We start from the raw sequence: 55,973 nt of genomic DNA, 5'->3' as shown, positions 1-55,973 counted from the left end.
TGTTGTCATCACCGACAACGCGAACCCAACCGTGGACATCCGCGACAACGGCTCGAACAACGGCTCGGACAACAACGTCGTCATCACCGACAACGCCAACCCGAGCGACAACTTCAACGACAACGGCTCGAACAACTCGGCGGTCGTGACCGGCAACGCGAACCCGTCCGTTGTCATCACCGACAACGCCAACGCCGTCATCACCAACAACGCGAACCCGAGCGACATCGGCTCCAACAACTCCGTTGTGGTGACCAACAACGCGAACCCGACCGTCGACATCCGCGACAACGCGTCCAACAACTCGGCAGTCGTGACCGGCAACGCGAACCCGAGCGACATCGGCTCCAACAACTCGGCCGTCATCACCAACAACGCGAACCCGAGCGACATCGGTTCCAACAACTCGGCCGTCATCACCAACAACGCGAACCCGAGCGACATCGGTTCCAACAACTCGGCCGTGATCACCAACAACGCGAACCCGACCGTCGACTTCCGTGACAACGCGTCCAACAACTCGGCAGTCGTGACCGGCAACGCGAACCCGAGCGACATCGGCTCCAACAACTCGGCAGTCGTGACCGGCAACGCGAACCCGAGCGACATCGGCTCCAACAACTCGGCCGTAATCACCAACAACGCCAACCCGAGCGATATCGGCTCCAACAACTCGGCCGTCGTGACCGGCAACGCGAACCCGTCTGTCGTAGTCACCGGCAATGCGTCTAACAACGAGGTGCAGGTCACCGGCAACGCCAACGGCGGCCTGGTCGGTTCCTCGAAGAAGGGCCAGAAGGACGAGTCGGCACTGGTGAACGCCAACGTCAACACCGCCGGCGGCTCCTCCGACCCGCGCTGCATCGCCCCGCTGGTTGGTCTCGGCCTGCCGCTGATCGCCCTGGTACCGCTCGCCCTGGCGCAGCAGGTGAAGGTCCCGGGCCTGGATGATCTCTCCCGTCAGGCATCCCGCGCATTTGACAACGCCGTGCGCAACACCGGCTTCGACACCGCCCAGGTCACCGCTGTCGGCGGCGGTGTTGTCGGCGTGGTCGCTGCACTTCTGCTCACCGCAGCGGTGCGCACTTGCATCCCGCAGGTTCGCGGCGTTGATGTCAACATCAACGGCTCTAGCAACAAGAGTGTGACCACAAGGCCGGCTCCGGTCGTCGATACGCCGACCGCGTAATCCGCTAGCCCCAAAGTTCCACCGCCAGATCGCGGCCGGGGAACTATTTTGGGGCTTTTTTGATCCGACCTGCGGAAATGTCCCGCAACGACCGAGAAAAACAAAGAAAGTTCCCGGCCTGGGAACTTTTTCACCTCAACGCCAAAACTCCCGTCTCAGCAGGGGTTTTATTGGTGCGCCCGGAGGGATTCGAACCCCCAACCTTCTGATCCGTAGTCAGATGCTCTATCCGTTGAGCTACGGGCGCGTGGCGGAGATGACAGGATTTGAACCTGCGGCCCCCGCAAAGGGGGCAACTCCTTAGCAGGGAGCCCCATTCGGCCACTCTGGCACATCTCCAGCGCTGGATTCACATTACCCGGAACTGCGCGGTCGGCCAAATATTCGCCGTATACTCGGCGCTATGAAAATCCACACTTGGCTCACTTCCGGCCTCGCGGCCCGCGACAACTCCGACAACGCCTCCGACTACCTCGTCTGGTTCCCCGCCTCCCTAGACACGCTGAGCGTTGCCCCGCTCGTCGGCGAGAGCGAATCGGTCCCCTTCTACCTCACCCCGAAAACGTCCGCGCTCCGCGAGACCTCCGAGGGCATCGTCCTCCTGGGCGTGGCGCTTGGCGACCTGCCGGGCACCTGGCGCTTCGACAACCTCGAGCAGTCCACCGAGCGTATCGACGACATCCCCTCCCTCCTCGGCTCCAACTTCGCCTACCGCAACGACGGCGCCGCGGTCGTTCAGCTGCGCGGCGAGTTCCCCATCGAGCAGGTCCAGGTCGTCGCCGGCCAGAACCGCCCGGACACGAAGCGCGCCATCGAGGTCTTCCGCGGTGTCGACGGCGAGCGCCAGTTCCACACCATGCCGGAACTGTTCCCCGACGAGGCGTAATTGGCGGAGACGAGGGGATTTGAACCCCTGGAGGGATAAACCTCGCCGGTTTTCAAGACCGGTGCATTCGGCCGCTCTGCCACGTCTCCTCGTCGCTAAGCAATTGCGACGCACATACTTTACAACACGGCCCACTCTGCCCAATCTCGGTAGCCTGGTCGCATGAAAGCCATCACACTGACGGACCAGGACAACCCGCGATCGCTCGCGCTGACCGAGGTGGAGACGCCGCAACTGCAAGACGGCGAGGTGCTCGTGAAGGTCACCGCCGCCGGCGTGAACCGGGCCGACCTTGTGCAGGCGGAGGGCAACTACCCGCCACCGAAGGGCGAGTCCGAGATCATCGGCTTGGAGTGCGCCGGCGTCATCGCAGACCCCGGCACCACGGGCCGCAAAAAGGGCGAGGAGGTCGGCTGCCTGCTCGCCGGCGGCGGATACGCGGAGTACGTCGCGGTGCCGGAGGGACAACTCACGCCGGTCCCCAAGGGCCTGACCTTGGTGGAGACCGCCGGCGTGGTCGAGGCCGCGTGCACGGTGTGGTCCAACCTGGGCATGGTCGCAGGCATCCAGGAGGGCGACAACGTGCTCATCCACGGCGGCGCGGGCGGTATCGGCTCGTTTGCCATCCAACTGTGCAAGGCGCTCGGATGCACCGTCGCCGTCACTGCCAGCAGCCAGGAAAAACTGGACTACTGCAAGGAACTCGGCGCGGACGTCCTGATCAACTACAAGGAGCAGGACTTCGCCGAGGAGCTTAAAAGCTGGGCGGACATCATCCTCGACGTCGTCGGCGGGCCCTACCTGGAGCAGAACATCAAAGCACTGAACACCGACGGGCGTCTAGTGGTCATCGCGGTGCAGGGCGGGCCGAAGGGCACGCTGTCGCTGGGGCGGATGATGCCGCGGCGCCTGTCCGTGCACGCCACCACCCTGCGCGCCCGGCCGCGTCCGATGAAGGCGGACATTGTGGAATCCACGGTGAAGCACGTCTGGCCGCTCATCGAATCAGGCCAGATCAAACCGAACGTCACGTCGATGTTCCCGCTTGCCGACGCCGCCAAGGCCCACGACCACCTCGACTCCGGCGACAACACCGGGAAGATCGTCCTCACCGTCTAGGCCAGCGACGCCACCGTGCGCACCAGCTGCTCGATGTCGTTTTGGGTGTTAAACGGCGACATCGCGATGGTGACGGCGCCGCCCATTTCGGCGACGCCCATGTCGTCGAGAAGCGAGCACTCGTGTGTTTTCGTTGCCACGATGCCGTTGGCCAACAGCCGCTGCAGCACGGTCTCCGACGGCACGCCGTTCACCCCGAACGCCAGGCGTGGGATGCGTTCCACACGCGCGTCCTCGGCGGCCTCGCCGGTCACGCCGACGATGTGCACCGCAGGCAGCGTGCCCAAAAACGTGTGCAGGTCATCGCGCAGCCCATTCAAATACGCGGTGGTCTCGCCCATCGAGTGCTTCAAGCGGTTGCGTCTCGACGACCGCCCCGTCGCCCCCTTCACAAGCGACGCGTAATGCTCTACCGCAGCCGGCACAGCACCCGCCAGCCCTGGGGAGACCTGCAGGTCTAACGCTTCCATGTCGAGCCGCTTGAACATGGCCTCGTCGCGGAAGATCAGCGCCGCCACCTCGGGCCCGCCCAACTGGGCGATGTCCACTGCGGCGATATCCGCACCCCACGCCTCCAAATCCAGGGGGCGGTATGGGGCGTACGCAGTGGCGTCGACAAGCACCCAAGCCCTGGACTTCTCGCGTACCGCCTCGACGATGTCGGCAACACCCACGACGTTGCCCAACTCCGGATGTGCGGCCGGCACCGACACCAAACGCGTGGAGCCGTCCGCGATATCGCGGTACTGCCACGCCGGCAAATCCCCCGTGGCCAGGTCGGCCTGCGCCCACTTCGCCTCCACCCCGGAACGCTGCAGCCGGCGCGTCAGATCCGGCCGATCCACCGGGTTGAGCACCATCGTCGAATTGTGGCGCAGCAGCGGACGCATCGCGATCAGCAGCGCGGAGTACAGCGCCGGCACGCTGGGGCCGAGCACGACCTGCTCCGGGGTCACCCCCGCCAAATCCGCGACCGCCGCACGCGCGGCCTTCGGGTACTCGGCACCCTCCGGTGTGCCCACATCCGCACGCGAATGCGACCCCAGCACCGGCTCCGGCGGCGGCACCGTCGCGGCGTTGCGGAAACTGCGCGACACCGCCGCCGCCACCTTCTCCGGCACCTGCGGGTGGTCGTGCGCGTTCAGATAAGTCCAGCCGCCACCCAGCGACGTGTAGAGTCCACGGACCCCCCAAACGTCGAACGCCACGGCCGACCTCCCTTCACGCAAGAACGCCCCTAATTATGCACGCGCGTCCGACACGGCGCACACCACCAGCTCGGGGGCGTGAATCAAGTGCACTAGGGTGAACGGCGTGCACAACGTAGAACAGCTGCGCGATGACGTCGCCCGGATGACCAGCCCGCCAGGTGAGGACACCCCGCCGTCGAAGTCCAAAACCTTCTCCCGCGCGTTCGACGACCTCGTCCGCGGGTGGCGGCAGCACGAACTCTGGCTCCAGCTCGGCTGGCAGGACATCAAGCAGCGGTACAAGCGCTCCACACTGGGCCCGCTCTGGATCACCATCGCCACCGGCGTGATGTCGCTGGCGCTCGGCCTGTTGTACTCCATGCTGTTCCAGATCGACGTCGCGGACTTCCTCCCGCACGTCACTGTCGGCTTCATCGTCTGGGGCTTCATCTCCGGCTGCATCAAGGACGGCGCGAACGTCTTCATCGAAAACGAAGGCCTGATCAAACAGCTCCCGTCCGCCCTATCGGTGCACGTCTACCGGCTCGTGTGGCGCCAACTGCTGTTTTTGGCCCACAACATGGTGATCTGGCTGATCCTTGTGCTGCTCTTTCGCATCCCGCTCACCCTCAACACACTGTTATTCGTCCCCGGGCTCGCGCTGCTGGTGATCAACGGCGTGTGGGTCGCGATGTTCTTCGGCATGGTCGCCACCCGCTTCCGCGACGTCGCCCCGCTGCTCGAAGCCCTCGTGCAACTCCTCTTCTACGTCACCCCCATCGTGTGGACGACGCGCACATTGAAAGACCAGGGTGGTGTCGTCGAGAAGCGCGCCATGCTCGCTGAGATCAACCCCCTGTTCCACTACCTGGAGATCGTCAGAGCCCCGCTTATCGACGAACCCCTCGCCGCCTACCACTGGCTCATCGTGCTCGCCTGCACCGTCGTCGGCGTGCTGATCACGCTGGTGGCCATGAAACGCTGGCGCTTCCGCGTGCCGTACTGGGTATAGGAGGATTTGGAAATGGTATCCATCGACACCTACAACGCCTGCGTCGACTTCCCCATCTTCGACGCCAAATCCCGCTCCCTGAAAAAGGCCATGATGTCGTCCGCCGGTGGCAAAATCGGCCAGAACGCCTCCAACACCGTCGTCGTCGAGGCGCTTCGCGACATCAACCTGCATTTAAGGGAAGGTGACCGCGTCGGCCTCGTCGGCCACAACGGCGCCGGAAAATCCACCCTGCTGCGGCTGCTGTCCGGCATCTACGAACCGACCCGCGGTGTCGCCGACGTGCGCGGCCGCGTCGCCCCCGTCTTCGACCTCGGCGTGGGCATGGACCCGGAAATCTCCGGCTACGAAAACATCATCATCCGCGGCCTTTTCCTCGGCCAGACCCGCAAACAGATGAAGGCCAAAATGGACGAGATCGCCGAATTCTCCGAACTCGGCGACTACCTCAGCATGCCCCTGCGCACCTACTCCACCGGCATGCGAGTGAGGTTGGCCCTCGGCGTGGTCACCTCCATCGAGCCCGAGATTTTGCTTCTCGACGAAGGCATCGGCGCCGTCGACGCCGCCTTCATGACCAAAGCCCGCGTCCGGCTCGCCGAAATGGTGGAGCGCTCCGGCATCCTGGTCTTCGCCTCCCACTCCAACGACTTCCTGGCGCAGTTGTGCAACACCGCCCTATGGGTGGACAAGGGCGAAATCCGCGAGGCCGGCTTGGTTTCCGACGTCGTCCGCGCCTACGAGGGCCCCGAAGCCGGTGACTACGTCGACGAGTTGGTGCAGCGCTTCCACGAGGAGGGGTAGGGCCCCTTTGCCCTGCCGTCTTGCCGAAAAAGTTCCCCGGCTGGGAACTTTCTTCGCGATCAAGCCCTCCGCCGACTCCATATCCCCAGGTCGCCGATTTTCTGCCCCAAAATAGTTCCACCAGATTTAATTTCGCTGGGAACTTTTTTGCATCAGCTCCTCGATCAGGCCCAAACACTCGAACATCGTGCCGGAGGAGCACCGCGCCGGCGTCCATCCCGCCAGCGTCATCTTGATGTTGATGGACGCGTCCTTGTTGCGCTGCTTGTAATCGGAATGGTGCTCACCGTCGTACATGACGGCGATCTTCAGCTCCGGAATAGCCAGGTCGAACACCGTGACCACCTTGCCGTCCACGATCAGCGGGACCTGTTCCTCCACCGTGTAGCCGTACCGGGCAGCCAACACCCCAACCAGAAGACGCATCTCGGTTTCCTTCGGCGAATCGGCACGTGCGCTGCTGAGCCGCAGCACCCTCCGGAGCCAAGCCGCGTTGACCTTATTCCGGGCCGCCGCTTCAATCGCCGCAGCTTCGAAGCCCCAGAAACGGCGAACGCAGTCGATCAGTTGCACCGCCCTGACCTCCTCGGGTCCGAGCCCGTCAACCGCCACCACCTTCCATCTGTGCTCTCCGCGCTTGACCTGCACCAAGGCTTGCACAACCGCGGTGAGCGGGTGAACCACCTGAATTGGAACACCTCGGTGCGAGACATTCCAGGTGGTGAGGGAGATGCGGCAGCGGCGGATCGTCGGCAAGCAAGGGCCCGCAAGCTGGTTTCTTCCGGTGGTAGACAGCAAGGTCGTATCTGCACCTTCGACCAGGTAAGGAAGCCCGTAGAGCGCGAGTGCGGAGAATCCGGCAACGATACAGTTGGGCCGCTCGACGGCGTGGGCGACGGCGCGGGCCGCAGCACAGCCGTAATAGCGCACGCCACGGGGATGGTGGCGGGCATCGTTGTCCACCTGCCATTGCTCGCGGCAGTGCTCAGCGGCTAAATACCGCTTACTGCTCACTTGCCGGTATCTCCGTTCGGGTTCGCGTTGCATTTCATGAACGAGGGTTGTTTCGAAGTCGACACTCATGCCGTTGTGGAGTTTCGTCATGTCCTTTAGACGCAAAAACCACCCGCCCGGATCCCTCGGGCACAATAAAAGCATGACTGCCCTGAACCGCACTGGCACGACGGCCGCCGTGATTGTGACACATAAGCGCGTTGACCTGCTGCGACATTCGCTGGAGAAGGTTGTGTCGCAGACTCACCCGGTGGATTGGGTCATCGTGGTGGACAACGGCAACGAAGATGAGGTGCGTTTGCTTGTCGACGACCTCGCCAACGCCAAGGCCGTCTACCTGCCAAGCCGCACCAACCTGGGCGGGGCGGGCGGCTTCGCCTACGGCTTCCTCCACGCCCTGGCCTTGGGCGCCGACGCCATCTGGTGCGCAGATGACGACGGTCGGCCCCAGGACGAGCACGTGCTGGAGGAGCTGTACCGAACCGCAGAACAGCACCAGTTGGCGGAGGTGTCGCCGGTGGTGGCGAACATCAACGACCCGGAAAGGCTGGCCTTCCCACTCCGCCAAGGCACGACGTGGCACCGCCGCGTTGATGAATTGGAGGGCGATTTCCTGCCCCAGTACGCCAGCCTGTTTAACGGCGCGCTGATTTCCGCGAAGGCGATGGAGCGCATCGGCGTGCCGGATTACCGCCTGTTCATTCGTGGCGACGAGGTGGAGTACCACCGCCGCCTCGCCCAATCAGGAATGCGGTACGGCACGGCGCTGACCGCGTTTTACCTGCACCCGGATGGCTCGGACGAGTTCCACCCGATCATGGGCGGCCGGGCGCACGCGCAGTTTCCAGACAATGAAACGAAGCGGTATTTCACGTACCGCAACCGCGGATACATCATTAACCAGCGCGGCATGAAAAAGATGCAGTTGCAGGAGGTAGTCCGGTTTGGGTGGTTCTTCCTCGTGGAGAAGAAGGACCCGAAGGGCTTTATTCAGTGGCTGAAGTTGCTGCGCCGCGGGGCTAAGGAAGACTTTCGACGACCTTAGATTCGCGGAAGATCAGGTGGCGCTGCAGCTCGAAGTTGGTCACCGTGGCCACACCTTGGGCGATGACAAACGACACGAGATTCTTCCACGGGTTCTCCAGGCCCAGGGAGGTCAGCGGCGCGTCGGTGATGCGCCACAGCACCATCTGCACCGCGAACGTCACGGCGTAGAGCACGAACACGGCGCCGGCCTTCTTCGCGTTGATTTTGGCGTTGAAGGAAAACTTCGAGTTGAGCACGTACGCGGCGATGGTGCCGAAGACCCAGCCCACGGCCTTGGCAAAGTCGCGCTGCCAATCCAGCGGCACGTCCAGCGTGTAGGTGATGCCGAAGTCGAGCACGGCGCAGCCGACGCCGATCAAAAGGAACGGCACCAGCTGCTGTTTCAAGGTAGAAGTCGAGGACACGGGCGAATACCCTACCCGCGAAGTACCTGGCGGTAGATATCCAACATCTCCACCGGGCTCCTGCCGCCGCCGATTTCGTCGAGGCGGGTGAGTGATGTGGTGCAGAGGGCGGTGATGTCGTCGATAAGCAATGGCTCGTAGCCGAGCGAGGTCATGATGCCCTCGGCGATCACGTCGGTGTCGGAACCCGCGCAGCAGGAGTTGGCGAGGATGACTGCCCAAAACGCGTCGCGCGAACGGCGGTCGGACTCCACCGGAAGCCCTGGCAGGCGTGCTCCGGCGCCGACATCGAGGGCCTGGAGCAGCGGGGCGAAGTCGTGGTTTTTCGCGCGGGCCATGAGGTCGCGCACCTCGGGGCGCAGTCCATCCGTCGCGGCCAGGGGCTGCCCCATCAACCGGGCATTCACGGCGGCGATGTCGAAGGGCAGCGACCCGAAGGAGCCCGACCCGGCGACGCACACGGAAGGCGGGGTGGACTCGTCGCGCGGGTAGATGTCGGCCAGCTGCATCTCGAAGGACCACAGGCCTTTGGAGAAGTGGGTGGAGTCGCCGACGGTGGGGAGGACGTCGGCAAGCAACTGCTCTTGGGCAGCGTCGGCACCGACGTCGTGGACGCCGAAGACCTCGCCTACGACGCGGCAGCATTCGGCGATGGTGGTGGACTCGTCGATGCCCACCCAGCGGTACACCACCTCGTCCGAGACCAACCCGACGCGTACAAGCAGCGTCGCACAGGCCCGGCGGTCTGCGAGGCGGATCACCGGGGCCAGGTGGTCGGAGCGGTACAGGGTGCTGGACATGGCGCCCAATATAGGCTTATTTGCCATGAGGAAGCATTACAAAGGCGATGACCCCGACGCGATCCACGAGGCGGCGCAGCGTGTCGAGGTCCCACTGTCAGACTTCATGGTCCGCCTCATGGCCGAGGAGCTCCCGTTCGTCGATTCCAAAGGTCGCGGGCGGATTTACGAGATTTTGCGCGAGTACGACGGGCCGGTGATTTCCAGCCAGGAAGAACTCCCACAGGAAATTCGTAGCATCATTGACCTATAAGTATGTTAAGCCGGGGTAGGATCGCGGGCATGGAACTGACAACCAAATCCCTATACGGCTGGGGCCGCACCGCCCCCTCAACCGCACAGGTGCTCTCGACCCCCGACGTGGACACGATCGCTGAAGCGGTCAAGCGGGTGGCCGACGAGAATGCCGACCTGCCCGAGCACAAGCGCCGCGGCATCATCGCCCGCGGTTTGGGCCGCTCTTACGGTGACCCGGCACAAAACGGCGGCGGCTTGGTCGTCGACATGAACGCGCTCAACCGCATCCACTCCATCGACCCCGACACCGGCATCGTCGACGTCGACGCCGGAGTGAACCTCGACCAGCTGATGAAGGCCGCGCTGCCCTACGGCCTGTGGGTTCCGGTGCTGCCCGGCACCCGCCAGGTCACCATCGGCGGCGCGATCGGCCCGGACATCCACGGCAAGAACCACCACTCCGCCGGCTCGTTCGGCGACCACGTCCTGTCCATGGAGCTGTTGGTCGCGGACGGCCGCGTCCTGCACCTCGAGCCGAACGGCGAAAACTCTGAACTGTTCTGGGCCACCGTCGGCGGCATGGGCCTGACCGGCATCATCCTGCGCGCCCGCATCCAGATGACGAAGACGGAGACCGCCTACTTCATCGCGGACACCGACCGCACCGACACGCTCGACGAGACGATCGCGGCCCACTCCGACGGCTCCGAGAAGAACTACACCTACTCGTCCGCGTGGTTCGACGCGATCTCCGCCCCGCCGAAGACCGGCCGCTCCACGATCTCCCGCGGCTCGCTGGCCACCCTGGACCAGTTGAAGGAATTCGCGCCGAAGCTGGCGAAGGACCCGCTGCGCTTCAAGGCGCCGCAGCTGATGACCGTGCCGGACATCTTCCCGTCCTGGACCATGAACAAGTACACGCTCATGGCCATCGGCGAGGCCTACTACATGATGGGCTCCCCGGCCCGGAACCAGGTGCTCAACCTGACGCAGTTCTACCAGCCGCTGGATCTCATCGGCGAGTGGAACCGCGGCTACGGCAAAGCCGGCTTCCTGCAGTACCAGTTCGTCGTGCCCACCGATGCCGTGGAGCCGTTCAAGGACATCATTTACGACATCCAGTCCTCCGGCCACTACACCGCACTGAACGTGTTCAAGCTGTTCGGCGAGGGCAACAAGGCGCCGCTGTCCTACCCGATGAAGGGTTGGAACGTGTGCGTGGACTTCCCGATCCGCCCGGGCCTCAACGAGTTCCTCGACCGCCTCGACGACCAGGTCATGGAGTTCGGCGGTCGCCTCTACCTGGCCAAGGAATCCCGCACCTCGGCGGAGAAGTTCCACAAGATGTACCCGGAGCTGCCCGCCTGGCTGAAGACCCGCCGCGAGATCGACCCGTACGGCGTGTTCGCGTCCGACATGTCCCGCCGTCTGGAACTGAACTAAGGAGAACCAATGCTTAACGCAGTAGGCCAAGCCCAGCACATCCTCCTCCTCGGCGGCACGAGCGAGATCGGTCTCGCTATTGTCGACGACCTCGTCTCCCGCGGCGGCAACCCCACCGTCACCCTGTGCGCGCGCAAGGACTCCCCGCGTATCGACGACGCCGTGGCCGAAGTCCAGCGCGCCGGCGCAGGACACGTGCGCCTGATCGACTTCGACGCGCTTGATTTCGCCTCCCACCCGGCTGTCATCGACGCCGCCTTCGAGGACGGCGAGGTCGACGTCGCGGTCGTGGCGTTCGGCACCCTGGGCGACCAGGAGCAGCTCTGGCAGGACCAAGCTGCCGCAGTCGCCTCCGCGCAGACCAACTTCACCGCCCCGATGTCTGTGGGCGTCTTGCTCGGCCAGCACATGAAACGCCAGGGCAACGGCAAGATCATCGCCCTGTCGTCCGTGGCGGGCCAGCGTGTGCGCCGCTCCAACTTCGTCTACGGCGCGTCCAAGGCCGGCATCGACGGCTTCTACCTGCAACTCGGCGAGGCCCTGAAGGACAACGGCGTGACCGTCACCGTCGTGCGCCCGGGCCAGGTGCGCACCAAGATGACCAAGGGCCTGGACGAGGCCCCACTGACCGTGAACAAGGAAGACGTCGCCGAGGCAGCTGTCGACGCCGCCCTGGCCGGCAAGTCCTCCGTGTTCGTGCACAAGCTCTTCGGCCCGATCTCGATGGTGCTGAAGGCCATCCCGGCGCCGATCATGAGCAAGCTGAACTTCTAGGGGCTTCTAGAGGCCCTTAATACGAAAAAGTTCCCCGCCCGGGAACTTTCTTCAAAAACGACCTGCAGAACATTCACTTTCTGCAGGTCGTTTTCTTATGGGCCCAAAATAGTTCCCACTTCCGCCGCCGCCCCGGGAACTTTTTCCTAGTCCTTCGCGCGGCCCATCCCGAGCAGCACCTTCTCGCGCAACCGCCCGGTCCCCAGCACCGCCAGGACGCAACCGATCAGCGCCACCACAACGAGCGTGCCAAACAGCACTAACTTGTCCATCACATTGACATGTGCAAAGACCATGACGGTGCCCATCAGACTGCCCATGCCGAACCCGAGCAGCGCCACCACCAGCATGGGCACCCCAACCTCACGGGCAGCCACCTTGGTGTGGAAGGACGCGGGCGCCCCGATGAAGTAGAACGACTTGGTCAGCTGCTTTTGCTCCACCACACTCAGCGCCTGGGTGAGCAGCGTGGACGACACCATCAGCACCGTCGCGAAGACCACGGTGATAGCCACACCGGAGGGGATATCACCCGCGATCATCTTCAGGGCAGGGGCTTCTTCAATTTCAGGTACCGCTGAGAACCAGCCGCCAACACCGCCGATGAACGCCACGAAATAGAGCGCGGTCACGCGCTTCCAGGTGGTTTTGGCGCCGCGGCCTACCCGGCGCGTGGCCACGTAGTTGGCAGCCCCGGGCACCCGGTAGCTCAGCCGCGCAAGCAGCTGGATCACACCGACCGCGATCAGTGCGTTGACGGTGAGAATGCCGCCGGCGACGACCAGCATCACCACGAATTCCAACGCGTCTGCCTCCGGCGCGATGGTCAGCGAACTCAGGTAGCGGTACAGCACCACCGCACCAACCACTGACAACACCAGCGTGATCCAGCTTTGCCCCTTTGGCGGGATCTTTTTGGTCACGCCGAGTGGGGTCACGGCGACGCGTCGCAACGCGAGCCACACGGAGCACGCGGCCAAGACCAACACCACGATCCACGCGGCGGGGATGACCCACCAGGTGAGCATTTCCCAGGTGCCGACACGCTTTTCCTGGAACGTCAGCAAACTCCACGCCGGGCACGTGGCCACGTACAGCACCGAGCCCAGCATCAACCCGACAAACGCCTGGCGCAGCGATTCCAGGATCATCATCCCTCGCACCTCGCCGGCGGTCGCGCCGATGAGGCGAAGCACCGCCAGGTGCTCCTCGCGCCCGCCCAGGTTCGCCCGCGCGGCTTGGGTGAGCAGCCCTAACAGGCTCGGCACGAGCAGCACACTGGCGAACAAGGCAAGGAACACGTACGCCAGTGAGATCGGATCGACCTCCACGAGCGCTTCGTGCGGGTGCATGTTGCGCGCAACGAACATCCAGGTGCCGCCCATGAGGGTGCACAGCATCCACGTCGCCACCGTCACCGCGACCAGCGATAGCACACGTACCCAGCGCTCGCCGATCTGCCGTTGCGAGCGCCCTTCGCTTGTCTGCGACACCGCCGACCGCATCAACGTCACCGCACTCATCGCGCCACCTCCGAGTGGATCAGGCCGTCGCGGATTTCAACGCGGCGGCTGCACCAGTCGGCGATCTTCGGGTCGTGCGTGACCACCACGAGTGTCACACCGAACTTCTGGCACACGGCCACGATCTGCTGCATGACTTCGTGGCCGGTGGCCTGGTCCAACGCCGCGGTTGGCTCGTCGGCGAACACGACAGACGGCGGCCCGGCCAAGGCGCGCGCGATGGCCACGCGCTGTCCCTGGCCACCGGAGAGCTGCCCCGGATACCGGTCCACATAGGCGCCCAGGCCCAGCCGGGTGAGCATGTCCACAGCATCCTTGTGCGCCTCGGCCCGCGACACCCCGCGCATGATCTGCGGCAGGGCAACGTTTTCGGTGGCGGTCAGCTCGGGCAACAGTTGGCCGTCCTGGAAGATGAAGCCGAAGTGCTCGAGGCGCAGGCGCGACCGTTCGGCGTCGCTCATTGCGGCCACATCCTGGCCGTTGAACAACACTTCACCCTGGTCGGGGACGAGCACGCCGGACATGCAGTGCAGCAGGGTCGACTTACCGGAGCCGGAAGGCCCCATGATGGCCGCGGATTCCCCGTCGCCCACCGTCAGGCTGATGCCTTCGAGGACCCGCTGCTGGGGGAATGACTTTGTGATGTCTCTGAGTTCAAGCATGGTTTCTATTTCACAGGTGGTCGTCGTGAAGCACTATGGCCCTGACTCCCGAATATGGGTAGTGCTAGCTCTACCCCGCTACGCTCGCGGGCATGCGACAAAGAAGGAACCACGAGGAGCGGGCGGCGGCGAAGATCCACCAGCTCACCGCCTCTCGAAGAAAGATTGCGGAGGCGTACGAGGTGGAGCGCCTGCGCATCGAGCGTGACCTGCACGACGGCGCGCAGCAGTACTTCGTGGCCGCGGCGATGAAGCTCGGCGAGGCCAGACTCGACGTTGATTCGCCGCTTCTCGACGACGCCGCGCGCGACCTCCGCAACGGCCTCGACGCACTCAGGAGAACCGTGCACGGCATCCACCCCCGCGAGCTGTCGGACCACGGGCTCATCGCCGCGATCGAAACGGCCGCCGCGCAGTACGGCCCACACGTCACGGTCCGCGCGCCGCACGAGCTGCCACGTATCGACGACTCCGTCACCGCCGCCGCCTACTTCTTCACCGCCGAAGCGCTCACCAACGCCGCGAAGCACGCACCGCAGGCACCGGTGAGCGTGCTGGTGACCTGCGACCACACCCTGAACATCTCGGTAACCGACCAAGGCGGCGGCAACGCCCGCATCACCCCCGGCGGCGGGCTCGACGGGATGCGGGAACGGATCGCGGCGTTCGGCGGGTCGATGGAGTTGACCTCGCCCGACGGCGGCCCCACCACCGTTGCCGCCCGTATTCCGTTGCTTTTGTTCCGGGGAGAAAGTGGGATTGCGCCATGAGGATTGTCATCGCGGACGACTCCGCACTGCTGCGGGAAGGCGTTGCCGGCCTGCTTACCCGGCGCGGCCACGAGGTTGTGGCGCAGGTGGACAGTGCAGATCGGGTGCAGGGGGTCGTCGATACGCATGCGCCAGACCTGGTGATCACGGACGTGCGCATGCCGCCGAACATGCGCGACGACGGACTCCAAGCCGCACTGGAACTGCGCCAACGGGGCCCGGTCAACGTGCTGGTGCTGTCGCAATACGTCGCGCCTGCCTACGCGCGGGAGTTGTTCTCCGGCGGCGACGGCGGCACCGGCTACCTGCTCAAGGACCGCGTCGCCGAGGTGAAAGACTTCATCCAGGCGTGCGAAACCGTGGCGTCCGGCGGGGTGATCATCGACCCGGACGTGGCCAGCGCGCTCATGGCCGCGAGTTCGCGCTGGCTGACCACGCTCACCCCGCGCGAGATGGAGGTGCTCGAGCACATGGCGGAGGGGCTGTCCAACGCGCAGATCTCCGAGCAGCTCTACCTCTCCGGCGCGGCGGTGGCGAAGCACGTCTCCAGTATCTTCTCCAAACTGGGACTTACCCCCGACGAGGACAACCGGCGCGTGCGCGCAATCCTGATGTACCTGGCAGAACGTGGAGTTGGGTAGCGTATGCGACACTGTTACGCATGACAACCGATTACCAGCCTGCGGGGCGCACTGCCCTGCGCACGATCGCGGCCGGGCTCGCCGGTGGCGTCCTCACGCTGGTGGCGTGGTTCGTGCTCAACCGGATCTCGCTGCCGGCGTTCAACACCTCCATGGTGACTAGGTCGTTGGCCACCGGAGTGTCGTTCGTGCTGCTCGTCATCGCCGCTGTGTTGGCGGTGCTGTGGACCCGCGGGAAACGCCCGTGGATTTCCGCGGCGGTGTTGGCGTTGATTCCGGCGGGGCTGGTTGTGGCCACCCTCGGCATCCCGTTGTCCGCGACGAAGCTCTACCTCGACGGCATCCAGGTGGACCAGGGGTTCCGCACCCAGTTCCTGTCGCGCATGACCGAGAACTTCAGCCACGCCGACATGGCGTATAAGGGCCTGCCCACCTTCTACCCCATGGGCTGGTTCTGGATGGGCGGACGCCTGGCCAACATCATGGGCATGGACGGTTGGGAGGTCTACCAGCCCCACGCCCTGGCCACCCTGGCCGCGGGCGCTGCGATGCTGACCCCGATCTGGCGCCGCCTCACCGGGTCGCTTCCGGTGGCGACGGCGATCGCCGTGGTCACCACCGCGATCGTACTCACGGAGACGCCGGAGGAGCCGTACGCGGCAATCGTCGCTATGTTCTTGCCGGCCGCTGCCGTGTGGGCGTACCGGGCACTGAAGGGCTCCTGGTCCGCCACTGCGGCGCTCGCGGTGTACCTGGGCATCTCCGCGACGTTTTACACGCTGTTCACCGCCATTGGCGCGCTGACGGTCGTTGTCATCGCCGTGGTGCTCACCTTCGCCGGGGAGCGCTCACTGACCCCGCTGAAGCACCTGCTCGTGATCGGGTTCGCCTCGCTGGCTATCGCCTCAATCGCCTGGGGTCCGTACGTGTGGCGCGTGCTTACCGGCGACGAGATTTTGGAATCCACCGCGAACCACTTCCTGCCCATCGAGGGCACCTACTTCGCGTTGCCGTTCCTTTCACTGTCGCTTGTCGGCCTGCTGTGCCTGTTTGGCCTCATCGAGCTCATTGTGCGTTTCCGCGAGCCGGAGATCGCGTCGCTGGGCGCCGCACTTGCGGTGAGCTACGTGTGGGCGCTGGCCTCCATGGCGATCACGCTGTTTGGCACGTCGCTGCTCGGTTTCCGCCTCGAGGTGTTGTTCGTGCTGCTGTTTGCCACGCTCGGCATCATCGCGGTGGCTAACTTCGACCCGAAGCGCATCCAGATCAAGAACCAGACGCTGTTTACTACCGTGGTCATCGCCGTTGTCGCGGTGGCGTCGCTGCAGATGGTGCAGCACGTCGCGGTGCAAAACGAGAAGTACATCGACCAGGCGTACGCGGACACGGACGGCTACGGGGAGCGAGCCGACCGCTTCCCGCCGGATGCCGGCCGCTACTACAACGAGATTGCGGACTTCATCGAGTCGCACGGCCATATGGAAAACGAGGCCGTGGTGTTCACTGACGAGATCAACTTCATGGCCTTCCACCCATTCTTCGGATTTAACGCGTTTACCAGCCACTATGCCAACCCGCTCGGCGAGTTCGAGCAGCGCAACGGTGAGCTCGAGGAGTGGTCGCGGATCTCCTACGACGACCCGGAGAAGTTCACCGAGGCCGTGGACAACAGCCAGTGGGAGCCGCCCGCCGCCTTCATTTTCCGTGGCAGCGAGGACAGCGATTTCAAGACCCACATCGCGCACGACATTTACCCGAGTCAGCCCAACGTGCACTACGAAGGGTTGTATTTCCACCCCGACGCGTTCAAGGACGACTGGGACGTGAAGTTCATCGGCCCGTTCGCCGTCGCAGTGAGGAAGTAAGGTGTCCGACGTGAAAATTGCATCGACCCGTTTCATCGCGGCCATTACCGGCCTGATCGCGTTTGTGCTTCTGCTGCTCACCCCGTTTTTGCCGGTGAAGCAGACAGAGGCGAGCGTGTCGTGGCCGCAGAACGGCTCCGTCGCGTCCGTCAACGCGCCGCTGATCTCGTTGGCGCCGCAGGACCTCGAAGTCACCGTCCCCGCCAGCAGCGTCGGCGAGCTCCGCGACGGCCAGCAGCTGATCTTCGGCACCCTGCCGGAGTCCTCCAACAAGGCGACCGACCGCGGCTTGTTCGTCACCTCCCCCGACGGCGGCTTGGTGGTCACCTCGCTCAACGACGTGCTCTTCGAGCTCACGCCCTCGCAGGTGAAGAAGCTTGACGACGACGCCAAGCTGCACATCTCCGTCACCCACGAGGAAGCCACCGTGGACATCGAGGGCACCTCGCATTCGGAGACCACCGAGGACGACTACCGCCCGCAGGTCACGGGTATGTACACGGAGCTCGAGGACAAGCAGTCGCTTATCGACGACGGCCTGTCCGCCCACATGAACATCAACTCCCGCTTCACCTCCACCCCGACACTGCTCAAGAGCATTGCGATGTGGGGCGGGCTGATCATGGCGCTGGTGAGCCTGTGGGCGTTGCGGAAGTTGGACGGGCCGAGGGTTCGTCGTCAAGCAAAGGGGCTCACGCCGCTCGACGGGATCGTTGCCGCGGTGCTGGGCTTCTGGCACGTCTTCGGCGCGAACACGTCCGACGACGGCTTCCTGCTCACCATGGCACGCGTGGCCGCGAACACGGACTACATGGCCAACTATTACCGCTGGTACGGCGTGCCTGAGGCGCCGTTCGGCTCCCCGTTCTACGACGTGCTGTCACTGCTGTCGCAGGTGACCACGGCGTCGATGTGGATGCGCCTGCCCGCGCTGCTGGCGGCACTGGGCACGTGGTGGCTGCTCTCGCGCGAGATCCTGCCGCGGCTTGGCCCGTCGATCGCGGACCGGCGCGTGGCGCACTGGACGGCCGCCTTCGTGTTCCTCGCATTCTGGCTGCCGTACAACAACGGCACCCGCCCGGAGCCGATTATCGCGCTGGGGCTCATGGCGACCTGGGCGCTGTTCGAGCGCGCAATCGAGTCCGGCCGCCTCGCACCGGCCGCCTGGGGCACCCTGACCGCCGCGTTCACGCTGGCCTGCGGTCCGACTGGCCTGGCAGCGGTGGGCGTGTTCCTCATCTCGCTACCGGCCGTGCTGCGCATCATCGGCTCGCGACCGCAGCCGCGCATTGCCTACGTCGCACCGTTTATGGGCGCGGGCCTCGCCGTGATGGTCCCGGTGTTCCACGACCAAACCCTGGCCACCGTGCTGGAGGCCACCGCGGTGCGCTCCGAGGTCGGCCCGGCGCTGAACTGGTTCGAGGAGTGGACCCGCTACGCCACGCTTGTCGAGCAAACCGTCGACGGCTCCATGTCCCGCCGCTTCCCCATGTTCGTGCTGATCCTGTGCACCGGCCTGATCCTGTGGGCGCTGGCGAAGGGTGATAAGACCACCGCCACCACGAAACGGATGATGCTCATCCTCGGCCTGTCCACCTTCTTCCTCATGTTCACGCCGACGAAGTGGACCCACCACTTCGGCATCTACGCCGGCATCGGCGGCGCGATCGCCGCGGTCGGCGCGGTGGTGCTCTCCCGCATCGCGCTGAAGTCCGACCGCAACCGCACCTTCGCCCTGGCCGCGGTGCTGTTCCTCATGGCGCTCACGCTCGCCGGCTGGAACGCCTGGTGGTACGTCTCCTCCTTCGCCGTGCCGTGGTGGGACCGCACCGTCCAGCTCAAGGGCATCGAGGCGAACACCGTGGTGCTGGCCATCGCGCTGCTCGTCTTCGTCGTAGGCGTCGTGCAATCCATGCGCGGCCCGCGCCGCATCAGCGGCCGCTGGTCGGGTGTGATGTCCGCCCCGATCGCCGTGTTCGCGGTGCTCATGGTGGCGTTTTCCTGCCTGACGTTTGTCAAGTCCTTCGTCTCCCAGGCCCCGGCGTACTCCGTCGGCATGGGCAACGTGAAGTCCTTCGCAGGCGACGTGTGCGCCCTCGGCGGCGATGTGCTGCTCGAGGAGGACACCAACGCCTCCTTCCTCACCCCGGTCGGCGGCGTGCCGCTGGGCAAGTCCCTCGACGCCGGGGAGAGCATCGGCTTCACCCCGGACGGCGTGCCCGCCTACATCGCCTCCGACCTGGCGGATACCTCGGACCGCACCCTCGAGGACACCCAGACCGACGACGATTCCGCCGATGTGGATCCGGCTTCCGACGAGGCCCAGTCCACCTCCCGCGTGAACACCCAGGGCAACCGCCCGAAGTCCATGCGCGGCGTAAACGGCTCCACCGTGCGCCTGCCGTTCGGCCTCGACTACAACCGCGTGCCCGTCGCCGGCACCTTCGAGGACGAGCCGGAACAGTCCGCGACCTTGGAGACCACGTGGTTCGAGCTGCCTTCGCTTGACGACGACCGCCCGCTTTTGGTCACCTCCGTCGCCGGCCGCATCGCCCACCACGACATCAACGGCATCGAACAGGAAGGCACCGAGCTCAAACTCGAGTACGGCACCCGCGAAGACGGCGTAGTCCGCAAGTTGGGCGAGGTGGAGATGCTCGACCAGGGCCCGACGATGCAATGGCGCAACTTGCGCTACCCGCTCGCCGACCTTCCGGAGGAGGCCGACGTGGTGCGCCTCGTCGCCGAGGACACCTCGCTGGCGGAGCGGGACTGGTTGGCCGTCACCCCACTGCGCAACCCGCAGCTCACCCCGCTCAACGAACGTTTCGACTCGGAGACCCCGGGCCTGCTCGACTGGACCGTCGCGTTCCAGTACCCGTGCCAGCGGCCGTTCTACCACGCCAACGGCGTGACCGAGATCCCGGAGTTCCGTATCATGCCGGACGCCCCGGGCAAGGCGCAGCTCTCCGGCTTCATGGACTTCCTCGGCGGCGGCGCGCTCGCCCCGGCGGAGGCCGTGAACACCTCCTACGAGATCCCGGGCTACCTCAAGGACGACTGGCAGCGCGACTGGGGTTCTGTGGCTAAGTATGAGCCCCGCCGCAATTCCGCCGGCGAGGCGCCAGCACTTGCCCAGGTGGACACCCAGGTGACCACGCGGTCCGGCCTGTATACCCCCGGTCCGATGAAGGTGCGCAATCCTGACGAGCAGGGCTAAGATGCATTTGTCATGAAACTCAGGAATATCGTCGCCGCGTGTGTCGCCGCGCTCACCATCACCGCTGGGGCAGCGGACGCTCAGCCGATCAAAACCCTGCCCACCCAGCGGGGATGCTCCGCGCACTTCCTGGTGGCGGTGCCTGGCGGGGCGAACACCGCGGAGGGCATCCCGGACTTCGTGCCCCACGGCGGCAACGTGTTCATGACGGGTCTCTTGACCCGCATGGGCACCGCCGGCGAGATCGAGCCGCTCTGGGTGTCCTACCCCTCCACCCCGTTCGCCACTTCCGAGTACAAGAAGTCCGCCGCAGGCGGGTACAAGCGGGCCCGCGCCACCGTGGCCAAGTTGGCCAAGGCGTGCCCCGACGCCCGCTTCTCGTTCACCGGTTACTCGCTCGGCGCCGACATCGCGGCCCGGTTGACGAGCGACATCGCCCACGGCCGCGGCCCGATCCCACCGGAGCGCGTCTCCGGTGTGGCACTGTTCGCCAACCCGTACCAGGGCGACAACGGCGCGGTGCTGTCCTACGGCACCTCTCCCCTGTCGCGCGGCTCGCTCGGCCCGCTGCCGGGCGGCTACGGCAAACTCGGACCGCGCGTGCTGGAGATCTGCAACGCCGGCGACCTGGTGTGCTCCATGAACGAGGCGCACCGCGGCCTGGTCTCGCCGGCGCTGCGGACCAACATGGCCGCCGGCCGCATCCCCTTCGGCGAGTTCAACACCCTATTCCGCTCCCTGGGCCTCGGTGCGTTCTCGGTATTCAAGGGCATGGGCCGCCACGGCAGCTACACGCTGGCGCAGCAGCGCGAAGCCTCGAACTGGATCATCGAGCAGTCGCACAATTCCGTAGCATGGGGGCATGCATGACCTCTTTGAACTTGTAAACGGCGAATGGGTAGCCAACCACGAGATCCCCGCTGACCGTGGCATCGACGGGGCGTTTTACCAACTGCGCGACCAGGCGGAGGAAGACGTCCACGCGATTCTTTCCGACGGCGCCGGCCGCGGCGGCGACCTGTTCACCTCCTTCATGGATGTGGACACCATTAACGCCGCCGGCATCGACGCCCTTTCCCCGGATTTGGAGGCGTTGGAGGTCTCGAGCGTTGAGGAGTTCGTCGAAAAGCTAGGGCGCTTAGAGCGCGACGGCATCGGCGGGCCGCTGACCTACTGGGTGGAGAAGGACTCGCAGGGCGAGGACGCGGTGCCGTACCTCGTCCAGTCGGGGCTCGGGCTTCCCGATGAGGCCTACTACCACGACGAGGCCCACGCGCAGACCCTGGCCGACTACCAGAAACACGTCGCGCGGATGCTCGAGTTCCTCGACCCGAAGTACCTGCTGGGGCTCAGCCCGGAGATCGCGGCGGAACGCGTCGTCAATGTGGAAAAGGGCCTGGCCGCCTCCCATTGGGATGTGGTGAAGGCGCGCGATGCCATCGCCACCTACAACCCGACCACCCTCCAGGATCTGCCGCCGCTGGTGCAGACGCTGCTGCGCAGCTCCGGTGTTCCTGACGGCCGAGTGATCGACATGATGCCGTCGTTTACCGAGGATCTCGACGGCATGCTACGCCGCGAAACGCTAGCCGACTGGCAACTGTGGGCGGCCTGGAACATCCTGCGCTCGCGCGCCGGTGTGCTCAGCGAGGACATCGGTCGCGCCAACTTCGAGTTCTACGGAACCAAGCTCAGCGGCGCCACGCAGCAGCGCGACCGGTGGAAGCGCGGCGTCGCCCTGGCAGAATCCCTGGTCGGCGAGGACATCGGCCGCGAGTACGTCAAGCGCCACTTCCCGCCGACATCCAAGGAGAAGATGCTGGAGCTGGTGGACTACCTCATCGCGGCCTACCGCACCCGCATCGCCGACCTGGACTGGATGAGCGAGGCGACCAAGGAGCGCGCCACCGAGAAGCTCGCGCAGTTCAACGCGAAGATCGGCTACCCCAACAACTGGCGCAACTACGACGACCTCACCTTCGGCGACGACCTGATCGAAAACGTCCGCTGCGGCGCACGGTTTGAGCACGACTACCAGCTGGGCAAGATCGGCAAACCCTCCGACCGCAACGAGTGGGTGTCCAGTCCGCAGACCGTCAACGCGTTTTACAACCCGGTGGTCAACGACATCACCTTCCCCGCCGCGATCCTGCAGCCGCCGTTCTTCGATCCGGAAGCCGACGCCGCCGAGAACTTCGGCGCAATCGGTGCCGTGATCGGCCACGAGATCGGCCACGGTTTCGACGACCAGGGCTCGCGTTACGACGGCCTGGGCAACCTCAACTCCTGGTGGACCGAAGAAGACCGCACGAACTTCGATGACCTGACCTCCAAACTGGTCGGCCAGTTCAACGGCCTCGTCCCGACCGTGCTGGAAGGCACCGACACCAAGGGCGTCAACGGCGAGTTCACACTCGGCGAGAACATCGGCGATCTGGGCGGACTCGGCATCGCCGTCGTCGCCTACAAGAAGTACCTCGCTGACCACGGCCAGGAGGAAAATCGCGAAGGTTTTCAGCGCCTCTTCACCGCCTGGGCGCGGGTGTGGCGTTCCAAGACCCGCCCGGAGATGGCAGCGCAGCTGCTGGCGATCGACCCGCACTCCCCGAACGAGTTCCGCTGCAACGTCATCGCCGCGAACGTCGCAGAGTTCTACGAGGCCTTCGACGTGGAGCCGGGGTCCAAGATGTGGATCGCGCCGGAGGATCGGGTGACGATTTGGTAGACGAATACCCCCTCAACGAGCAGGGCGACCCGAACTTCAACGTCGGCGGCGTGAAACGGGACCTGCCGCCGGAGCTGCAGCTCGAGCAGTTGGTCTCCTACATCGAGGCGACCTACGACGACGGCCCGAACTACCTGGCCATGCTGCCGGACCGGATCACGCACGCCGCCATGCTCATGCTGGGCAGTGCGGTGGATCATGCGATGCCGGCGACGAAGTGGGCGGGAGACGTGGTCGTCGATAAGCATGAGCTCGGCGCGGTGCTGCGCCCGAGCGAGCCCACCGGAAAGTGGGCAGTGTCTGTCTGGGACGGGCCTGCAAATGCCAAAGAAATGGCGTGGCGCCCGGACGTGGCGGCTGTTGCAGAGTTGTCCGGCACCACGATCCTGGACGTGGACAACGTGGAGGATGCCCAGCGGGCCGTCGACCAGCTGTCCGGCGACGTCACCGCATGGATCCTGCAGGACGCGCCGGTGCCCTACGCCGCCGACTACGTGTTCACCTTCCCCACCACCCAGTCAAAACAGGGCCTGGTGCAAACCTCACACGGCTCGGGGCTGGAGGGCACCGAGTACTACGCGAAGGGGCTGATCTCCACCCCGGCAGAGATCCGGCGCCGCATCAAGGAAGTCGCCGATTACCTTCGTTGACCTGATTGATGCCCACGTTGGTGTCCACGGTGTTCTCGTAGGCCGTCCCGTACGTCAGGGCGGCCACCGCCCAGGTCTCCTTGCCGATCTCACCCCACGACACCGACCCCGTCGCACTGCCACGGTCGTCTGACCAGCCCATCTTGGAGCCCTTCACGCGATCCAGGCGCGCGGTGCCGAAACCCTGGATGAAGCCGTCGGAGGCCACCTCGGCCTGCTTCTCCATGCCAGCGAACAGGGGTTTCGCCACCGGATCCCACACGATCGACGAGATGAACGTCGCCAGATCCCGCGCCGACGTCTGCGTTCTGCCCCACGAGCCGACCCTACTGGTCTGGTCGAGGTCGAAGTCGTCTGCAATCTCGTCGATCGCGCCCGGATGCGCGCGGTCCAGCTCGCCTGCGATCGCGTCGTCGGAGGACGCGATCATCTTCTCTACCTTGTCTTTCTCCTCGTCGGTACCGTGGTAGAGCACGTAGTAGCCGAGGTAGAGCTTCGCCAGCGACAGCGCCGGCCGCGGCTCCTCCGCCTCCGGCGAAATGGACACGCGCCCGTCCGGATGCACGACCGCCAGCGCCGTGCGTTCCCGGTTATACGACGGGTCCACGTGGTACCCACTCAGGGCGATGCTTAACGACGACACCACCAACGCCGCAATCAACCTCTTCACAGCACCGAGTCCGCCTCGTTGATGTCCTCGAACTCGGGCGTTTCCACCTCGACGAGGAAGCACTGCGCCCCGTTCGGGTCCGTAATCCCGGCCATGAACCCGAACGGGCCCTCCCCCGGGCCGACCTCCACGGTGCCGCCGAGTTCCTCGACCGTCTTGCACGCGGCCGCGAGGTCCTCCACGCCGAAGTAGCTCACCCACGCCGCACCTGCGCCGACGTACATACCCAAAAACGGGGCGCCGTCCTCGAACGCCAGGAAGTAGCCGTCTTCTTCGCGGATCTCCCAATCAAACAGGTCGCCGTAGAAATCGATGGTGGCCTGGTCGGTGGTCACCAGTTCGTACCACACCGGCACACCCGGCTCACCTGCGGCGACGAAGCGCTCCTCCGGGTCCTTCAACCCGAACAGGCCACCAGAAGGGTCCTCGCACAGCGTGATCGTCTCGTCCGCACTGAGCACTTTGCCGCCGTACTTGTCCACGTCGGCGTCGCCCAAAAACGACGTCACCCAGCCGTCTGCCTGGGCCGATACCAGCCCCGCCACCGGCAGGCCCTCCTTGCGGGCGATGCCGTCGACGATCTCCCAGCCGAAGAGCTCCCGGTAGAAGTTTGTTGATTTCAGCAGGTTCGTCGTGGTCAAGTCCTGCCAGAACGGCATGCCATCTTTGCCTTCGAATGCGGGCATTACATGTTCCTCCACTTCTCCGGATCGAAATCGTCGTCGGCGGTGGCCTCGTCGAAGTAGTCGTCGTCGTCCGGTTCGCTGGACACGGTTTCGGTGAGGCCACCGACCTGGACGGTGTCGCCGTCGTCAAGCAAGTGCCCTCTGGAGGTGACCACCTCGCCGTTGACCAGCACCTCGCCGGCCGCGATCGCCTCTTTGGCGTGGCCGCCGGACTCCACCAGATTGGCCAGTTTGAGGAACTGGCCGAGTTTAATCGGCACGTCGATATGCATGTCGGCCAGTTTAAGGCAGTATGTGATTCATGCGTAGATTCTGGGCGATCGCTGCAGCCTTCCTGCTCGCGTCGTGTGCACCTGAGCCAGTCGAGCAGGCAGAGCCTGTGAAGCCTGTTGAGCCTGTTGAGCAGCCGCAGGAGTCCACCCTGACCATCCGCTCCGTCGGCGACATCCTTGTCCACTCCGACGTCTACACCGCCGCGCAGACCCCGGATGGCTTCGACTTCAACCGCATGTTCGACCAGGTCAGGCCCTATATGGAGGACGCCGACATCACCACCGCGAACATGGAGGTCCCCGTCGCCGGCCCCGAGCTCGGGCTGTCGGGCTACCCCACGTTCAACTCGCCTCCGGAGATCATCGACGCACTCCAGGGCACCGGGGTGGACATCGTCAACAACGCCACGAACCACACCATGGACCGCGGCGGGGACGGCGTGGTGGCGTCGACAAGCAATATGCGCGAGCGCGACATGCTTTACGTCGGCGGCTACGCCTCCCCCGAAGACGCCGCCACCCCACGCATCATCGAGCGAAACGGCATCAAAGTCGGCTTCCTCGCCTTCACCTACGGCACCAACGGCATCCCCATCCCCGAGCCGCACATGGCATCGCTTATCGACGACACCCTCGCCGCCCAAGTCTCCAACCTCGACAAACAGGTCGACGCGACCGTCGTGATGCTGCACATGGGCGAGGAGTACTCCCCGCTGCAAAACGCCGAGCAGGAGGCCACCGCGAAGACCGCCCTCGACGCGGGAGCCGACCTCATCTTGGGCGGCCACCCGCACGTGGTCGAGCCGTTCGCGGGGCCTGTCTGGTACTCCCACGGCAACTTCCTGCACGGCCAGTGGGAGGAAAACACCAAGGTCGGTGGCATCGGCGAGTTCACCTTCCGCAAGCGTGGCGACGAGACCACCTTCGAAGGCGCCCGCTTCATGCCCACCTTCACCGTCGGCCCGCCGACCTCCTACGACCACCACGTCATCCCGCTTGTGGAAGCGCAGGACTACCTCGACGTCGACGCCTGGATGACCGACCTGAAGGCCCGTCTCAACGTCGACGTGGTGGACTACCTGTAGCGGTTATTTAGCGGTCCGCCTGGTCGACCGGCATGATGCTCATCGTGTCGATGTTCACCCGCTTCGGCAGACTCGCCACCCACCGCACCGCCTCCGCGATGTCCTCTGCGGTCAGGTTGACGTTGCCCTCGTAGACCTTCCGAGCGCGTTCCTCGTCGCCGCTGAACCTGTTGAGCGCAAAATCAGTCTGTACCCGGCCCGGATCGATCTCGCAGACGCGGATGTTGTTTTCCGCCTCCTCCCTGCGCATCGCCCTAGTCATGCCGCGCAGGCCGTACTTCGCCGCGTTGTAGCCGGACCCGCCCTTGTACGCGTCCGTGCCCGCCACCGAACCGATGTTGATCACGAGCCCCTCCGACGCCTTGAGCTGCGGGTACAACGCTCTGGTCACCCGCATCGTGCCCATCACATTCGTCTCGAGCATCCACTCCCAGTCCGCGTCGTCCGCATCCCGCAGGTAGTCCGTCCCCTTCGCGCCGCCGGCGTTGTTGACCAGCAAGTCCACGCGCTCCAGCTCGTTGAGTTTCGCCACGCTTTCCGGATCCGTGACGTCGAGGTGGATTGCTCGGCCGCCGATCTCGTCGGCAAGCGCCTCGCACCGGTCCACGCGCCGCGCCGCGACGACGACCTCCCAACCGTCGCTCGCCAACGCACGACACGTTGCCTCGCCGATGCCTGCTGACCCGCCGGTGACTACTGCTACTTTGGTCTCGTTCATGCGCCGAAGTGTAGGCCCTCCCACAGCATCCATGCCGCAAGCAGGATAAAGATGCCGCCGGTGACCGCGTCGATCCACCTGCTGTACCGCTCGATCTTGGCCGCCATCGCCCGCACTGCCAGGGCGAACCCCGCGAACCAGATGACCCCGGTGACCACCATCATCGGCACCGCCCACCACCCCACGTGCGCGAACTGGGCGAAGATTGCGCCGAAGAAGAGGATCGCCTTCGGGTTGGACAGGTTCGTCGCCAGCCCGGTGAGGAACGGCCTGCTGGTCGCCTGGGCCTCCGGAATCTTGGTGCCGCCCGCCCGGAGCGCACCGATGCCCATCCACATCAGGTAGGCGCCACCGACAACCTGCAGTACAGACAGGATTTCCGGGAACGCCTGGATGAGCGCACTCAGCCCGGCCAGCGACGCCACAATCCACACGGTGTTGCCGGCCATAATGCCAAGCGCGCACAGGACACCGTCGCGGCGATTCTTCGCCCCCACCCGGATGATCTGGACCAGATCCGGGCCAGGACTGACGATTGCCGCCAGCCACACGCCAAGCAGAGCGATCATACTTCCTCCATTTGCCGCATGGTGATGTTCAGGCGGCCGTCGAGCAGCTGCGACGTCCCTTTCCGTGCGCCCAGCACACCGTGTTTCGCGCGTCTGGCCGGTCCACCGAACACCACGACGTCTCCAGACATCAAGAGAATATCGTGGCCGTCGATGCGAAAAATCGTGTCCTGTCCGAACGAGAGGCTGACCACAGCATTTTCGGACTTCTCTTCCGCGTCCACATGCAGCCCCATCCCCTTCCCCGGCGGATAGAAATTCACCAGCGCCGTCTCCACCTTCGGCGTTGGGCCAACGAGCGGATCGACTGCCCGCGCCCGCTCCATCGCCTCGTCCGCAATGGCCTGGAAGTTCTCCGGTACTGGCGGCACCGGAACACCGTTCACTTCCCGCAGCATGCGGTACGGGTTGGTTGCCCAAAACCAGCCGAGCGACAGCATCCACGCATCCATCTGCCCGCCGCCCACCTTCGGCTGTCGCATCGCCACCGGAGTCCCCGCTACCGAACGCGCCAATTCTCTTGCTTGGTCCACGATTTCCCGCTGACGCTTCGTCGTAAAAAACGCAGGTAGATGCACCACGCCGGGCATCACCCGGTGTGGCTTACGTGGGATCACGGTGGCGTCGAAAAGCAATTGCTCCACCTTGCGTGTCGTGGTCGTTTTATATGATTTTCATACAATAACTCAAATTGTTCGAATGTGCAAGCGTATTATTTTTTATTTTTCCTGGCCATTCCCTTGACACTCGTCCGTGTGTTCGATATTGTTATTGGCAACACCGCAAAGGGGGGACCATGACCACGGCAATCGAACCGATGTTTCGCAACCAACGCACTGACGACCCGCATGCAAGCGACGCCCAAGCGATCCGCGACATCTACTGGGGAATGTTCGGCATGTACGCGTACGAAGGCCACGTCGAAGACGACTTTGACATGATCATCGAGGAAATCCGGTGCTCCACCGGCTGGCACAAAGGATTCGTGAAAAACGCCGTCCTGGGGCACGCGGCACTGCGGGAGCTTCCGCAGACCCGAGAGCTGCAGCACCATACGCGCGTGATGGATATCGGACACATCACCGCGATGTACACCGCGATCGAAGAACTCGGCCCTAACCCTGACGACGAAGCGCTTTCGCTTATCGACGACATCCTCGCCGACACCTTCACCCCAAAACGCGACAACCAGCAAATTCCCCAACGCAAGACTGTCACGGACCGCATCCGCGCAGCGATCAAGCGGCTCAATCGTTCCCACGGCTACGACGCGGACAAACGTGACAAACGCGAACAGGAAAAGACCGACACGTTACGGATCGACGACAATTCGCACCTAGGCAAAGACAGCGCCTCCGTCGAGCTGCTCACAAATCCGCTTACTGCGCGACGAATCCGCGCCAATGTGAAGGCGGTCGCCCGGGAGCAGGGCATCGCGATGGCGGAAGCGGCCGAGAAACTGCTCACAGGTGAACTCACCGGGACCACTATCACCCCGGTGCTGAACATCTACACACCGAAGGACCGCGTGGACGACGATGCCGTGTACATCCCGGGCCTGGGCTGGACTGATGCCGAAACCACTGCTGAGTTCGAGCGGTGGCTCGCCGGCACCGAACCCGTCGAGCGCGACCTCGACGACGCCGCCGAACACACCCTCGCCGGATACGTCCCCAACGATGCGATGCGCCACGCGGTATTCGCACGGGACGGTTCGTGCGTGTACCCAAACTGCAACCGCCCGGCCGAACAGTGCCAGTTGGACCACCGCATTCCGTACGACGAAGGCGGGGAAACCACCGTGGACAACCTGTTCGCACTGTGCCAGCACCACCACAATGTGAAAACTGACCGCCGCGGGTTCTACGTACCGGACCCCGCCACCGGTGACATCGTCTGGCTCTTCCCCGACGGCACATACGAGATCTCCACCCCGGAAGGCCTGCTCCAGGAGCAAGTCACCCCGACGAACCCGCGGTGGCAGTCGAGCCTGTCCAACGTGCGCAAAAACCGTGCCCACGCGGCAGCGTTCTACGCCAAGGGTCACCGGATCCTGGACATTTTCGACGAAGACCTCGACCTCGAGAAGGCACAAACCGCAATCCGAGAACTCGAACAGGAATACAAGATGGAGTTCCCGTTCGAACCCGAAATGCCCTGGGTAGAACCACTCCCACCCGAACCGGTAGAACCGCTGTTCCCCGACCCCGAATTTGATTACCCGGACGAGAACCCGTTCCACAATCCAATCGCCACTTTCCCGCTCGAGAAAGTTAGTTAACGCAAGTAGAACTTATCCACCACGTCGTACTTCGGCCCGCCGCTGCGCCCCTTGCCCAGGTGCGACTCCAGAAGCAGCACTTCGTCGACGGCGAATTCGGGGCCGGTGTAGATGGCGAGGGCGTGGGCGTGGTCGTCGAGAAGCAATGGGTCCCTGGTGCGGGTGCCGGTGCGCGCAACGGTGAGGTGGGCGCGCTGGCGGCGGCGCGTGTCGGGGTCGAGTTGGCAGTCGGCCATGAGGTCTTTGAGGGGCGCTTTGTCGCCGCCGACGCCGATCCAGAGGGTGCGCCGATCAAAACACCCGGCGCCCCGCAGATGTAAGCGGAGAGGCCGGGTGAAGGCGGTGGCTTGGGCGAGGTGGTCGGTGACCAGCATCGCGTCGTTGGGTTGTGAGCCGTAGAACGCGACCGTGATGTGCCAGTTGTCGGGGTCGGCCCAGCGCACCTCGGTGCCGGAGAAATCCCGGATGGGTCTTAGGGCGGTGATGAGGTGTTCGCGAACATCGGCCGGTGGGACGATCGCTGCGAAGAGGCGTCTCATGGCCCACACGCTACCCTGGATTGCCATGTTCGACCTGGCGAAAATTGGTCGCGGCCTTCCGGTGTCGCGGGTGGTGGATCAGATCCCCCAGCATGGTCCCCTTGTGGTGGAGGCCCCGCCGGGTACGGGCAAGACGACGCTGATCCCGCCGGCGGTAGCCAACATCGCGGGAAAGACGCTGGTCACTGCGCCAAGGAGGGTGGCGGTGCGGTCGGCGGCAAAGCGTCTTGCGCACTTGAGTGAAAGCAGCAAGGTCGGCTACTCCATCCGGGGCGAGCACAAGGACGGCTCGGCGGTCGAGTTTGTCACGCCCGGTGTGCTGCTCAACAGGCTGCTGAAGGACCCTGGTCTGGAAGGCGTCGGCGCGGTGGTGATCGACGAGGTCCACGAGCGCCAACTGGACACCGACCTGGTGCTGGCGATGTGCATGGAGGTCGCGTTGCTTCGCGACGACCTCTACCTGGCCGCCATGTCCGCCACCCTCGACGCCAAAAAGTTCGCCGACCACATGGGCGCGCAGATCCTGTCCACAGAGGCGGTGACCCATCCGCTGGACATCACGTACGCGCCGCACGCGGACCGGATCAGGGGCACGCGGGAGTTTTACCGGCACGTGGCCGACCAGACAACAGGCGACGACAGGACCCTCGTATTCGTGCCGGGGGTGCGCGAGGTGGACCTAGTGTGCAGGTTCCTGGACGACGCCATTCCGCTGCACGGCCGCCAGTCCAGCAAGGAGCAGGACGAGGCGCTCAACGGGGAGAAGAGGGTGGTTGTGGCGACGTCGGTGGCGGAGTCGTCGATAACCGTGCCCGGGGTGCGCAAGGTTGTCGACGCCGGACTGTCGCGCGTTCCCAAACGCGACAACCGCGGCATGACGGGCCTGGTCACGGTGTCGGAGGCGAAGACGAGCGCGGACCAGCGGGCGGGGCGCGCGGGACGGCTTGGCCCCGGCGAGGTGGTGCGGGTGTTCTCGCGCGACGACTACGCCAACTTTCAGCCCGACATCACTCCGGAGATCCTCACCGCCGACCTGACCGGGGCGCTTTTGACCATGAAGGCGTGGGGCTCGCCCGACCTGCCGCTGCTGGACCAGCCCGCCAACACCGACGAGGCGGAAGCGAACCTCGAGGCAATCGGCGCCTTGAACAATGGCACAATCACGGACTTCGGCAAGAAGTTGGCCACCCTCCCCCTCGACCCGCGGCTCGGCGCCGCGCTGCTGGAGTTCGGGTCCCAGGCCGCGGGCACGATCGCGCGGCTCGCGGGAGAGGCGGACGCGAAACGGCTGCGGCGGCTGGTCCCCGATAAGGGGCCCGCGGATCCGGGTGAGGTGATTGCGGCGGCGTTTCCTCAGTGGATCGCCAAGAACGTCGGCGAGGGCGAGTACCTGCTCGCCTCCGGCACGCGCGCGAAGTACAACTCCAACCACGAGTGGATCGCGGCGGCGGAACTGCAGCGCACGGCGCACAGCGTGATCATCCGCGACGCCGAACCGATTGCGTTTCCCCAGCACAGGGTGGTGGAACACAAGAGGGCGATGCTTGTCGACGACAAAGTGCGCGGCCGGCTTATCACCTCCATCGGCGCCATCGAGCTCTCCTCCACCCCGATCAAACTGGACCCTGACGAAGCGGCGGAGGCGCTCACGCACCTGAAGTTCGAGGACTTCCCGCTGACCGACAAGGAGCGGCACCTCAAAGAGCGGCTGGACTTCCTGCGGGATGCGCTGGGGTGGCCGGATGTGGTCCAGGGGGATTATTCGGTGGAGGTTGCGGAGGTGGCGAGGGGGTCGTCGATAAGCAATTGCGACATGCGGGCCGCCATGCTGCGGCAATTGGACTGGAAGCAGGTCGCGGAGTTAGACCAGATTGCGCCGAAGGAGTACCAGTACGACACGGGGCGGCCGGTGAAACGGGTGAAGCTGCAGCACATGTTTGGCAAGCAAGGCCAAACGGTGGCGGGCGTGAAGGTGCTGTACCACCTGCTCTCGCCTGCGGGAAGGCCGCTCGCGGTGACGGACGACTTGGACAGTTTCTGGGCGGGGCCGTACCAGCAGGTGCGCAAGGAGATGCGGGGACGCTACCCCAAGCACGCGTGGCCGGAGGACCCTACTTCACACACTGGGAAATGATGGTGCCCGCACCCGCAAGGCCTGCGGCGGCGAGGATGGCGGCGATGCCCATGTCCACGTTGCGGGCGTTGAGATCACGCAGCTGCAGGTCAACGCCGACGGCCGGGAGGAACGGCAGGGTGTCCACTACCAGGTTGAGGTGGCTCTGACGCGCCACCAACGGCAGGCTCAGCTGGGAGGCGAAGCCGAGCGGCAGCAGCACCAGCAGCGGCAGGCCTACACCCAAAGCGGTGGCGGAGCACTTCTGGGACACCTCGGGGGCGTACTCGACAAACGCGTCGATGATCGCGCCCTCCTGGGAGGCGGCCATGGCAGCATCGGTGCCGACGGTGACGCGCACCGGGAAGATCTGGACGGACTCGTCGGCGAAGATCGCCTTGACCGGCCACTCGTACACGCCGGGAGTGATGTCCTCCCCCGGCGCGAGGCGGATGGTGCCGTCCACGCCGAGCATTGCCCACGGGGGCATGTATTCGGCTTCGTACCAGGCCTCGCCAAGCGGCAGGGGCGCCTGGATGGTCGCCGTCAGGCCCGGGACGACGGTGGCCGGCTCGTACCCGTCCTCAGCGTGAGCAGGCGAAACGGACGCGCATGAAAGTGCGAGTGCACACGTCAACGCGACGATTTTCTTGCGCATCCGTCACCTCCCTCAGTTGTAAATGTTTTAAACGGTCAATTGTGCTTGATGATTGTAGTAGACAACTGCTGATGTAGTGTTATTGCCCATGTCAACGCGCACAGTTTCAGTCTGGACGCTGGTCTCCCTCATCATTGGTTCGACCATTGGGTCCGGCATTTTCGCGCTGCCGCAAAACATCGGCTCCGTTGCGAGCCCCGGCGCGATGCTCACAGGTTGGGCCATCGCCGGTGTCGGCATGCTCTCCGTAGCGTTCGTGTTCCAGATCTTGGCTGTGCGCAAACCCCACCTGGACTCCGGCGTGTACTCGTACGTGCGCGCGGGCCTCGGCGACTTCATCGGCTTCACCTCGGGGTGGGGCTACTGGCTCGGCTCAGTGATGGCGCAGGTGGGCTACGCCACCTTGTTCTTCAGCACCCTGGGCTACTACGTGCCGGCGTTTTCCAACCGCTGGGTGCTTGCCATTGCTGTGTCCGCTATGAGCTGGCTGATCTTCTGGGGGCTGACCCGGGGGCTGCGCCAGGCGGCGGTAATGAACGTGGTCACCACCGTGGCCAAACTCGTGCCCATCCTGGCGTTCATTGTGCTGGTGGCGTTTTTAGGCTTCTCCTGGGACCGCTTCACCACCGACTTCTGGGGCGACGGCAGCATTCCGTTCGGCACCCAGTTGAAGGGCATCATGCTCTACACGGTGTGGGTGTTCATCGGTATCGAGGGCGCGTCGGTGTACTCCAAGCAGGCGCGCGAGCGCTCTGACGTGGGCAAGGCCACCATCATCGGCTTCCTGTCGGTGCTGGGCCTCCTCGTCGCGGTGTCTACGCTGTCCTACGGCGTGCTCAGCCAGGAGGAACTCGCGGCGCTGCCGGATAACTCGATGGGCGCGGTGCTCGAGGCGGTCGTGGGGCCGTGGGGTGGCGTGCTCGTTTCCATCGGTCTGTGCCTGTCTGTGCTGGGCGCGTACGTCTCCTGGCAGATGCTGTGCGCCGAGCCGATCGTGCTCATGGCCCGCGACGGCCTGTTGCCAAAGCGCTTGTCGACGACCAAAAACGCCCAGCTGCTGTCCACCATCGTCATCCAGCTGTTCGTGGTGCTGTTCTTCGTCTCCGAGGCGTCCTACAACGGCATGGTGCAGCTGGCGACGATCATGTACCTGCTGCCGTACATCTTCTCCTCGATCTACCTGGTGCTCATCGCCCGCGACAACCACGTCCACCTCGTCGTGGGCTTGATCGCGTCGGTGTACTCGCTGTGGCTGATCTACGCCGCGGACCCGGTGTACGTGCTGCTGGGGGCTTTGGCGGTGTTGCCGGGCGTGGTGCCGTACGTGTGGACGCGCAGGGCCAACAACGAGAAGGTGTTTAACACCTTCGAGTGGTTCATCGTGGCCATTGTGGTCGTCGGCGCGGTGGTTGCTGTGGTCGGTTTGGCCAACGGCTCACTGGTCTTGGAGTAACTTCGCGCACAGCACCACCACCAGCACGAGCAGGGCGATGCGGACCAGTTTCGTGCCAATCTGCGCGCCGACCACATTCGCGAGTGCAAGCGTGATCGCCATGTAACCGCCGAACCCGAACACCAACAGCGCCCCGAGGTTGGTCGCGGTGTTGACCACCTTCGCCATCGCCGCGGACTGCAAAAACTGCTGCGAGAACGTACGCGCCGATCACCGCCACCGCCACACATCCGAGAGCAATTCTTAGCGACGACACCCTCCTTTCCCCCACCGTGCCAAACGACGGCTTCAACGCCACGAACACGCCCACGCAGAGCAGGAGGGTGATGGGGTTGGCGTGTTGTTCGTCGATAAGCGACACCCGAGGTCAGCGCCGCAAAAATCCACGTGAACCTGGGCACGCCCACTTGACGGACGAGCGTTCCGGTAGTCGCCACCAACACGGGGCTGAGCAGGGCGAGCATGCGACTACTATGCCCCACATGAACCGCTGGATCGTCGCCGCTCCGTTATCGGTCGCGCTCGGTCTGGCGTTTTCGCATTTTAGTGTCCCGGCCGCCTGGATCCTCGCCGGCATCATCGGCGCGGGCTCGGTTGCGATTGCGAGTGAGCAGGACCTGCCGGTCAACGAGCACCTGTTCACATTCGCCCGCGGTGTGATCGGCGTGGTGGCGGCGCTGCCGCTGGTGGGCATCCCGCCGGGTGACCTGCTGCCCTTTTTGATTCCGGGGCTGGTCGCTGCGGTGGTGGTCATCGCCGTGGGCTTTGTGGGTGGCATGGTACTGGCCAATCACGGCGTTTCACGGGAAACGGGTGTGCTGTCGCTGCTGCCCGGCGGGGCGTCGATGATGCCGGCTCTAGCAAGAGACTTGGGCGCCGACATGCGCTACGTCAGCCTCAGCCAGTACCTGCGGCTGCTCGCGGTGTCGCTGACCCTGCCGCTGGTGGCCTCGGTGCTGGAAGCGCCCGCGGTCGGCGAGGTGGAGTACCTCGACCCCTACTGGTGGATGTGGCTGCTCGTGCCCGGGCTGATCGTCGTCGGCATCCCGCTGGGGAGGTTTCTTCACCTACCCAACGCGCAGGTGTTCGGCCCAATGCTGGTCACTGCGGTGGTGGGCGCGTTTGTGGACTTCACCATCGTGCCGCCTGACTTGCTGTCCATCGTGGCGTTTCTGGCGCTCGGCTGGATGTGCGGCGGCGGGCTGAACGTCCCGGCCCTCAAACAGTTCTCCCGCATGCTGCCGGCCACGATCGCCTACATCGTCGGGCTCATGGTCTTTTGCGCCGGTATGGGCTGGGTGATGGCGAAGTGGCTCGGATTCACCTTCTACGAGGGCTACTTAGCGACGAGCCCGGGCGCCCTCGAGACGGTTTTGGCCCTGTCCGCGGAAGGCGGCGCGGGCGCCGGAGTGATCGCGCTGCAGCTCATCCGGCTGATCTGCGTGATTGTGTTCGCCGGTATGGTGCCGCGGATCCTGCGCCGGATCTAGTGGTTGAGCACCTCGTGGGCCAGCATGTCCATTGGCATGGAGCCCAGGCTTAAGGCTTTTGCGTGGAACTGGTCTTGGGTGAGGCCAAGGGCGAGCGCCTGGTCGCGCAGGTCGATCCAGTCCTTGTAGCCCAGCGCGTACGACGGCGCCTGACCCGGCCAGCCCATGTAGCGGTCCAACTCGAAGGCGAGGTTTGCCTCCGCCATCGCGGTGTTGTCGCGCAGGAAGGCCTTCGCGTACTGGGCGTCCCAAATGCCGGAGCCTTCCGGGGTGGTCTTCTTCAGGTGCACGCCGATGTCGATCATCACCCGGGCCAGGCGCAGGCGCTTCGAGTCGAGCAGGCCCATGCGGTAGCCCAGATCGTCGTGGTAGCCGTCCATGAGCTCCTCGGCGTAGAGGGCCCAGCCCTCGCCGTGGGCGGCGTTCCAGCACACCGAGCGGCGCCAGATGTTTAGCTCGCCGCGGTTGAGCAGCCCGTAGGAGTGCTGCAGGTGGTGGCCGGGGATGCCCTCGTGGAACACGGTGGTCAGCTCCTGCCAGGTGTGGAACGTCTCCTGGCCTTCCGGCACGGACCACCACATGGTGCCGGGGCGGATCATGTCGTCGCTCGGCGGGGTGTAGAAGATGCCGCCGGAGCCGGCGCGGTCGATGTCGCACTCCACCGCGGGCATCTCGGCGGGGATGGGAACAACCTTGGCCACGTCGTCGTTGACGCTGCGCATCCACTCCAGCAGTTTGTCGGTGCCGTGAATGGTGTAGCGCTCGTCGTGGTTGAGGCGGCGGTATGCGCCGGCGACGGAGTCGTCGTCGTAAAGCTTCTTCGCAAGCTGCTTCTGCTCGTCGACGGTCTTCTGCAGCTCCTCGGCGGCCCACTCGTAGCTGCCGTCGAGGTCCAGGTTGCGGCCGTGGAACAGTTCTGCGAAAAGCTGGTAGCGCTCGCGGCCCACCGCGTCGTCGTGGGAGGCCTTCGGGGACAGTTCGGTGGACAGCCAGTCGGCCATCTTGGCAAAGGCGGCCTTGGCTTCCTCCACCACTGGCGAGTCGGCCGGCAAGCCCAGCTCGTCGAGTTGCGAGTCGGTCTCGCCGAGCGCCTCGCACTGGCTGATTACGGCGTCGATCTGGCGGTGGGAGGCGATATCGCCCTGGGCGGCGGCCTCGGACAGCGACTCGCGGTAGCCGGCCAGCGCCGACGGGATGCGCGACATGCGCGCCGTGATGACCTCGAAGTCCTCCTCGGTGACCTTCGGCATGAGCGCAAACGAGTCGCGGATGGTCTGGATGGGCGACTCGATGTTGTTCAACTGACGCAGCAGCTCGCCGCGGTGGTGGAAGTCGAGCTCGGTGCACAGGCGGTCGCGCAGGATCGCGGCGGTGAGGTGGTCGACGTCGTCGAAGTCGTCCTCGTCGTCGGAGGTGTCCGTCGTGTCGTTGAGCGCGTCCACGTCCGCGATGAGGTCGCGCATGCGGTCGGCGACACGGTCGTAGTACTCGGGCGAGAAGTCCTGTAGTTCCCCGTCGTGGCCGTCGATGCCGATTTGGGTGGCCAGCGTCGGGCAGATGTCCGCAAGGTCGTAGACAAAGTCTTCGCAGGTGGCATCGAGAAGCGACGGCTCACGCGTGGATTCGGTCATGCTGCGCGATTGTATAGGAGCACGCGAAATGGACAATTCGTCGCACCATCGCGTAAATATATTCATCATGACTTCGTTCTCCCGTCCGCGCACACCTGCGGCAAAGTGCCTGCACTTGATCAGGTTGAACGATCTGACGTCGCGCAGCGACCTCGTCCGCGCCACAGGTCTGTCGCAGCCGACGGTCACCCGCGCTATCGCGGCGCTTGTCGACGCCGGCTACGTCACCGAACGCAACGACCTCACCCAATCCCAAGGCCGCGGCCGTCCGACGATCCCCCTGGAACTCGCCGAGACGCCCGTCACCCACGCCGGCGTGTCCGTGGGCACCGACTCGACCTACGTCGCCCTGTTCGACCTGAAGGGCCGCACGCTGCGGAGCACGGACATCGACCTGCCGGTCTCCCGGGTCAGCGAAGACGACTTCATCCAGCACGTCATGGCCGGGCTGCACAAACTGACCACGAGCGTGGGCCGTCCGCTGGCCACCGTCGGCGTGACCACCTCCGGCACGGTGCGCGGCGACGGCGACGTCTACGCGCCGAACCTGGGCTGGGACGGGGTGAACATCGGCGAGCAGATGCGCGAGCAGTTCTCGGTGCCGGTCGAGGTGACCTCCATCTCCAGCGCGATCGTGGGCTCCGAGATGCAGTCCACCCCGGACCTGGACACGCCGTCGGTGATGGCGCTGTTTGCCGACGACTCCATCGCCTGCGCCGTCTCCGTCGCCGACGGCGTGCAGCCCATCGAGGTGGAGCAGGGCGCGCTGACCACGAAAGGCCTGCTGGACATTATTCAAAAGCCGACGGTGCGCACGCTGCGCCAGGCCGTGGAGGACGCCGCCGAGGGCACCCGCGCCGCGCTCGACGACCGTGCCCGCGGCCTCGGCTCCCTGGTCGCCGGGCTGTGCTCGGACCACTCACCCGCAACTGTGGTAGTCGCGGGCAGCGCGTTTATCGACGACCCCCTGTCCTCCGGCCCGTTCGCCCGCACCGTCCGCGAAGGCACCGACTGCCCGGTCGACCTGCGCCTGATCCCGAGCCACCAGGACGTCGTGCGAGACATCGCGCGTGCCGTGGCGCTGGACTACGTGCTGCGCGAGCCGCTCGCCGTTGCGGGGAAGTAATGCGCCGGCTCGCGTGGGTGCTGCTGCCGCTGTGTGTGCTGGCTGGGTGTTCGTCGGCAAGCGATCAGCCCGAGACGCTGCATACCGAGATGGTGCCGCCGCCGGACCCGTTCGAGGGGCTGTCGGATGTGGTCGCGGAAATTGAGCGGGAGACGGACACCGAGGTGGGCGTCGCGCTTTACGACGGCACCGTGCTCACCCAAGCCGGCTCCCTGACATCGCTGCCCGCCTGGTCCACCATCAAGGTGCCGATCGCGATCGCCGCGGAGGAGCACTGCGAGTACGGCGAGGACTACATCGAGGAGCTCACCGAGGCGTCCATCGAGTGGTCCGACAACGACTCCGCCCGCGCCCTGTGGGACTGCATGGGCGACGACGCCGAGGCCGGCAAGAAGGTTGGCGAGGAGATCGGCAAAGCCGGCAAGGTCGTGGAGGTCCAGGGCGCCTTCGGGACCACCGACTGGTCGTTTGCGGACCAGGCGCGCTACGCCTATTACCTGAGCACCCGCGACCAGGACCAGACGGTGATCGCGGACATGCACCGCATCACCGACGACCAGGCTTACGGGCTCGGCCAGCTGGGCATCCCGTTCAAGGGCGGGTGGTCGGACGTGGACGAGGACGGCTCGTGGCACACCCGCCAGTTCGGCTGGCGCGAAGGTGTCGGCATCGCGATCGGCGCGCGGTCCGCGGCCGGCAGCTACGACGACACCATGGACGCCCTAGACAAGGTGGCCGAGGCTATCGACGCAGGTACTGATCCACGAGCGGACGCAACTGCGGCTCGATAAACTTCACCAGCGCCGACGCGATGGTCAGCACCGTGAGCACAATGCTGATGATGCGGCGGATCTCGCTCATGGACGCACCGCCCAAGATGAGCTTCTTCGGAGTGGTGCTGGGCTTCTCGCCGGTGTTGGCCGGGCGGTGGAGGACAGTGCGCTGCTCGCCCTGCGGCATAACGGTCGCTCCCGTTGCCTCGGTGCCCACAGCGGCCGCCGATGCTTCACCCTCGGCCGTGACCACGCCCGCGAAACCGATGCGGGTGTTCGCAGGGTTGATCAGCGTGTGCAGGTGGCCGCTCAGGTTACGCTGATCCGCCGAGAATGCCCCGCCGAGGCGCTTCAGTGCCGCGAGTTCACCGAAACCCCAGCCTTGCATCGCCCTGCTCATGTTCGATGTGCTGTGCAAGTTCGTGCCGTAGCCGCCCTTACCGTTGATGGTGGCGGTGGCCTCCGAACCGCAGTTCGCGTTAGCAGCACAGGTGCTGTTGTGCGGGCGGTCGTGGCCCATGAACTCCGCGGCCTCGGTAGCGCGCTGCAGCGCGATCAAGTTGTACCCGGTGTCCACCTGGATGGCGTTGACGTATTTGTCGCGGGTGTCCAGACCGTAGTTAGCGGCCACGTCGCGCAGACGGGTGTTGCCGGCGCCGCGCAGTTCGAGGAAGGGCACGTTCTGGTCCCACATGGCGCCGCGCAGTTTGCGCAACTCCTCCATACCGACGTTCTGGTCGGCGGTCAGGTCGAACTTCGCCTCCACGGCGATGACCTGGTCGGCCGGCTGGTTGAGCTCCACACCGGTGACCGGGGCGGGGTCAGCGGAGGCTGCGGGAGCGAGGGCGAGTGCTGTGGCGGCCGCGGTCGTCGCGGCGAGTAAACGGATACGCATACGCTGAGCGTAGCGTGTACACGATCATAAAGCCGACTGGAACGACGATGTAGAGCCCACTCGGCCACGCATACGGCAGCATCAGCAGGATCAGCACTATTCCGCCGTAGCGCTCGAAGATGAACACGCCGAACGGCACGATCCACACCCAGTGGTGGTACCAGGAAAACGGGCTGACCAGGCACGCGGTCATTCCGATCAGGGAGATTGCCAGGGGTGTGGGGGCTCGTCGGCAAGCAAGTAGCGCAAGCGCGGTCACGGCAGCGCACAGGGCGAGCCACACGAGCGGCGAGTCGACCCCAGCGCGGGCCAACACCTGGCGGATGGACTGCGCCCCGGGATTGTCGTCCACGCCGATGCGCTCGGTGTGGAAGATGGCGTGCGTCCAGAAGTCCGGCGCGTCGACGACCTCCATGCCGGCCGCCACGGTGCAGATGAAGGTAAACGCGCAGACGAACATCGCTCCCCACCTGCGCTGATACGCCATCAGGAGGATGAAAAACGCGGGCGTGAGTTTGATGCCCGCGGCCAGCCCGGTACCGATGCCCGGCAGCCTATTTTTCGGCAGGAAATCGAGGCACACCAGCCCCATGAGCAGCAGGTTGACCTGCCCGAAGTACAGCGTGCCCTGGACCGGCTCGGTGCACAGCAGGAAAAACGCCGTCAGCGGCACCACGGGCTTTTTGCTTGACGACGACCCCCACACCACCAGCTCCAACACCACCGCACTGGCAATCTTCCAGGCCAGGCCGAGCGTTGGGGTTTCTGGCAGCCACGAAAACACCACGCCCGCGAACGGCGGGTAGGTAAACGGCAGGCCGGGCAGCAGGTCGCCGGCGTAGAGCGGGAGGCCTTCTTTCACCTGCTGGCCGCCGAGGAGGTACACCTTGAGGTCGCTGGGGAAGTCGGTGGTGAACTCTGTGGTGGCCGCACCCACTGCGACCGCGATGAGCAGCCAGATCACAGGTCGAGCCCGTCCAGGATCGCGTCCATGGCGTCGGCCACGTCGGTGCGCCACAGCGTGTCCACCTTCGTGTCCGCGCGACCGGGCCCGCCGTTGATCACCGCGGTGGGTTTGCCCTGCTTCTTCGCGTCCAGGATGAACTTGTAGCCGCTCATCACTGCCAACGACGTGCCGATGGCGACGACACCCGTGGACTCCGCAAGCCACGCGTCGGCCTGGCTCCTGCGCTGCTTTGGCACGTTCTCGCCGAAGTAGACCACGTTGGGCTTCAGCCGCTCCGAGCCGCAGTTCGGGCAGGAGATCATGCGGAAGCGCTCCACATCCTGCTGGCGCAGTTCCACGTCGCCGTCCGGGTTCAGCATGGAGCCGACGACCTCCACGGAGTCGAAGTAGGTGGGGTTGGCGGCGGTGAGGAGGTCGTCGATAAGCGAACGCTCGTGAAAGGTCCTGCAATCCAGGCACACGACATGCTCCATGTCGCCGTGTAGCGCGATGACGTTTCGCGAGCCCGCCTGCGTGTGCAGCCCGTCGACGTTTTGCGTGACAATCCCGCTGATCAGGCCGGCCTTTTCCAACTCCACGAGGGCGAAATGCGTGCGGTTCGGGGTGGCGGCGCGCATGAATCGCATGCCGACGAACGCACGCGCCCAATAGCGCCTGACCTGGCGTGGCGAGTGCGCGAACTCCTGAAACGTCATCGGCCGCGACTTGGTCAGACGGCCGTGCTCGGAGCGGTAATCGGGAATGCCGGAATCCGTGGACACGCCCGCGCCGGTGATGATCAGGGTTTTCGGGTCGCGCAGTTGCGCCAGGATCTTGTCTTCGGCGTGTGTTGTGGGCGTGGCGGTTTCCTTGACGACTCGCTCGATCGAGCGAACGGCGCTTTTGTGCGCCATCGCGATTGCTGGGTCGTCGAAGTGGGTTTCCATCGTGTGGGAGTGTAGACCGCGCCCGCGATATAGACCGTGTTGTCTAGTTGTCGTGTTTGCATTTTTGGCGTGCACGAGTAGGTTATCCGAGTCTTAAAGATACTACTGAACAGACCTGTCTATAAGGAGACCCCATGCCAAAGTGGGCAACGAGCTTCGGAGCTCAAGTCATCTACGGCCTCATTATCGGCCTCATCCTCGGGTTCGTTGCCGCCGGCATGGCCGACGGCAACGCGCTGGCCGCCACCCTCGACTGGGTCGGCTCCACCTACGTCAAACTTCTGAAACTGCTCATCCCGCCGCTGGTGTTCACCGCCGTGGTGACCTCGATTGCCAACCTGCGCCAGGTCACCAACGCCGCGCGCCTGGCCGTGCAGACCCTGGTGTGGTTCGCCATCACCGCGCTGTTCTCCGTGGTCATCGGCATCGTCGTCGGCCTCGTGATCAAGCCCGGTGCGAACTCGTCCGTGGACGCCTCCACCGCCGCCGAGCCGACCACGACCGGCTCCTGGATGGGCTTTTTAGACTCCGTCGTCCCCGCTAACATCCTTGGCCTTGGCGCGAAGGTGACCGAATCGGGCGCGTCGGTGAACTTCAACGTCCTGCAGATCCTCGTCGTCTCGCTGCTGCTCGGCATCGCCGCCGTGCGCGTGGGCAAGGCCGCCGAGCCGTTCATCACCTTCTCCGAATCCCTGCTCAAGGTCGTGCAAGAGGTCCTGTGGTGGGTCATCCGCCTCGCTCCGATCGGCACCGCGGCACTCATCGGTAACGCAGTCGCGTCCTACGGCTGGGACGCCCTCGGCTCCCTGGGCAAGTTCGTACTCGCCATCTACATCGCCCTCGCCCTGGTGATCTTCGTGCTCTACCCGGCAGTACTCGCCGCGCACAAAATCCCGGTCGTGGAGTTTTTCAAGCGCGTCTGGCCCGTGACCACCCTGGGTTTTGTCACCCGCTCCTCCATGGGCGTCATGCCGGTCACCCAGCGCACCACCGAAGAATCCATGGGCGTGCCGCGCGAATACGCCTCGTTTGCCATCCCGCTCGGCGCCACCACCAAGATGGACGGTTGCGCCTCCGTCTACCCGGCGATCGCCGCACTGTTCGTCGCCCAGTTCTACGGCGTTCCGCTGTCGTTCTCCGACTACCTGCTCATCATCATCGTCTCCGTCTTGGGCTCCGCCGCCACCGCCGGCACCACCGGCGCGACCGTGATGCTCACGCTGACCCTATCCACCCTCGGCCTGCCGCTCACAGGCGTCGGCCTGTTGCTCGCCGTCGACCCGATCATCGACATGGGCCGCACCGCCGTGAACGTGACTGGCCAGTCCGTGGTGGCGACGGTCGTCGCTAAGCGAGAGCGCATCCTCGACGAATCCCGCTGGTAACGCCTAAGATTCGGGGGCATGGGGGAGTGGAAAACTGAAATTCGCAATGAACTGGTGGACGTGCGCGCCGAGCATGTCGCCCGCGGGCACCTCGTGCAACTATCCACATCGCACGCGCTGGCCCGCGGGGCGTACGACGCGCTGAAGATCCACCAGCGGCACTGGGCGCGGGCGTACTGCGCGGGGCTGGCTGTCCGCGCGGCGATTCTGACCGGTCGTGCGTCGGCATACCTCAACGACATGTGGGTTGTGAACACTCCACTCGACGAGGTCGTGCTCGTGCTGAAATCGGTGCCGCCCCGCACGACGTGGCCCTCCGGGGTGCGCTACCTCCAGCGGTCTCTCCCCGAGTCTCGAATCCGCCGCGGGGAAGCAATGTCGACCGCTTCCCCACTGCAAACGTTCCTGGACATCGCGCGCCTCGACGGCTTCACCCACGCGCTGGTCGCCGCCGACTGGCTCGTGCAGTTCGGCGGATTCACCCCAGTCACGCTGCAAGATCTCGTCGAACGCGAGCCACGCTTCCCCGGCAAACCCGCCGCACGCCGGGCTGCCCGTCACGCGTCGACCCTGTCCGAATCCGCACCGGAAGCCTACGCCCGGGCCCTGCTGATCGAAGCCGGGTTCACCGACGTGCGCGCGAACGTGAAGGTGACGCGGTGGGGCTACCGCGTCGACCTCCTCATCGACGGCTGGCTGGTCGTCGAGATCGACGGGCGCGTGAAATACGACAACGAAACCTACGGCCCGGCGCACAAAGCTCTTCTCGACGAAAAAACGCGCGCCGACCGGATCGGCAACGCTGGGTTCCCCATCCTCCGGTTTGCGCCGCGGTACCTGGAGACGAACCCGCGCGATTTCGTGGCCGAGGTGCGCGCCCGGGCGGAGCGGGGGCGGTAGTGTTCGGGCCCGTGGCGTTCGTATGCAGGTCTCGATATGCGTAATCCCTGGTCAGAGCGTTTTCGGAAAAATCGGCCCAGATTGGCGAAAACTCGCTGACCTGCAGTTACGCATATCGAGACCTGCACATGAACGAAAACGGACCTACCGGAACGGCACCTCACCGATCGCGCGGCGTAACTTGCGGGTCCGCAATCTTTCTGGGTGCCGGGCGAGCTTCTCCATCGCACGGACGGCGCACATGACGTGGGCCTCCTTCGAGTTGGAGTAGAACGCCTGGGCGCCGGCGGGCAGTTTCGGCACGGCGTGCAGCGGCAGGTCGGATACAGCGAGCAGGGTGCCGTAGGGCACGCGGTAGCGGTACCCGTTGGCGGCAACGGTGCACGACTCCATGTCCACGGCCGCGGCGGTGGACCCGCGGAGCCATTCCCACAGGTCGCGGGGGTCTTTCCACTCCCAGTTCCGGTCGCCGGTGGACAGCACGGTGCCGGTGCGCATGAGCGACGTGTCGGAGCCGTAGACCTTAGACACGGCCTTTTCCAGGGTGCGCTGGATTTCGGGGACGGCGGGGATAGGCAACACCCGGCGCAGGTAGTCGTCGAGGACGTGGTCGTGGCGCTCGTAGGCGTTGCCCAGGATGAGGTCGCCGATGCGCATGCGGGCGTCGAGGCCGGCGCAGTGCCCGATCATGATCCACGCCTCCGGCCTTAAAACGGCAAGCGAGTCGGTGATGGTCTTGGCGTTGGACGGCCCGACGCCGATGTTGATCATGGTGATGCCGTCGCCGTCGTCGGTGACCAGGTCGTAGCGCGGCATCTGGAATTTCGAGCCGAGTTCGAGGTCCTCCAGCGCGACGGTGTCGGAGACGGATTCGCCGGACGGCAGGACGAGGCGAGTGTAGCGCGATTCAGGGTCGGAAAGTTCGCGCAGGCCGAAGCGCACGAACTCGGTAACGTGCATGGCGTAGTTGGTGAACAGGATGTAGCGCTGCAGCGAGTCGACCTCGATGCCGGTGTAGTGCTCCAGGCGGGCAAGCGCGAGGTCGAAGCGCTGCGGGCCGAAGTGGAACAGGGGTTTTTCGTCGCCGTTGAAGGCGTCCCAGTGGCCGTCGACGATCGCGTCGTGCACTTCGTCGAGGGCGGGGCGCGGCAGGTTCGCGGTTTCGTCGATAGGCGGCATGCCCGTGATGTACGCCGGCGGGATGACAACGTCCGAGTAGTCGACGGACACCGAGCACGGGTAGTTCGAGGTCAGGGCCTCGAGTTGGGCGATGAGGTATTCTTCGAGCAGGTCCGGGCGCGACAGGACGGCGGAGTAGGTGCCGGCCTCGTCGACATAGCCGAACGGCTCGGAGCGGTCGATCGGGCGCCATTCGAGGACCTCGACGGTGAGTTTGGGGTAGCGCACTTCGTCGTAACGCGAGTAGTCCCCGGAGCGCGCGATTTCGCACGACGTGTCATAGAGGGCTTTGAGCTTATCGACGACCTGACGTACCTCACGCATACCGCCAGGCTACTCACGAATGAGCACGCGTCGCACGGCTTCGGCGCGGCGGCCGATCTCCTCCGGGGTGCAGCCTTCGCGCACGCACTGCTCGATGAGGCGCTGCATGCCGGCGACGTAGACGCGCGCCATATCGTCGACAAGCTGGCTGTCCGTGACGCCCCACTCCTGGGAACGGGGCAGAAGCTGCTCGCGCATGGTGGGCAGCATGACCCGGTGGACTTCTTCATCCAGCACGGTGTGCACGGGCGAGTCGATGAGTCGCACGGCGGCTTCGGTCTTGCCCGCGACGACGGTGGCTAGCTCTGCGACGGAGGCCTCGAAGTTTTGGTCGATACTGAACCGCTCGGCGAAACGCTCGTAAGCGTCGAGCACCCAGTCGGCGGCCGCGACGAGAATGAGCGCGTCACGGTCTTCGAAGTGCTGGTAGAAGACCTGGCGGCTCACGCCGGCTTCTTTCACGATCTGGGAGACGTTGAGGTCGGTGGCGTCGTGATCGTTGAGGAGGGTCAATACGGCGTCGACAAGCGCCTTGCGGGTGCGCAGTGCGCGCGGGTCCGTGCTTTCCGAGCGACGGCCCGGCAGAATGTGTTCACTCATCCTGATGCTCCAGGGAAGTCCGACGATAGGATTGTGTGTTATGAGCCTAACCGACGACACCCTGCCACTGTTGCAAGACCTCATCCGAAATGGATGTGTCAACAATCTAACGGCAGATTCTGGACAAGAAGAAAGAAACGCCCGCACGCTGGAGCAATTCTTCGAGGGCACCGACGTGACGGTGGAGCGCTACGAGCCGCATCCGGGCCGCGTTTCCGTCGCCTTCACCCTCGAGGGCACCGACCCGTCCGCCGAATCGCTCACCCTGCTCGGCCACACGGACGTCGTGCCTGTCGACGAAGACAAGTGGTCGGTCGACCCATTCGGGGGCGAGATCAAGGACGGGCGCGTGTTCGGCAGGGGCGCCACCGACATGCTCTACATCACCGCGGCGATGGCGGCGGCGGTGCGCGACGTGGCCCGCGGAGGGAGGCCGAAGGGCACCCTGACGTTCGTGGGCTGCGCCGACGAGGAGGCCCGCGGCGGCCTCGGAGCGAAGTGGCTGGCCGACAACGCGTCGTTTTCCTGGGACAACTGCCTGTCCGAGGAGGGCGGCTCGCACCTGCCGGCGGCTGACGGCTCCGATGCGCTGGTGGTCGTCGTCGGCGAGAAAGGCGCAGGTCAGCGCCGCCTGACGGTGCACGGCGACGCCGGCCACGGCTCCGCACCGTTCGGCCGCGACATGGCGGTGGCGAAAATCGGCGAGGTCGCGCGCCGCATCGCCACCATCGAGCCCGAGGTGCGCAGCGACGACATCTGGGAAGGCTACGTCCGCGCCTGGAAGTTCGACCCCGACACCGAACAGGCCCTGCTTTCCGGAGAGGGCTACGAGGCGTTCGGCCAGCTCGAGGGCTACTCCCACGCCATGAGCCACCTCACCATCTCCCCGACGGTGCTGCGCGCCGGCGAAGCCATCAACGTCCTGCCGTCCGTGGCGTGGATGGAGCTGGACATCCGCCCGCTGCCCGGCCAGACGCAGGAGGAGATCGACGATCTGTTGCGTGAGGCGCTGGGCGATCTTGCCGACGACGTCGAGATCACCCACCTCATCACCGAACCCGGCTCCGTCTCCCCCACCTCGGGCCCGCTTTTTGATGCCATCGTGGACACCTTCGACGAATTCTTCCCCGGCGTCCCAGTCGTGCCGACGATCGCCGCCGGCGGCTCCGACCTGCGCTTCGCCCGTCGCAAGGGCGGCGTGGGTTACGGCTTCGCCCTGCACGGCCGGGACGAGACGCTCGGATCGGTGCTGGGTGAGCTCCACAGCCACGACGAATCCGTCGCCGTCGAGGACGTGGACCTGACGGTGCGCGCGTACCGGTCGCTGGTCCGCCGCTTCGTCGGGGCGTAGGTTTCGCGCCGCGTCCGCGTCTTTCCCGCGCCTTTCCCGTTCAAATGCAGGTCTCGATATGCGTAACTGCTGGTCACAGCGATTTCCAAATTTTCGGGCGATTTTCACGAAAACCTTTTGACCTGGGATTACGCATATCGAGACCTGCATATGAAGCAAAGGTGGCGACGTGGGATTATTAACGCATGAAGAAAACTCTCGTAGCGGCGCTTGTCGCCAGCGCCGTCACTGCCGGAACGTTAACAGCGCCCGCAGCCGAAGCCGTGGAACCAAGCACTACCGCGACAGCCACCCCAGTCACGACTACTGCAAATCCCGAGCAGAACCCCGCCATCGAAGAGGAATACACCCCGCTCGAGATCGCGCTTGGACTTGCTGGCGCCATTGCCGTGTACGGGGCGATCGCTGCTGGCACATGCTGGGCGATGAAACAGGGATTCATTCCGAACCCTGCCCCGAAGTACATCCCTTGCCACGCGAAACCGAAGCCCGCACCGAAGAAGCCCGCACCGAAGAAGCCCGCACCGAAAACAGCGCCGAAGCCAACACCGAAGCCCGCTCCGAAACCTGCACCCAAACCTGCACCGCGGCCCGCCCCAGCCCCTGCTCCGAAGCCGGTGCAACGGCCGGTGCCTGTCCCGGCACCCGCACCGTCGAGGGCATACCCGAACTGCCGCGCCGTTTGGAACGACTTGGGGCGCCCCATTCGAAGCAATGACCCCGGCTACGGCTCCCACCTAGACCGCGATGGCGACGGGATTGGATGCGAAAAGCGCCCGAAGTAGCTCTTCCCACCTGTCACAATCGCCCCATCCGTGACATACTGGCCGGCATGAAGATTCGCACCCTCGCCATGACCGCAGCGCTGGCCGGCACGCTCGCCGCCACGCCGACCGCCAACGCCGACGCCATCGACGACACACTCGCCGCGCTGCCGTCCGGCCCGATCTCCTGCGACCAGGCCTCCCGCTACTGGACCAACGACGCCGACTACCAGCAGAAGGTCCGCCAGGCCCGCACGCTCGCGGCGTTCGACCGTCGCGGCCCGCAGATCCTGGAAGCGCTTTCGCGTGTCGACGAAGCCGCCAACCGATGCGGCCTCAAGGGCACCAACAACACGAACAAGACGGCCAACACCACCAATAACACCGCCCCGAAGCAGCAGCCCCAGCAGCCGAAGCCGAAGACCCAGCCGGCGCCGAAGCAACAGCCCCAGCAGCCGAAGCTGAACATCCAGCCGCAGCTCCCGGAGCGCGTGAACCTGACGCCGGCGGGCATGCCGTCGTTCGACATGCCGGTCGCGGGCGTGACCACGCTGCAGCTGCCGGACCTGCTGAAGATCCTGCGTGACGCGCTCGCGCAGATTCTGGCTTACTTCAACATCCAGCTGTAGAGCTCTTCTCCGTCGGTGTGCACGCGCACGCCCGGGGCGGGGTCGAGCCGCATGTCGGTCTGCAGCGTGTGTTCGCCGTCGCTGCAGGCAAACGAGATTGTCTCGTTGGTTTTATCCAGCACCTCGACGCGGGCCCGAGTGAGCCAAGCGTGACCACGACGCACCCCGATCAACTTCTGATACTCCGTGAAAATCCACCCGCCGAGCGGCGACAACTCCCCGGGTGAGGCAGGCAACGCAGGGCGCACGGCGTCGTCAGCGGACCAGCTCTCGCCGCGCACGCCGGTGAAGCCCTGCTCGTCGCCGTAGTAGATCGACGGCATGCCCGGCGCGGTCATCAGCACCGCCGCGGCCAACACCAGTTTTTCCTCCCCCACCGTTGACGCGATGCGGTCGACGTCGTGGTTGCCGATGAACGTGTTGGTCAGCAGGTCGGCCGGGTGACGCTCGAGCGCGTGCGCCAGTTCCCAAAAATTCGTGTCCACGAGGGAGGACCAGGCCGCCTTCCACAGTTCGTACTGCGTGACGGCATCGAGGGTGCCCTCACGGGCGATGGCAGCGTAGTCGCCGTGGATGACCTCGCCGAGGAACATCGCGTCGGGAAACTCGTCCCGGACCCGGGCGAGCACCTCGCGCCAGAACTCTGGGGGCACGGCGTAGGCGACGTCGAGGCGCCAGCCGGCGATGCCGCGGCGCAACCAATGGCACATGATGTCGACCACTGCGTCGCGCACCCGCGGATCGGAATGGTGCAAGGTGGCCAGTTCGCCATGGCCCTCCCAGTCGGTGTCCCCGGCTAGGCCTTCGGCGACCCACGGGTGGGTGCGTGCGACGTGGTTGAACACCCCGTCGAGCATGAGGTTGATGCCGCGGGAGGAGCATTCGTCGATGAGCCAGGCGAAGTCTGAGTCGTCGCCAAGCCGCGCGTCGACGCGGTAGTGGTCGAGGGTGTCGTAGCCGTGGGTGGCGGAGGCGAAGATGGGTCCGAGCAGGAGCCCGTTGCAACCGAGTTCGACGAGGTAGTCCAGCCACGGCTCGAGTTTGCGGAGCCGGTGGGCGGTGTCGTGTTCCGTGCGAATCGGGGCGCCGAGGGCGGCCAGCGGGTAAACGTGCCACCAGATTGTGCGGTCCAGCATGGGGCCGAGCCTACGCACCGAGCAGGGCTAACGGGACCACCGCGATTCCATCGGGGCGACGGTAGGCGCGGGATCCAGTGGTGAGAATGACCGCGTCGACGACATCATCCGGGAGTTTTTCGCGTAGCCAAAGCAGGTGTTTCACATCGTCGTCGCCCACGTTCGCTGCAAGCTTCACCTCCAGGGCGACGATCGCACCGTCCTGATCTTGGGCAATGAGGTCCACTTCCCTGTCCCCTTTAACGGTGCGGAAGTGGCCAACAGCGCCGAACGACGCTTGCGCGGCAACGCGGACGGACAGCGTCGCAAGCGACTCGAATAGTGGTCCCAAAAGGTAATTGAACCGCCCAGTAAGCTTCGCTGCCGGAACGCCAAGCAAGCGCAGTGCGAAAGCGGGGTCGGCGAGCTGGTGCTTAGGGGATTTGGCGAGGCCAGCGAACGGCGAGCGTCGCATGTCCCATGCCGGTAGCGGGTCGAGCATCCACAGTTCAGCGAGTTTTTCCCTGTAGACCATCGTCGTGGATTTTGCCGGTTTGTTCGCTTGCCCGGGCGTGGCAGCATCGAGGATTTCCTGGTAACTCGCCGTCGTTGAGCTCGCGGCAGCGTAGGCGGCCAGCCAGTTCATCAGGGCTGAAGGGTTGCGCGCAGTGTAGCCCTGCTCGGGCAGGTCCCGGTCGACCACGCGGGCGAGGTAGGAATCCAACTGCTGATTACGTAACACGGCGGGGGCCTCATAAAACCCGGGGAACCCACCGGACGCGATCGCGTCAATGTAGTCCGCCAACGTTTTATCGGTCTCGCCTGCGATGTCTGCCTCTCCCAGGAAAAGTTCGCGCATGCTTACCGACGACTCCCAGCCGCGCCGCTCAAACAGAGCCAACGGACGCATGCGCAGCGACAAGATCCGGCCTGCTCCACTGTGGGTGTCGGTGCCGGCGACAGGCGTGGCCGAGCCAGTCAGGAGGAATCGCCCGGCAGGGGCCCCGTTGTCGACTGCGCGACGGACGTAGTCCCAGGATTCGGGGCGGCGTTGCCATTCGTCGATAAGAATCGTGCCGTCCGAACTAGCACTGAAAGAAGGGTCGGCAGCGAGAACGCCGGCACCTTCTTCGGTATCGAGCTGGAGCACGTTCGTCGCGCGGCGACGGGCGGTCTCCGTTTTACCAACGCCCTTGGGCCCCTCGACAGCGATGGCCACAGCGTGAGGAAGCAGCTGGTCGAGTTGAGCGTCAACAGCCCTCGTGAGATATGCCATAGGCTTCAACACTACCAATTTTCCGCGCTGAACCAGTCGGATTTTCCGTTACGAATCGGTCGTTTTTTCCTCCTGCCGTCCGATGAGCGGGCGCAGGCCCTTGGCGATGCGCTCGCGCCACTCCTTGGCAATCTCCTCGTAGCCGCTGTCGTGCGGGCGCATGCCGCGGTGGGTGAAGTTGACCTTGGTCTTGCCGGAGTCGTCCTCTTCGATGTCGAAGATGAGCGAGGTGTCGTCCCACTCGTGGTCCTCGTTCGGGTTGTCGGTGGGTTCGACGTCCCAGACCACGCGTTTGCCGTCGTCGGCCTCCTTGACGGAAAAGCCCACGTAGCGGTCCTTGTCGGAGTAGTGGAACTCGGAGCCCTGCTCGGCGGCGTCGCCTTCCACGAGTGCGCCCCACCAGGAGTTCGGGGTGGTGATGGCGTCGTACACCTCTTCACGCGTCGCGGGCACGGAAAACGAGGCGGTGAAGTCGCGGATGGCTTCGGCGGTGGTGCCGTCGGCGAACTTCCAGTCGGAAAGTGTGTGGTCCGGGTCGTAGATGGAGACCTGGTAGCCGTCGTCGCGGTACTGCATCAGCCCGTCCTTGATCAGGTCGCGGCCGGCTTTGTTAAAGGAAGTCACACCCGAGACGTCGAGGATGATGTTCTTGTTGGTCAGGCGGCGCTCGGCCAGCCCGCGCAGGATCTTCTCCGCGGAGGTGAAGTTGATCATGCCTTGGAGTTCGACGATGTCGGCGTCGTCGCGACGCTCAATGCGCTTGATGCCCGGCGCGCGGTAGAAGTTGGACGACAGCAGGTTCAGGCCCAACGAATCGGACAGTTTGCGGAAGATTTTCACGCCGCGCACGGAGTTGCCCTGCTTGTCCAGACGCGGGCTTAACGACGAAATCCCCAACTGCCCTGGCAGCGTCCCGATCAGCCCGCCGGCCACGCCGGATTTCGCGGGGATGCCGACGTTGACCATCCAGCGCCCGGACGCATCGTACATGCCCGCGGAGACCATCACCGCCTGGGCGAGGCGCGCGGCTTCGGCGGAGATGACCTTCTCGCCCGTGACCGGCTGGGTGCCGCCGTTGGCCAAGGTGGCGGCCATCACCGCGAGGTCTTTCACCGTCACCCGCACGGCGCACTGCGCGATGTAGGAGGCGACGGCATCGTGTGCGTCGTCGCTAATCTTGTCGGCTTCGCGCAGCATGTGGGCAAACGCCAAGTTGCGGTCGGCGGTCTCCAGTTCGGAATCGAGGACGCGCTGGTCGATGGTCAGTTCGCGGCCCGCCAAACGCGAGAAGTAGTCGCGGAGTTTTTCGCTGCGCTGCTCGACCGGAATGTCGGGGCCGCCGATTAACTGGTTGACGGTGATCGCGCCGGCGTTGATCAGCGGGTTGGCGGGGCGTCCGTCGCTATCAAGCGACAGCGCGTTGAACGCCTCGCCGGACGGCTCGACGCCGACGTGCGCGTCAACATGGTCCAGACCGTACATGTCAAGCGCAAGCGCGTAGACGAACGGCTTGGAGATGGACTGAATGGTGAACTCGTAATCGCCGTCGCCCACCACGTAAAGCTGCCCGTCGGTGGTGCATAGCGCGAGGCCGAGTTTGTCCGGGTCGGCGTGCTTGAGCACGTCGATGTAGTCGGCGCGGTGACCGGAGTCGTCGTCACGCACCTCGTCGAGGATGTTTTGCAAATACTGGTTCACGGGCGAGCGCATGCACGACAGTCTAGAGCGTGCGCCGACATGTTCGAACGGTGTCGTGTGCGGTGGTTAGATCCACCTCATGAGCGATTACAGTGGCACCGCCCGCCCAAACGGCCTTGAAGTCACGTGGAAGATCTGGGGCGATCTGAACGACCGCGATCTGCACAACGTGCAGGCATTTATGGACGACTTCTTCGCCATCTGGAAACCACGCCCGACCCGTGGTTTTAAAACTCCCGTGGACTACGCGACGCTCGCGTATGCGCGGCAGTGCTTCGACCTAGCGAGAGACGCAGCCGACATGCACGTCTCCGACCAGTTTTTCTACCTCGACGCGCTGCGGCAGGCGATGGAGCAGTTGGAACGGGTCGAACCCCGGTTCGTCTACGCCCATTCTCTCGCCCGGTACGCGGCGCAGCTTGCGGGTGAGTTCGAGATCGAAGACGCGATGGACGGCGCCTGGGACGAGCTCCGCACGGTGATGCCTCAGCCGTTGACGCGGCCGATCCCAGGCGTGACCGAGTACGCGATTGTCGACGACACCCAGTCCCCCGCCGACTTCGATATCCTGCGCCTGCCCGACCCCGACACGTTCAGCGTGCGTATCGGCTCCCTCACCGCCGACGAATTCGTCCGCGAAGGACGCCAGGTGTTTTCACTGGACATGGTCCCGGAGGACACCCTCCCACTGGCCTTTATAGACCGCGCATTTCCCCTCGGGAGAGTGTCTCTGCAGGTGGACGTGGACGACGACGGCACGGAGCTCCCACATGAGATCCTGCGCGATGTGCGCGTCGGCGTCGACGATTACCTGGACAGCCTGGTGGGCTGCGGCACCAGCGCGGTCGAGTATTACTTGTCGTGCGCCCGTGCCCAGGAGTGTACGGGCCTACTGGTCGAGTCTCCCGCTGCGGGCCCGCTCGTGGCTGCGGTCGGCGAATCGCTACATCACGTTGTGGCCCGTAACCCTTCCGCGGCACCCGCGCGTTTGCTTTACGACGAACTCACGTCCACCACCGATCCCGACCTGATTTTCGAGTACGCAAATGCGATCTACCACTGGATCCCGCGTGATTTTCGTGTCTGTTTCCCCACCAGCAACACACCGGAGGCGGACGCGTTGAAAGACGCGCTGTTCGCGTCGTTTCGGGAGCAAGACATCGGCTTCGCCAGAGTGGTGAACAGGCAACCTTTTGAGCAGGCGGAACAAGGGTTGATGCCGCAACTGCACCACTTCGCCGTGGACTTTTTAGACACGTTCGGGGAGGCGGAGGACCTGCCGTATTCAAACTGTTTCCTCATCCAGGACATCGACTCCGCAACACGCGACCTGCTTTAAAACGGCTATAATCGTGCTTATTCGATCCGCAACTTCAAGGAGGCCCTGATGTACGTTGACTCGTTCCCCGACTCGAAACGCAAGTATCTCTCGGATGCCCACGCTGAGACTGTGAAGGCCACGCTCGCACCGGTCGCCGACAACATGCAGACCATCGCCAGCACCTTCTACTCGAAGATGTTCGCGGCGCACCCCGAGCTCATTTCCGACCTATTCAACCGCGGCAACCAAAAACAGAACGCGCAGCAGAAAGCGCTCGCCGCGTCGGTGGTGAAGTTCGCGGCGCATCTTGTGGACGACTCCCAGCCCGACCCCGTAATGATGCTCGACCGCATCGCGCACAAGCACGTCTCACTGGGCATCACCGAAGACCAGTACCAGATCGTGCACGACAACTTGATGGCCGCCATCGCAGAAACGCTTGGCGACGCCGTCACCCCCGAGGTGGCCGAAGCCTGGGACGCGGTCTACTGGCTGATGGCGGACGTACTGGTCAAGCACGAAAAGGAGCTCTACGCCTCTGACGGTGTGGCAGATGGCGACGTGTTCCGCCGCGGCACCGTTGCCGCGAAGGAGGCGCTCACCG

54 protein-coding genes and 3 tRNA genes (2 of these 57 cut by a window edge) are annotated in these 55,973 nt (G+C 64.9%); 30 read left to right on the top strand and 27 right to left on the bottom strand.

The features are described 5' to 3' along the window. A protein-coding gene (locus tag IAU68_RS00505; protein WP_171193146.1) for a beta strand repeat-containing protein crosses the window boundary here: on the top strand, positions 1-1,189 show its 3' portion. It extends 1,151 nt beyond the left edge of the window; the window shows 1,189 of its 2,340 coding nt (coding positions 1,152-2,340); its start codon lies beyond the left edge, outside the window; its stop codon occupies positions 1,187-1,189. 171 nt (positions 1,190-1,360) lie between these two features. Here the strand turns inward: IAU68_RS00505 and IAU68_RS00500 are convergent. Together IAU68_RS00500 and IAU68_RS00495 are read right to left on the bottom strand one after the other, a co-directional pair. Next, positions 1,361-1,436 (bottom strand) — tRNA-Arg (locus IAU68_RS00500). A gap of 1 nt (position 1,437) precedes the next feature. Next, positions 1,438-1,528 (bottom strand) — tRNA-Ser (locus IAU68_RS00495). A 64-nt stretch (positions 1,529-1,592) separates the two neighbouring features. On the opposite strand from IAU68_RS00495, the gene IAU68_RS00490 reads away from it, so the two are divergent. Further along, positions 1,593-2,075 (top strand): hypothetical protein, encoded by a 483-nt coding sequence (locus IAU68_RS00490; protein ID WP_171193145.1) that lies wholly within the window; start codon positions 1,593-1,595, stop codon positions 2,073-2,075. A 1-nt stretch (position 2,076) separates the two neighbouring features. Here IAU68_RS00490 and IAU68_RS00485 read toward each other — a convergent pair. Further along, a tRNA-Ser gene (locus tag IAU68_RS00485) sits at positions 2,077-2,164 on the bottom strand. Between the two features lie 73 nt (positions 2,165-2,237). Between IAU68_RS00485 and IAU68_RS00480 the strand changes: the two genes are divergently transcribed. Beyond that, positions 2,238-3,194, top strand: a complete 957-nt coding sequence (locus IAU68_RS00480) for an NAD(P)H-quinone oxidoreductase (protein WP_171193144.1) — start codon at positions 2,238-2,240, stop codon at positions 3,192-3,194. Here IAU68_RS00480 and IAU68_RS00475 read toward each other — a convergent pair. Beyond that, positions 3,191-4,402 (bottom strand): aminotransferase class V-fold PLP-dependent enzyme, encoded by a 1,212-nt coding sequence (locus tag IAU68_RS00475; RefSeq protein ID WP_171193143.1) that lies wholly within the window; start codon positions 4,400-4,402, stop codon positions 3,191-3,193. The two genes, IAU68_RS00480 and IAU68_RS00475, sit on opposite strands and share 4 nt — an antisense overlap. A gap of 145 nt (positions 4,403-4,547) precedes the next feature. Between IAU68_RS00475 and wzm the strand changes: the two genes are divergently transcribed. After that, complete coding sequence (wzm, locus tag IAU68_RS00470; RefSeq protein ID WP_171193329.1) at positions 4,548-5,396, top strand: galactan export ABC transporter permease subunit Wzm/RfbD; 849 nt, start codon at positions 4,548-4,550, stop codon at positions 5,394-5,396. A gap of 12 nt (positions 5,397-5,408) precedes the next feature. Further along, positions 5,409-6,200, top strand: coding sequence for a galactan export ABC transporter ATP-binding subunit Wzt/RfbE (gene wzt, locus IAU68_RS00465; RefSeq protein ID WP_171193142.1), 792 nt, complete (start codon positions 5,409-5,411; stop codon positions 6,198-6,200). A gap of 126 nt (positions 6,201-6,326) precedes the next feature. Here the strand turns inward: wzt and IAU68_RS00460 are convergent, their stop codons facing one another. After that, entirely contained in the window at positions 6,327-7,304 is a 978-nt protein-coding gene (locus IAU68_RS00460; RefSeq protein ID WP_171193141.1) for a hypothetical protein, read from the bottom strand. A 52-nt stretch (positions 7,305-7,356) separates the two neighbouring features. Between IAU68_RS00460 and glfT1 the strand changes: the two genes are divergently transcribed. Next, positions 7,357-8,259, top strand: a complete 903-nt coding sequence (gene glfT1, locus IAU68_RS00455; protein ID WP_171193140.1) for a galactofuranosyltransferase GlfT1 — start codon at positions 7,357-7,359, stop codon at positions 8,257-8,259. On the opposite strand, the gene IAU68_RS11445 is transcribed toward glfT1, so the two are convergent. Then, positions 8,234-8,647, bottom strand: a complete 414-nt coding sequence (locus IAU68_RS11445) for a GtrA family protein (protein ID WP_231699044.1) — start codon at positions 8,645-8,647, stop codon at positions 8,234-8,236. The two genes, glfT1 and IAU68_RS11445, sit on opposite strands and share 26 nt — an antisense overlap. A 29-nt stretch (positions 8,648-8,676) precedes the next feature. Further along, a complete protein-coding gene (locus IAU68_RS11440; RefSeq protein ID WP_231699043.1) occupies positions 8,677-9,465 on the bottom strand; it encodes a hypothetical protein in 789 nt (262 codons plus the stop codon). Positions 9,466-9,490: 25 nt separating this feature from the next. On the opposite strand from IAU68_RS11440, the gene IAU68_RS00445 reads away from it, so the two are divergent. From IAU68_RS00445 to IAU68_RS00435, 3 genes are read left to right on the top strand one after another with little or no spacing between them, the layout of a single operon-like run. Next, positions 9,491-9,718, top strand: a complete 228-nt coding sequence (locus tag IAU68_RS00445; RefSeq protein ID WP_171193139.1) for a hypothetical protein — start codon at positions 9,491-9,493, stop codon at positions 9,716-9,718. Positions 9,719-9,747: 29 nt separating this feature from the next. Next, on the top strand, positions 9,748-11,145 hold the full coding sequence (locus tag IAU68_RS00440) for an FAD-binding oxidoreductase (RefSeq protein WP_171193138.1): 1,398 nt from the start codon (positions 9,748-9,750) through the stop codon (positions 11,143-11,145). A 9-nt stretch (positions 11,146-11,154) separates the two neighbouring features. Then, positions 11,155-11,919, top strand: a complete 765-nt coding sequence (locus tag IAU68_RS00435; RefSeq protein WP_171193137.1) for a decaprenylphospho-beta-D-erythro-pentofuranosid-2-ulose 2-reductase — start codon at positions 11,155-11,157, stop codon at positions 11,917-11,919. Between the two features lie 146 nt (positions 11,920-12,065). On the opposite strand, the gene IAU68_RS00430 is transcribed toward IAU68_RS00435, so the two are convergent. Next, a complete protein-coding gene (locus IAU68_RS00430; protein WP_171193136.1) occupies positions 12,066-13,442 on the bottom strand; it encodes an FtsX-like permease family protein in 1,377 nt (458 codons plus the stop codon). Then, the gene (locus tag IAU68_RS00425; protein ID WP_171193135.1) at positions 13,439-14,104 is read right to left on the bottom strand and encodes an ABC transporter ATP-binding protein; all 666 of its coding nucleotides are present in this window, start codon (positions 14,102-14,104) and stop codon (positions 13,439-13,441) included. Before IAU68_RS00425 ends, IAU68_RS00430 begins: the two co-directional genes overlap by 4 nt. A gap of 92 nt (positions 14,105-14,196) precedes the next feature. On the opposite strand from IAU68_RS00425, the gene IAU68_RS00420 reads away from it, so the two are divergent. The 7 genes from IAU68_RS00420 to IAU68_RS00390 are packed head-to-tail and all read left to right on the top strand — an operon-like array spanning position 14,197 to position 23,975. Beyond that, entirely contained in the window at positions 14,197-14,874 is a 678-nt protein-coding gene (locus IAU68_RS00420) for a sensor histidine kinase (RefSeq protein WP_171193134.1), read from the top strand. Continuing rightward, entirely contained in the window at positions 14,871-15,515 is a 645-nt protein-coding gene (locus IAU68_RS00415) for a response regulator transcription factor (protein ID WP_171193133.1), read from the top strand. The genes IAU68_RS00420 and IAU68_RS00415 overlap by 4 nt, the downstream gene beginning before the upstream one ends. A 20-nt stretch (positions 15,516-15,535) precedes the next feature. After that, positions 15,536-17,380 (top strand): arabinofuranosyltransferase, encoded by a 1,845-nt coding sequence (locus IAU68_RS00410; protein ID WP_171193132.1) that lies wholly within the window; start codon positions 15,536-15,538, stop codon positions 17,378-17,380. A gap of 10 nt (positions 17,381-17,390) precedes the next feature. After that, on the top strand, positions 17,391-20,600 hold the full coding sequence (locus IAU68_RS00405; RefSeq protein WP_328700695.1) for an arabinosyltransferase domain-containing protein: 3,210 nt from the start codon (positions 17,391-17,393) through the stop codon (positions 20,598-20,600). 12 nt (positions 20,601-20,612) lie between these two features. Continuing rightward, the gene (locus tag IAU68_RS00400; protein ID WP_171193130.1) at positions 20,613-21,470 is read left to right on the top strand and encodes a cutinase family protein; all 858 of its coding nucleotides are present in this window, start codon (positions 20,613-20,615) and stop codon (positions 21,468-21,470) included. Continuing rightward, positions 21,463-23,325 carry a M13 family metallopeptidase gene (locus IAU68_RS00395; RefSeq protein WP_171193129.1) on the top strand — a complete coding sequence of 621 codons (1,863 nt, stop codon included), beginning with the start codon at positions 21,463-21,465 and terminating at the stop codon, positions 23,323-23,325. Before IAU68_RS00400 ends, IAU68_RS00395 begins: the two co-directional genes overlap by 8 nt. Further along, positions 23,319-23,975, top strand: coding sequence for a hypothetical protein (locus tag IAU68_RS00390; protein WP_171193128.1), 657 nt, complete (start codon positions 23,319-23,321; stop codon positions 23,973-23,975). The genes IAU68_RS00395 and IAU68_RS00390 overlap by 7 nt, the downstream gene beginning before the upstream one ends. Here IAU68_RS00390 and IAU68_RS00385 read toward each other — a convergent pair. From IAU68_RS00385 to IAU68_RS00375, 3 genes are read right to left on the bottom strand one after another with little or no spacing between them, the layout of a single operon-like run. Continuing rightward, on the bottom strand, positions 23,947-24,645 hold the full coding sequence (locus tag IAU68_RS00385; RefSeq protein WP_171193127.1) for a hypothetical protein: 699 nt from the start codon (positions 24,643-24,645) through the stop codon (positions 23,947-23,949). The genes IAU68_RS00390 and IAU68_RS00385 overlap by 29 nt on opposite strands. After that, positions 24,642-25,331 (bottom strand): VOC family protein, encoded by a 690-nt coding sequence (locus IAU68_RS00380; RefSeq protein WP_171193126.1) that lies wholly within the window; start codon positions 25,329-25,331, stop codon positions 24,642-24,644. Before IAU68_RS00380 ends, IAU68_RS00385 begins: the two co-directional genes overlap by 4 nt. Continuing rightward, positions 25,331-25,603, bottom strand: a complete 273-nt coding sequence (locus IAU68_RS00375; RefSeq protein ID WP_171193125.1) for an RNA-binding S4 domain-containing protein — start codon at positions 25,601-25,603, stop codon at positions 25,331-25,333. Before IAU68_RS00375 ends, IAU68_RS00380 begins: the two co-directional genes overlap by 1 nt. A 29-nt stretch (positions 25,604-25,632) precedes the next feature. On the opposite strand from IAU68_RS00375, the gene IAU68_RS00370 reads away from it, so the two are divergent. Then, a complete protein-coding gene (locus IAU68_RS00370) occupies positions 25,633-26,688 on the top strand; it encodes a CapA family protein (RefSeq protein WP_171193124.1) in 1,056 nt (351 codons plus the stop codon). A gap of 7 nt (positions 26,689-26,695) precedes the next feature. Here the strand turns inward: IAU68_RS00370 and IAU68_RS00365 are convergent, their stop codons facing one another. From IAU68_RS00365 to IAU68_RS00355, 3 genes are read right to left on the bottom strand one after another with little or no spacing between them, the layout of a single operon-like run. Further along, positions 26,696-27,406, bottom strand: a complete 711-nt coding sequence (locus IAU68_RS00365) for an SDR family oxidoreductase (protein WP_171193123.1) — start codon at positions 27,404-27,406, stop codon at positions 26,696-26,698. After that, positions 27,403-27,975 carry a LysE family translocator gene (locus IAU68_RS00360; RefSeq protein WP_171193122.1) on the bottom strand — a complete coding sequence of 191 codons (573 nt, stop codon included), beginning with the start codon at positions 27,973-27,975 and terminating at the stop codon, positions 27,403-27,405. The genes IAU68_RS00365 and IAU68_RS00360 overlap by 4 nt, the downstream gene beginning before the upstream one ends. Further along, a complete protein-coding gene (locus IAU68_RS00355) occupies positions 27,972-28,619 on the bottom strand; it encodes an alpha-ketoglutarate-dependent dioxygenase AlkB (protein ID WP_407928716.1) in 648 nt (215 codons plus the stop codon). Before IAU68_RS00355 ends, IAU68_RS00360 begins: the two co-directional genes overlap by 4 nt. A 152-nt stretch (positions 28,620-28,771) precedes the next feature. Between IAU68_RS00355 and IAU68_RS00350 the strand changes: the two genes are divergently transcribed. After that, positions 28,772-30,256, top strand: a complete 1,485-nt coding sequence (locus tag IAU68_RS00350) for an HNH endonuclease signature motif containing protein (RefSeq protein ID WP_171193120.1) — start codon at positions 28,772-28,774, stop codon at positions 30,254-30,256. Here IAU68_RS00350 and thpR read toward each other — a convergent pair. Beyond that, entirely contained in the window at positions 30,253-30,795 is a 543-nt protein-coding gene (gene thpR, locus IAU68_RS00345) for an RNA 2',3'-cyclic phosphodiesterase (RefSeq protein WP_171193119.1), read from the bottom strand. The genes IAU68_RS00350 and thpR overlap by 4 nt on opposite strands. Positions 30,796-30,820: 25 nt before the next feature. Between thpR and IAU68_RS00340 the strand changes: the two genes are divergently transcribed. Further along, the gene (locus tag IAU68_RS00340; RefSeq protein WP_171193327.1) at positions 30,821-32,929 is read left to right on the top strand and encodes an ATP-dependent RNA helicase; all 2,109 of its coding nucleotides are present in this window, start codon (positions 30,821-30,823) and stop codon (positions 32,927-32,929) included. Here IAU68_RS00340 and IAU68_RS00335 read toward each other — a convergent pair. After that, positions 32,907-33,566, bottom strand: a complete 660-nt coding sequence (locus IAU68_RS00335) for a Rib/alpha-like domain-containing protein (protein WP_171193118.1) — start codon at positions 33,564-33,566, stop codon at positions 32,907-32,909. The two genes, IAU68_RS00340 and IAU68_RS00335, sit on opposite strands and share 23 nt — an antisense overlap. A gap of 88 nt (positions 33,567-33,654) precedes the next feature. Here IAU68_RS00335 and IAU68_RS00330 point away from each other — a divergent pair, with 88 nt between their 5' ends. Next, positions 33,655-35,019 (top strand): basic amino acid/polyamine antiporter, encoded by a 1,365-nt coding sequence (locus tag IAU68_RS00330; protein ID WP_171193117.1) that lies wholly within the window; start codon positions 33,655-33,657, stop codon positions 35,017-35,019. Here IAU68_RS00330 and IAU68_RS11570 read toward each other — a convergent pair. Next, positions 35,002-35,187: a hypothetical protein gene (locus tag IAU68_RS11570; RefSeq protein ID WP_186337541.1), complete on the bottom strand. Its 186-nt coding sequence runs from the start codon at positions 35,185-35,187 to the stop codon at positions 35,002-35,004. The two genes, IAU68_RS00330 and IAU68_RS11570, sit on opposite strands and share 18 nt — an antisense overlap. A 314-nt stretch (positions 35,188-35,501) precedes the next feature. Here IAU68_RS11570 and IAU68_RS00320 point away from each other — a divergent pair, with 314 nt between their 5' ends. Beyond that, positions 35,502-36,509: an AbrB family transcriptional regulator gene (locus IAU68_RS00320; RefSeq protein ID WP_171193116.1), complete on the top strand. Its 1,008-nt coding sequence runs from the start codon at positions 35,502-35,504 to the stop codon at positions 36,507-36,509. On the opposite strand, the gene IAU68_RS00315 is transcribed toward IAU68_RS00320, so the two are convergent. Continuing rightward, the gene (locus IAU68_RS00315) at positions 36,506-38,140 is read right to left on the bottom strand and encodes a DUF885 domain-containing protein (RefSeq protein WP_171193115.1); all 1,635 of its coding nucleotides are present in this window, start codon (positions 38,138-38,140) and stop codon (positions 36,506-36,508) included. The two genes, IAU68_RS00320 and IAU68_RS00315, sit on opposite strands and share 4 nt — an antisense overlap. A gap of 67 nt (positions 38,141-38,207) precedes the next feature. Here IAU68_RS00315 and IAU68_RS00310 point away from each other — a divergent pair, with 67 nt between their 5' ends. After that, a complete protein-coding gene (locus tag IAU68_RS00310) occupies positions 38,208-39,266 on the top strand; it encodes an ROK family transcriptional regulator (protein WP_171193114.1) in 1,059 nt (352 codons plus the stop codon). Further along, entirely contained in the window at positions 39,266-40,057 is a 792-nt protein-coding gene (locus tag IAU68_RS00305; protein WP_171193113.1) for a serine hydrolase, read from the top strand. The genes IAU68_RS00310 and IAU68_RS00305 overlap by 1 nt, the downstream gene beginning before the upstream one ends. On the opposite strand, the gene IAU68_RS00300 is transcribed toward IAU68_RS00305, so the two are convergent. Genes IAU68_RS00300 through IAU68_RS00290 form a run of 3 tightly spaced genes read right to left on the bottom strand, consistent with a single transcriptional unit; the run spans position 40,008 to position 42,827 of the window. Next, positions 40,008-40,934 carry a hypothetical protein gene (locus IAU68_RS00300; protein ID WP_171193112.1) on the bottom strand — a complete coding sequence of 309 codons (927 nt, stop codon included), beginning with the start codon at positions 40,932-40,934 and terminating at the stop codon, positions 40,008-40,010. The two genes, IAU68_RS00305 and IAU68_RS00300, sit on opposite strands and share 50 nt — an antisense overlap. Then, the gene (locus tag IAU68_RS00295) at positions 40,861-41,898 is read right to left on the bottom strand and encodes a glycosyltransferase 87 family protein (protein ID WP_171193111.1); all 1,038 of its coding nucleotides are present in this window, start codon (positions 41,896-41,898) and stop codon (positions 40,861-40,863) included. The genes IAU68_RS00300 and IAU68_RS00295 overlap by 74 nt, the downstream gene beginning before the upstream one ends. Then, complete coding sequence (locus tag IAU68_RS00290; protein WP_171193110.1) at positions 41,895-42,827, bottom strand: Sir2 family NAD-dependent protein deacetylase; 933 nt, start codon at positions 42,825-42,827, stop codon at positions 41,895-41,897. Before IAU68_RS00290 ends, IAU68_RS00295 begins: the two co-directional genes overlap by 4 nt. A 134-nt stretch (positions 42,828-42,961) precedes the next feature. Here IAU68_RS00290 and IAU68_RS00285 point away from each other — a divergent pair, with 134 nt between their 5' ends. Together IAU68_RS00285 and IAU68_RS00280 are read left to right on the top strand one after the other, a co-directional pair. Then, complete coding sequence (locus tag IAU68_RS00285; protein ID WP_171193109.1) at positions 42,962-44,212, top strand: dicarboxylate/amino acid:cation symporter; 1,251 nt, start codon at positions 42,962-42,964, stop codon at positions 44,210-44,212. 18 nt (positions 44,213-44,230) lie between these two features. Next, entirely contained in the window at positions 44,231-45,112 is an 882-nt protein-coding gene (locus tag IAU68_RS00280; protein ID WP_171193108.1) for a hypothetical protein, read from the top strand. A 144-nt stretch (positions 45,113-45,256) separates the two neighbouring features. Here the strand turns inward: IAU68_RS00280 and amn are convergent, their stop codons facing one another. Together amn and IAU68_RS00270 are read right to left on the bottom strand one after the other, a co-directional pair. Next, positions 45,257-46,615, bottom strand: a complete 1,359-nt coding sequence (gene amn, locus IAU68_RS00275; RefSeq protein ID WP_171193107.1) for an AMP nucleosidase — start codon at positions 46,613-46,615, stop codon at positions 45,257-45,259. Positions 46,616-46,624: 9 nt separating this feature from the next. Then, positions 46,625-47,215: a TetR/AcrR family transcriptional regulator gene (locus IAU68_RS00270; RefSeq protein ID WP_171193106.1), complete on the bottom strand. Its 591-nt coding sequence runs from the start codon at positions 47,213-47,215 to the stop codon at positions 46,625-46,627. 40 nt (positions 47,216-47,255) lie between these two features. Here IAU68_RS00270 and IAU68_RS00265 point away from each other — a divergent pair, with 40 nt between their 5' ends. From IAU68_RS00265 to IAU68_RS00255, 3 genes are all read left to right on the top strand, one after another. Then, a complete protein-coding gene (locus IAU68_RS00265) occupies positions 47,256-48,566 on the top strand; it encodes a M20/M25/M40 family metallo-hydrolase (RefSeq protein WP_171193105.1) in 1,311 nt (436 codons plus the stop codon). Positions 48,567-48,751: 185 nt separating this feature from the next. Further along, positions 48,752-49,351, top strand: a complete 600-nt coding sequence (locus tag IAU68_RS00260; RefSeq protein ID WP_171193104.1) for an excalibur calcium-binding domain-containing protein — start codon at positions 48,752-48,754, stop codon at positions 49,349-49,351. 47 nt (positions 49,352-49,398) lie between these two features. After that, on the top strand, positions 49,399-49,959 hold the full coding sequence (locus IAU68_RS00255; protein ID WP_171193103.1) for a hypothetical protein: 561 nt from the start codon (positions 49,399-49,401) through the stop codon (positions 49,957-49,959). Here IAU68_RS00255 and IAU68_RS00250 read toward each other — a convergent pair. From IAU68_RS00250 to IAU68_RS00240, 3 genes are read right to left on the bottom strand one after another with little or no spacing between them, the layout of a single operon-like run. After that, positions 49,938-51,095, bottom strand: coding sequence for an alpha-amylase family protein (locus IAU68_RS00250; RefSeq protein ID WP_171193102.1), 1,158 nt, complete (start codon positions 51,093-51,095; stop codon positions 49,938-49,940). The genes IAU68_RS00255 and IAU68_RS00250 overlap by 22 nt on opposite strands. A gap of 10 nt (positions 51,096-51,105) precedes the next feature. Further along, positions 51,106-52,350 carry an ATP-binding protein gene (locus tag IAU68_RS00245; RefSeq protein WP_171193101.1) on the bottom strand — a complete coding sequence of 415 codons (1,245 nt, stop codon included), beginning with the start codon at positions 52,348-52,350 and terminating at the stop codon, positions 51,106-51,108. A 48-nt stretch (positions 52,351-52,398) separates the two neighbouring features. Continuing rightward, positions 52,399-54,060, bottom strand: a complete 1,662-nt coding sequence (locus IAU68_RS00240) for a glutaminase (protein WP_171193100.1) — start codon at positions 54,058-54,060, stop codon at positions 52,399-52,401. Positions 54,061-54,127: 67 nt separating this feature from the next. Here IAU68_RS00240 and IAU68_RS00235 point away from each other — a divergent pair, with 67 nt between their 5' ends. After that, positions 54,128-55,387 carry a hypothetical protein gene (locus IAU68_RS00235; RefSeq protein WP_171193099.1) on the top strand — a complete coding sequence of 420 codons (1,260 nt, stop codon included), beginning with the start codon at positions 54,128-54,130 and terminating at the stop codon, positions 55,385-55,387. 48 nt (positions 55,388-55,435) lie between these two features. Further along, a protein-coding gene (locus IAU68_RS00230) for a globin domain-containing protein (RefSeq protein ID WP_171193098.1) crosses the window boundary here: on the top strand, positions 55,436-55,973 show its 5' portion. The gene runs 635 nt beyond the window's last position; only the first 538 of its 1,173 coding nucleotides appear in the window; the start codon lies at positions 55,436-55,438; its stop codon lies off the right edge, out of view.

Origin of the sequence: Corynebacterium lujinxingii (assembly GCF_014490555.1) — a bacterium.
Taxonomy (GTDB): Bacteria; Actinomycetota; Actinomycetes; order Mycobacteriales; family Mycobacteriaceae; genus Corynebacterium; species Corynebacterium lujinxingii.
The sequence above is the reverse complement of the archived record's forward strand: the minus strand, read 5'-3'. Positions and strand labels throughout refer to the sequence as shown.

Coding starts and splice junctions, on each gene's coding strand:
- IAU68_RS00490 (WP_171193145.1), top strand. CDS start 1,593: ATGAAAATCCACACTTGGCTCACTTCCGGCCTCGCGGCCCGCGACAAC.
- IAU68_RS00480 (WP_171193144.1), top strand. CDS start 2,238: ATGAAAGCCATCACACTGACGGACCAGGACAACCCGCGATCGCTCGCG.
- wzm (WP_171193329.1), top strand. CDS start 4,548: ATGACCAGCCCGCCAGGTGAGGACACCCCGCCGTCGAAGTCCAAAACC.
- wzt (WP_171193142.1), top strand. CDS start 5,409: ATGGTATCCATCGACACCTACAACGCCTGCGTCGACTTCCCCATCTTC.
- IAU68_RS00460 (WP_171193141.1), bottom strand. CDS start 7,304: ATGACGAAACTCCACAACGGCATGAGTGTCGACTTCGAAACAACCCTC.
- glfT1 (WP_171193140.1), top strand. CDS start 7,357: ATGACTGCCCTGAACCGCACTGGCACGACGGCCGCCGTGATTGTGACA.
- IAU68_RS11440 (WP_231699043.1), bottom strand. CDS start 9,465: ATGTCCAGCACCCTGTACCGCTCCGACCACCTGGCCCCGGTGATCCGC.
- IAU68_RS00445 (WP_171193139.1), top strand. CDS start 9,491: ATGAGGAAGCATTACAAAGGCGATGACCCCGACGCGATCCACGAGGCG.
- IAU68_RS00440 (WP_171193138.1), top strand. CDS start 9,748: ATGGAACTGACAACCAAATCCCTATACGGCTGGGGCCGCACCGCCCCC.
- IAU68_RS00435 (WP_171193137.1), top strand. CDS start 11,155: ATGCTTAACGCAGTAGGCCAAGCCCAGCACATCCTCCTCCTCGGCGGC.
- IAU68_RS00430 (WP_171193136.1), bottom strand. CDS start 13,442: ATGAGTGCGGTGACGTTGATGCGGTCGGCGGTGTCGCAGACAAGCGAA.
- IAU68_RS00425 (WP_171193135.1), bottom strand. CDS start 14,104: ATGCTTGAACTCAGAGACATCACAAAGTCATTCCCCCAGCAGCGGGTC.
- IAU68_RS00420 (WP_171193134.1), top strand. CDS start 14,197: ATGCGACAAAGAAGGAACCACGAGGAGCGGGCGGCGGCGAAGATCCAC.
- IAU68_RS00415 (WP_171193133.1), top strand. CDS start 14,871: ATGAGGATTGTCATCGCGGACGACTCCGCACTGCTGCGGGAAGGCGTT.
- IAU68_RS00410 (WP_171193132.1), top strand. CDS start 15,536: ATGACAACCGATTACCAGCCTGCGGGGCGCACTGCCCTGCGCACGATC.
- IAU68_RS00400 (WP_171193130.1), top strand. CDS start 20,613: ATGAAACTCAGGAATATCGTCGCCGCGTGTGTCGCCGCGCTCACCATC.
- IAU68_RS00395 (WP_171193129.1), top strand. CDS start 21,463: ATGCATGACCTCTTTGAACTTGTAAACGGCGAATGGGTAGCCAACCAC.
- IAU68_RS00380 (WP_171193126.1), bottom strand. CDS start 25,331: ATGCCCGCATTCGAAGGCAAAGATGGCATGCCGTTCTGGCAGGACTTG.
- IAU68_RS00375 (WP_171193125.1), bottom strand. CDS start 25,603: ATGCATATCGACGTGCCGATTAAACTCGGCCAGTTCCTCAAACTGGCC.
- IAU68_RS00370 (WP_171193124.1), top strand. CDS start 25,633: ATGCGTAGATTCTGGGCGATCGCTGCAGCCTTCCTGCTCGCGTCGTGT.
- IAU68_RS00365 (WP_171193123.1), bottom strand. CDS start 27,406: ATGAACGAGACCAAAGTAGCAGTAGTCACCGGCGGGTCAGCAGGCATC.
- IAU68_RS00360 (WP_171193122.1), bottom strand. CDS start 27,975: ATGATCGCTCTGCTTGGCGTGTGGCTGGCGGCAATCGTCAGTCCTGGC.
- IAU68_RS00350 (WP_171193120.1), top strand. CDS start 28,772: ATGACCACGGCAATCGAACCGATGTTTCGCAACCAACGCACTGACGAC.
- thpR (WP_171193119.1), bottom strand. CDS start 30,795: ATGAGACGCCTCTTCGCAGCGATCGTCCCACCGGCCGATGTTCGCGAA.
- IAU68_RS00340 (WP_171193327.1), top strand. CDS start 30,821: ATGTTCGACCTGGCGAAAATTGGTCGCGGCCTTCCGGTGTCGCGGGTG.
- IAU68_RS00335 (WP_171193118.1), bottom strand. CDS start 33,566: ATGCGCAAGAAAATCGTCGCGTTGACGTGTGCACTCGCACTTTCATGC.
- IAU68_RS00330 (WP_171193117.1), top strand. CDS start 33,655: ATGTCAACGCGCACAGTTTCAGTCTGGACGCTGGTCTCCCTCATCATT.
- IAU68_RS11570 (WP_186337541.1), bottom strand. CDS start 35,187: ATGGCGAAGGTGGTCAACACCGCGACCAACCTCGGGGCGCTGTTGGTG.
- IAU68_RS00320 (WP_171193116.1), top strand. CDS start 35,502: ATGAACCGCTGGATCGTCGCCGCTCCGTTATCGGTCGCGCTCGGTCTG.
- IAU68_RS00315 (WP_171193115.1), bottom strand. CDS start 38,140: ATGACCGAATCCACGCGTGAGCCGTCGCTTCTCGATGCCACCTGCGAA.
- IAU68_RS00310 (WP_171193114.1), top strand. CDS start 38,208: ATGACTTCGTTCTCCCGTCCGCGCACACCTGCGGCAAAGTGCCTGCAC.
- IAU68_RS00305 (WP_171193113.1), top strand. CDS start 39,266: ATGCGCCGGCTCGCGTGGGTGCTGCTGCCGCTGTGTGTGCTGGCTGGG.
- IAU68_RS00300 (WP_171193112.1), bottom strand. CDS start 40,934: ATGCGTATCCGTTTACTCGCCGCGACGACCGCGGCCGCCACAGCACTC.
- IAU68_RS00290 (WP_171193110.1), bottom strand. CDS start 42,827: ATGGAAACCCACTTCGACGACCCAGCAATCGCGATGGCGCACAAAAGC.
- IAU68_RS00285 (WP_171193109.1), top strand. CDS start 42,962: ATGCCAAAGTGGGCAACGAGCTTCGGAGCTCAAGTCATCTACGGCCTC.
- IAU68_RS00280 (WP_171193108.1), top strand. CDS start 44,231: ATGGGGGAGTGGAAAACTGAAATTCGCAATGAACTGGTGGACGTGCGC.
- amn (WP_171193107.1), bottom strand. CDS start 46,615: ATGCGTGAGGTACGTCAGGTCGTCGATAAGCTCAAAGCCCTCTATGAC.
- IAU68_RS00270 (WP_171193106.1), bottom strand. CDS start 47,215: ATGAGTGAACACATTCTGCCGGGCCGTCGCTCGGAAAGCACGGACCCG.
- IAU68_RS00265 (WP_171193105.1), top strand. CDS start 47,256: ATGAGCCTAACCGACGACACCCTGCCACTGTTGCAAGACCTCATCCGA.
- IAU68_RS00260 (WP_171193104.1), top strand. CDS start 48,752: ATGAAGAAAACTCTCGTAGCGGCGCTTGTCGCCAGCGCCGTCACTGCC.
- IAU68_RS00255 (WP_171193103.1), top strand. CDS start 49,399: ATGAAGATTCGCACCCTCGCCATGACCGCAGCGCTGGCCGGCACGCTC.
- IAU68_RS00250 (WP_171193102.1), bottom strand. CDS start 51,095: ATGCTGGACCGCACAATCTGGTGGCACGTTTACCCGCTGGCCGCCCTC.
- IAU68_RS00245 (WP_171193101.1), bottom strand. CDS start 52,350: ATGGCATATCTCACGAGGGCTGTTGACGCTCAACTCGACCAGCTGCTT.
- IAU68_RS00240 (WP_171193100.1), bottom strand. CDS start 54,060: ATGCGCTCGCCCGTGAACCAGTATTTGCAAAACATCCTCGACGAGGTG.
- IAU68_RS00235 (WP_171193099.1), top strand. CDS start 54,128: ATGAGCGATTACAGTGGCACCGCCCGCCCAAACGGCCTTGAAGTCACG.